At 71.3% G+C, this 53,223-nt stretch carries 45 protein-coding genes, 2 tRNA genes, 1 other RNA gene and 1 riboswitch; of the genes, 28 read left to right on the top strand and 20 right to left on the bottom strand.

The features are described 5' to 3' along the window. Positions 1–65 precede the first annotated feature (65 nt). Together AOM01_RS13935 and AOM01_RS13930 are read right to left on the bottom strand one after the other, a co-directional pair. The gene (locus tag AOM01_RS13935) at positions 66–1,250 is read right to left on the bottom strand and encodes an anti-sigma factor domain-containing protein (protein WP_062294654.1); all 1,185 of its coding nucleotides are present in this window, start codon (positions 1,248–1,250) and stop codon (positions 66–68) included. Between the two features lie 115 nt (positions 1,251–1,365). Then, a complete protein-coding gene (locus AOM01_RS13930; RefSeq protein ID WP_062294652.1) occupies positions 1,366–3,789 on the bottom strand; it encodes a glycoside hydrolase family 94 protein in 2,424 nt (807 codons plus the stop codon). Positions 3,790–4,062: 273 nt separating this feature from the next. Here AOM01_RS13930 and AOM01_RS13925 point away from each other — a divergent pair, with 273 nt between their 5' ends. Continuing rightward, positions 4,063–4,347, top strand: a complete 285-nt coding sequence (locus AOM01_RS13925; RefSeq protein ID WP_062294650.1) for a PLD nuclease N-terminal domain-containing protein — start codon at positions 4,063–4,065, stop codon at positions 4,345–4,347. Positions 4,348–4,366: 19 nt separating this feature from the next. On the opposite strand, the gene AOM01_RS13920 is transcribed toward AOM01_RS13925, so the two are convergent. Beyond that, the gene (locus AOM01_RS13920) at positions 4,367–4,972 is read right to left on the bottom strand and encodes a DUF6518 family protein (RefSeq protein WP_156156004.1); all 606 of its coding nucleotides are present in this window, start codon (positions 4,970–4,972) and stop codon (positions 4,367–4,369) included. A 112-nt stretch (positions 4,973–5,084) separates the two neighbouring features. Here AOM01_RS13920 and dcd point away from each other — a divergent pair, with 112 nt between their 5' ends. From dcd to AOM01_RS13890, 6 genes are all read left to right on the top strand, one after another. Next, the gene (gene dcd, locus AOM01_RS13915; protein ID WP_062294645.1) at positions 5,085–5,657 is read left to right on the top strand and encodes a dCTP deaminase; all 573 of its coding nucleotides are present in this window, start codon (positions 5,085–5,087) and stop codon (positions 5,655–5,657) included. Positions 5,658–5,762: 105 nt separating this feature from the next. Next, positions 5,763–6,614: a DUF2510 domain-containing protein gene (locus AOM01_RS13910; protein ID WP_062294643.1), complete on the top strand. Its 852-nt coding sequence runs from the start codon at positions 5,763–5,765 to the stop codon at positions 6,612–6,614. 57 nt (positions 6,615–6,671) lie between these two features. Further along, positions 6,672–6,798: riboswitch (TPP riboswitch) on the top strand. Between the two features lie 21 nt (positions 6,799–6,819). Continuing rightward, positions 6,820–7,902, top strand: a complete 1,083-nt coding sequence (locus tag AOM01_RS13905; protein ID WP_062294641.1) for a thiamine ABC transporter substrate-binding protein — start codon at positions 6,820–6,822, stop codon at positions 7,900–7,902. A 10-nt stretch (positions 7,903–7,912) separates the two neighbouring features. Then, a complete protein-coding gene (locus tag AOM01_RS13900; RefSeq protein ID WP_062294639.1) occupies positions 7,913–9,538 on the top strand; it encodes an ABC transporter permease in 1,626 nt (541 codons plus the stop codon). After that, positions 9,535–10,185, top strand: coding sequence for an ABC transporter ATP-binding protein (locus tag AOM01_RS13895; protein ID WP_062294638.1), 651 nt, complete (start codon positions 9,535–9,537; stop codon positions 10,183–10,185). The genes AOM01_RS13900 and AOM01_RS13895 overlap by 4 nt, the downstream gene beginning before the upstream one ends. 201 nt (positions 10,186–10,386) lie before the next feature. Further along, positions 10,387–11,064, top strand: coding sequence for a GNAT family N-acetyltransferase (locus tag AOM01_RS13890; RefSeq protein ID WP_062294636.1), 678 nt, complete (start codon positions 10,387–10,389; stop codon positions 11,062–11,064). A 12-nt stretch (positions 11,065–11,076) separates the two neighbouring features. On the opposite strand, the gene AOM01_RS13885 is transcribed toward AOM01_RS13890, so the two are convergent. After that, the gene (locus AOM01_RS13885) at positions 11,077–11,535 is read right to left on the bottom strand and encodes a rhodanese-like domain-containing protein (protein WP_062294634.1); all 459 of its coding nucleotides are present in this window, start codon (positions 11,533–11,535) and stop codon (positions 11,077–11,079) included. 163 nt (positions 11,536–11,698) lie between these two features. Here AOM01_RS13885 and dnaK point away from each other — a divergent pair, with 163 nt between their 5' ends. The 4 genes from dnaK (at position 11,699) to AOM01_RS13865 (ending at position 15,620) form a co-directional block, all read left to right on the top strand. Beyond that, a complete protein-coding gene (gene dnaK / locus AOM01_RS13880) occupies positions 11,699–13,552 on the top strand; it encodes a molecular chaperone DnaK (RefSeq protein WP_062294632.1) in 1,854 nt (617 codons plus the stop codon). A 76-nt stretch (positions 13,553–13,628) separates the two neighbouring features. After that, positions 13,629–14,180, top strand: a complete 552-nt coding sequence (gene grpE / locus AOM01_RS13875; RefSeq protein ID WP_062294630.1) for a nucleotide exchange factor GrpE — start codon at positions 13,629–13,631, stop codon at positions 14,178–14,180. A gap of 17 nt (positions 14,181–14,197) precedes the next feature. After that, entirely contained in the window at positions 14,198–15,151 is a 954-nt protein-coding gene (locus AOM01_RS13870; protein ID WP_062294627.1) for a DnaJ C-terminal domain-containing protein, read from the top strand. A gap of 55 nt (positions 15,152–15,206) precedes the next feature. Continuing rightward, positions 15,207–15,620, top strand: coding sequence for a heat shock protein transcriptional repressor HspR (locus AOM01_RS13865; RefSeq protein WP_062294625.1), 414 nt, complete (start codon positions 15,207–15,209; stop codon positions 15,618–15,620). 8 nt (positions 15,621–15,628) lie between these two features. On the opposite strand, the gene AOM01_RS13860 is transcribed toward AOM01_RS13865, so the two are convergent. Both AOM01_RS13860 and AOM01_RS13855 read right to left on the bottom strand, forming a co-directional pair. Further along, a complete protein-coding gene (locus AOM01_RS13860; protein ID WP_062294623.1) occupies positions 15,629–16,240 on the bottom strand; it encodes a TetR/AcrR family transcriptional regulator in 612 nt (203 codons plus the stop codon). Positions 16,241–16,418: 178 nt separating this feature from the next. Beyond that, positions 16,419–17,192 carry a hypothetical protein gene (locus AOM01_RS13855; protein ID WP_156156003.1) on the bottom strand — a complete coding sequence of 258 codons (774 nt, stop codon included), beginning with the start codon at positions 17,190–17,192 and terminating at the stop codon, positions 16,419–16,421. A 162-nt stretch (positions 17,193–17,354) separates the two neighbouring features. On the opposite strand from AOM01_RS13855, the gene AOM01_RS14275 reads away from it, so the two are divergent. Next, complete coding sequence (locus AOM01_RS14275; protein WP_082110279.1) at positions 17,355–20,396, top strand: sigma-70 family RNA polymerase sigma factor; 3,042 nt, start codon at positions 17,355–17,357, stop codon at positions 20,394–20,396. Between the two features lie 29 nt (positions 20,397–20,425). Here the strand turns inward: AOM01_RS14275 and AOM01_RS13845 are convergent, their stop codons facing one another. The 5 genes from AOM01_RS13845 to upp form a co-directional block, all read right to left on the bottom strand. Beyond that, positions 20,426–21,034: a DJ-1/PfpI family protein gene (locus tag AOM01_RS13845; protein ID WP_062294619.1), complete on the bottom strand. Its 609-nt coding sequence runs from the start codon at positions 21,032–21,034 to the stop codon at positions 20,426–20,428. A 51-nt stretch (positions 21,035–21,085) separates the two neighbouring features. Continuing rightward, complete coding sequence (locus tag AOM01_RS13840; protein WP_228374322.1) at positions 21,086–22,336, bottom strand: multidrug effflux MFS transporter; 1,251 nt, start codon at positions 22,334–22,336, stop codon at positions 21,086–21,088. A 170-nt stretch (positions 22,337–22,506) separates the two neighbouring features. Further along, complete coding sequence (locus AOM01_RS13835; protein WP_062294617.1) at positions 22,507–23,496, bottom strand: ribonucleotide-diphosphate reductase subunit beta; 990 nt, start codon at positions 23,494–23,496, stop codon at positions 22,507–22,509. A gap of 28 nt (positions 23,497–23,524) precedes the next feature. Next, a complete protein-coding gene (locus AOM01_RS13830) occupies positions 23,525–26,524 on the bottom strand; it encodes a ribonucleoside-diphosphate reductase subunit alpha (protein WP_228374321.1) in 3,000 nt (999 codons plus the stop codon). A 518-nt stretch (positions 26,525–27,042) separates the two neighbouring features. Beyond that, positions 27,043–27,684, bottom strand: coding sequence for a uracil phosphoribosyltransferase (gene upp / locus AOM01_RS13825; RefSeq protein ID WP_062294616.1), 642 nt, complete (start codon positions 27,682–27,684; stop codon positions 27,043–27,045). Positions 27,685–27,746: 62 nt separating this feature from the next. On the opposite strand from upp, the gene AOM01_RS13820 reads away from it, so the two are divergent. The 9 genes from AOM01_RS13820 to AOM01_RS13780 all read left to right on the top strand — a co-directional run bounded on the left by AOM01_RS13820 (position 27,747) and on the right by AOM01_RS13780 (position 35,996). Then, the gene (locus AOM01_RS13820) at positions 27,747–28,202 is read left to right on the top strand and encodes a nucleoside deaminase (RefSeq protein ID WP_369401593.1); all 456 of its coding nucleotides are present in this window, start codon (positions 27,747–27,749) and stop codon (positions 28,200–28,202) included. After that, the gene (locus tag AOM01_RS13815; RefSeq protein WP_062294611.1) at positions 28,203–29,300 is read left to right on the top strand and encodes an FUSC family protein; all 1,098 of its coding nucleotides are present in this window, start codon (positions 28,203–28,205) and stop codon (positions 29,298–29,300) included. It abuts the gene before it with no gap. A 34-nt stretch (positions 29,301–29,334) separates the two neighbouring features. After that, positions 29,335–29,422 (top strand) — tRNA-Ser (locus AOM01_RS13810). A gap of 93 nt (positions 29,423–29,515) precedes the next feature. Continuing rightward, positions 29,516–30,562 (top strand): DUF998 domain-containing protein, encoded by a 1,047-nt coding sequence (locus AOM01_RS13805; RefSeq protein WP_062294609.1) that lies wholly within the window; start codon positions 29,516–29,518, stop codon positions 30,560–30,562. A gap of 63 nt (positions 30,563–30,625) precedes the next feature. Beyond that, on the top strand, positions 30,626–30,961 hold the full coding sequence (locus AOM01_RS13800; RefSeq protein WP_062294667.1) for a DUF2200 domain-containing protein: 336 nt from the start codon (positions 30,626–30,628) through the stop codon (positions 30,959–30,961). Between the two features lie 12 nt (positions 30,962–30,973). Further along, positions 30,974–31,417 (top strand): VOC family protein, encoded by a 444-nt coding sequence (locus AOM01_RS13795; RefSeq protein WP_062294607.1) that lies wholly within the window; start codon positions 30,974–30,976, stop codon positions 31,415–31,417. A 72-nt stretch (positions 31,418–31,489) separates the two neighbouring features. Next, positions 31,490–34,219 carry an AAA family ATPase gene (locus AOM01_RS13790; protein ID WP_062294605.1) on the top strand — a complete coding sequence of 910 codons (2,730 nt, stop codon included), beginning with the start codon at positions 31,490–31,492 and terminating at the stop codon, positions 34,217–34,219. Positions 34,220–34,324: 105 nt separating this feature from the next. Continuing rightward, positions 34,325–35,149, top strand: a complete 825-nt coding sequence (locus AOM01_RS13785; RefSeq protein WP_062294603.1) for an alpha/beta fold hydrolase — start codon at positions 34,325–34,327, stop codon at positions 35,147–35,149. A 25-nt stretch (positions 35,150–35,174) separates the two neighbouring features. After that, positions 35,175–35,996 carry an alpha/beta hydrolase gene (locus tag AOM01_RS13780; protein ID WP_062294601.1) on the top strand — a complete coding sequence of 274 codons (822 nt, stop codon included), beginning with the start codon at positions 35,175–35,177 and terminating at the stop codon, positions 35,994–35,996. 21 nt (positions 35,997–36,017) lie between these two features. Here the strand turns inward: AOM01_RS13780 and AOM01_RS13775 are convergent, their stop codons facing one another. Further along, positions 36,018–37,790 (bottom strand): SulP family inorganic anion transporter, encoded by a 1,773-nt coding sequence (locus AOM01_RS13775; protein ID WP_062294665.1) that lies wholly within the window; start codon positions 37,788–37,790, stop codon positions 36,018–36,020. A gap of 107 nt (positions 37,791–37,897) precedes the next feature. Between AOM01_RS13775 and AOM01_RS13770 the strand changes: the two genes are divergently transcribed. After that, complete coding sequence (locus AOM01_RS13770; RefSeq protein WP_062294600.1) at positions 37,898–38,983, top strand: FUSC family protein; 1,086 nt, start codon at positions 37,898–37,900, stop codon at positions 38,981–38,983. 60 nt (positions 38,984–39,043) lie between these two features. On the opposite strand, the gene AOM01_RS13765 is transcribed toward AOM01_RS13770, so the two are convergent. Continuing rightward, entirely contained in the window at positions 39,044–39,613 is a 570-nt protein-coding gene (locus tag AOM01_RS13765; RefSeq protein WP_062294597.1) for an NADPH-dependent FMN reductase, read from the bottom strand. Positions 39,614–39,826: 213 nt separating this feature from the next. Here AOM01_RS13765 and AOM01_RS13760 point away from each other — a divergent pair, with 213 nt between their 5' ends. Beyond that, a complete protein-coding gene (locus tag AOM01_RS13760; protein WP_439645136.1) occupies positions 39,827–40,867 on the top strand; it encodes a LacI family DNA-binding transcriptional regulator in 1,041 nt (346 codons plus the stop codon). A gap of 139 nt (positions 40,868–41,006) precedes the next feature. On the opposite strand, the gene AOM01_RS13755 is transcribed toward AOM01_RS13760, so the two are convergent. The 5 genes from AOM01_RS13755 to AOM01_RS13735 form a co-directional block, all read right to left on the bottom strand. Beyond that, on the bottom strand, positions 41,007–41,720 hold the full coding sequence (locus AOM01_RS13755) for a DUF624 domain-containing protein (RefSeq protein ID WP_169746569.1): 714 nt from the start codon (positions 41,718–41,720) through the stop codon (positions 41,007–41,009). Then, positions 41,720–43,063 (bottom strand): arabinan endo-1,5-alpha-L-arabinosidase, encoded by a 1,344-nt coding sequence (locus tag AOM01_RS13750; RefSeq protein ID WP_062294593.1) that lies wholly within the window; start codon positions 43,061–43,063, stop codon positions 41,720–41,722. Before AOM01_RS13750 ends, AOM01_RS13755 begins: the two co-directional genes overlap by 1 nt. A 1-nt stretch (position 43,064) precedes the next feature. Then, entirely contained in the window at positions 43,065–44,018 is a 954-nt protein-coding gene (locus AOM01_RS13745) for a carbohydrate ABC transporter permease (protein WP_082110277.1), read from the bottom strand. A 16-nt stretch (positions 44,019–44,034) separates the two neighbouring features. Continuing rightward, positions 44,035–44,994 (bottom strand): carbohydrate ABC transporter permease, encoded by a 960-nt coding sequence (locus tag AOM01_RS13740; protein WP_082110276.1) that lies wholly within the window; start codon positions 44,992–44,994, stop codon positions 44,035–44,037. A 71-nt stretch (positions 44,995–45,065) separates the two neighbouring features. After that, entirely contained in the window at positions 45,066–46,478 is a 1,413-nt protein-coding gene (locus tag AOM01_RS13735; RefSeq protein WP_062294592.1) for an ABC transporter substrate-binding protein, read from the bottom strand. A 374-nt stretch (positions 46,479–46,852) separates the two neighbouring features. Between AOM01_RS13735 and AOM01_RS13730 the strand changes: the two genes are divergently transcribed. From AOM01_RS13730 to arfA, 3 genes are read left to right on the top strand one after another with little or no spacing between them, the layout of a single operon-like run. Then, positions 46,853–48,151, top strand: a complete 1,299-nt coding sequence (locus AOM01_RS13730) for a glycoside hydrolase family 27 protein (RefSeq protein ID WP_228374320.1) — start codon at positions 46,853–46,855, stop codon at positions 48,149–48,151. Beyond that, entirely contained in the window at positions 48,148–49,200 is a 1,053-nt protein-coding gene (locus tag AOM01_RS13725; protein WP_228374319.1) for an arabinan endo-1,5-alpha-L-arabinosidase, read from the top strand. Before AOM01_RS13730 ends, AOM01_RS13725 begins: the two co-directional genes overlap by 4 nt. 49 nt (positions 49,201–49,249) lie before the next feature. Next, on the top strand, positions 49,250–50,749 hold the full coding sequence (gene arfA / locus AOM01_RS13720; RefSeq protein ID WP_062294590.1) for an arabinosylfuranosidase ArfA: 1,500 nt from the start codon (positions 49,250–49,252) through the stop codon (positions 50,747–50,749). Between the two features lie 87 nt (positions 50,750–50,836). On the opposite strand, the gene AOM01_RS13715 is transcribed toward arfA, so the two are convergent. Beyond that, the gene (locus tag AOM01_RS13715; RefSeq protein ID WP_062294587.1) at positions 50,837–51,517 is read right to left on the bottom strand and encodes a LytR C-terminal domain-containing protein; all 681 of its coding nucleotides are present in this window, start codon (positions 51,515–51,517) and stop codon (positions 50,837–50,839) included. A gap of 30 nt (positions 51,518–51,547) precedes the next feature. Then, a tRNA-Ser gene (locus AOM01_RS13710) sits at positions 51,548–51,635 on the bottom strand. An 86-nt stretch (positions 51,636–51,721) separates the two neighbouring features. On the opposite strand from AOM01_RS13710, the gene ffs reads away from it, so the two are divergent. Both ffs and AOM01_RS13700 read left to right on the top strand, forming a co-directional pair. After that, an RNA gene (ffs, locus tag AOM01_RS13705) (signal recognition particle sRNA small type) lies at positions 51,722–51,818 on the top strand. Positions 51,819–51,883: 65 nt separating this feature from the next. After that, positions 51,884–53,223: DNA polymerase III subunit gamma and tau (locus AOM01_RS13700; RefSeq protein WP_156156001.1), on the top strand; the 1,340-nt coding region annotated here is incomplete at its 3' end.

Raw genomic sequence — 53,223 nt, 5'->3', positions numbered from 1 at the left:
ATGCGCCGGTGATCCCCGCGTGTCGGGCGTCAGACCGTGCGGAGCGCAGCGGGGTGGGGGCGGGGTCAGCCCCCGAAGGCGCCCCGGGCGATCACGTCGCCGCTCGGGTCCTGATCTCCGTCCCATGGCTCGCGGCTGATCTCCACCACGGTCCCGGAACCGACCTCGAGACCGGGCGGCAGCGCCACCTCGTAGTGGCCCGACGACACCTGGCCCAGCGAGACCGGCTCGCCGCCCGTCGGGGTCACCCACAGCTCGAGATTCGCGTCCGGATACTCGGCATAGGGCCCGTCGACCACGATCGCCTGGCTCCCGTCGGCGGCCTCGACGAGGCGTGCGGTGCCGGCATCGACCCCCGCGGACCTCGGATCCTCGAGGGACGCCCGCGCGATCGCTGCCGGCTCCGGCTCGGCGAGGACCTGGGAGAGCACCACCGCGAGGCCGGCGAACACGCTCGCGGCGACCACCGCCGCGGCCATGACGAGCATGCGTCGACGCTGCGCGCGGCGCGCGTCGTCGCGGGCCTCGTCGCGCCAGTCCGACTCGTCCTCGGGAGGTCCGGCGTCGACGGCGCGGCGCACCTCGTCCCAGAGGCCCGCACGCGGCGGTACCACCGGGCCCGCGGCCGGCAGCCGGGTGACCGCCCCGACGAGGTCGTTGAGAGAGCGCCACGCGGCACGGCACTCCGTGCACCCCGCGATGTGCTGCTGCCCGCCGTCCGCGACCCGGATTCCGAGCGCGCGGGAGGCCAGCCCCTGGACGGAGGTGTGACCCTCGCCGGGCGGGGTCCCATGCCACAGCGCGAGCAACGCGTCGCGCAGACGCACCTCCAGCTCCTCCTCCGAGAGTCCCGTCGCGAGCGCGAGCTCGTAGCGCGGGACACCGTGGATGAGCGCGCGCTCGAGCGCCTCACGGTCCTCGGCCGGCAGCCGGTCGAGCGACGCGCGCACGAGGATGCGATCCGCCTCGGCGACCACGGCGCGGTCGTCGGTGAGACCCTCGGACACGACACGCTCGTCGTCGAGGGTCGACAGCTTGGAGCGCACGCGACGCTCGAGGTCCCCGGTGATGCGGTCCGCCGCGTCGTGGAGCAGGTCTCGCGGCTCGAGCGAGCCGCCCGCGGCGGCGGAGGCGAACACGCGGCGGACCACGTCCTCCGCGTCCTCCACGGAGCCGAGCGCGCGCAGCGCGAGAGTGAGCACCAGCGCACCGGACTCCCGGTACGCCTCCTCGACGCTCGGCTCGGCCATCGCCCTCCCCTGTTCACGCGAAGTGTGCCACGGCCGCGCCGGGACCCGGCACCCCCCGGGGTATGCGCGAGGGCGCCGCACCCGCTGCGACGCCCTCGCGACCTGGAAGGAACGGCTAGACGGTGGCGACCACCTCGACCACGGCACCGGGAGCCGCGTACGGCACCAGGGTGCCGTCGATGGGCTGGCCGTCCACGGTGAGCGACGCGCCCTTGCCGCCGGAGTTGGTCACCTTGATGACGTAGGTCGCGCCGCGGACCACGCGGCGGACGGTGAACTCGGACACCTCGGCGCCGATGCACGGGTCGACCACCAGGCCGTCGTAGTCCGCCCGCACGCCCAGCAGGTACTGGGACACCGTGACGAAGTTCCACGACGCCGTGCCGGTGAGCCACGAGTTCTTCGCCTCGCCATGGCGGACCGCATCCTTGCCGGCGATCATCTGCGCGTACACGTACGGCTCGAGGCGGTGCACCTCGGAGATCTCCTCGCGGTACGCGGGGGTGATGCGCTTGTAGTGGTCCCACGCCTGCTCGGAACGACCCACCACGGTCTCCGCGATGATGACCCACGGGTTGTTGTGGCAGAAGATGCCCGCGTTCTCCTTGTAGCCCGGCGGGTAGGACGTCACCTCGCCCAGCTCCACGTGGTAGTCGGTGTAGGCCGGGTTGAGGAGCACGATGCCGTGGTCGGTTCCCAGGCGCTCCTCCACCGCGTCGAGCGCCTTGTCCGCGAGGCCCTCCTCGACGCCGATGCCGCCCATGATGCAGAAGCCCTGGGGCTCGATCCAGATCTGACCCTCGGGGTTCTCGGCGGAGCCCACCTTGTTGCCGAAGTAGTCGTAGGCGCGCAGGAACCACTCGCCGTCCCAGCCGTGCTCGATGACGGCGGCCTTCATCTCCTCGACGGCCTTCTCCGCCCGCTCGGCCTCGGCATCGTCCCCACGACGGCGCGCGAGCGCCGCGTAGTCGGGGCCGATCGCGGCGAACATGCCCGCGATGAAGATCGACTCGGCGACGCCGCCGGTGCGGTTGCCGGTGGTCTGGAAGGACTCGCCGGGCTCGGTGGAGAAGCAGTTGAGGTTGAGGCAGTCGTTCCAGTCGGCGCGGCCGATGAGCGGCAGGCCGTGCGGGCCGACGTTGTTGAGCGGGTGGTCGAACGAGCGCTTGAGGTGCTCCATGAGGGAGGCGGCCTTGGTCTCGTCGTTGTCGAACGGGACCATCTCGTCGAGGATCGCGAAGTCGCCCGTCTCCTTGATGTAGGCGGCGACGCCGAGGATCAGCCACAGCGGGTCGTCGTTGAAGCCCGAGCCCAGCGTGTGGTTGCCGCGCTTGGTGAGCGGCTGGTACTGGTGGTACGCGCTGCCGTCCTCGAACTGCGTCGACGCGATGTCGATGATGCGCTCGCGGGCGCGCTCGGGGACCAGGTGCACGAATCCGAGGAGGTCCTGCGACGAGTCGCGGAAGCCCATGCCTCGGCCCATGCCGGTCTCGAAGAACGACGCCGAGCGCGACATGTTGTAGGTCACCATGCACTGGTACTGGTTCCAGATGTTGACCATGCGGTCGAGCTTCTCGTGGCCCGACTCGACGGTGTACGAGCCCAGCAGGCCGTCCCAGTAGGCGTTGAGCTTGGCGAACTCGTCCATCGTCTGGGAGTCCGTGGCGAAGCGGGCGAGCAGCTCGCGGGCGCCGTCCTTGCGGATGACGCCGGGCGCCTCCCACTTGTCGTCGCGCGGGTTCTCCAGGTAACCGAGCACGAACGTGAAGGCCTTCGACTCGCCCGGGGCGAGCTCGACCGCGAGCTGGTGCGAGGCGATCGGGTACCAGCCGGACGCCACCGAGTTGCCCGCCTTCCCGGCGTGCGGCACGGCGGCCTCGTCGAAGCCGTTGCCGAACCCGAGGAACGTGTCGCGGTCCGTGTCGAAGCCCGCGATCTCGGCGTTCACGCCGTAGACGGCGTAGTGGTCGCGACGCTCGCGGTACTCGGTCTTGTGATAGATCGCGCCGTCGACCACCTCGACCTCGCCGATCGAGAGGTTGCGCTGGTAGTTGGTCTGGTCGTCCTCGGCGTTCCACAGGTTGAACTCGAGGAAGCTGAACAGCGAGAAGGACTTCGGGGCGTCGGACGTGTTGGTCAGCTCGACGCGGTGGATCTCCGCGTTGACATCCACCGGCACGAACAGCAGGACGCTCGCCTCGAGACCGTTCCGCGAGCCCGTGATGCGCGTGTAGCCCATACCGTGGCGCGTCTCGAAGGAGTCGAGCTCGGTCTTGTACGGACGGAAGCCGGGGCTCCACACGTCGCCGCCGTCGTTGATGGAGAAGTAGCGACCGCCGTCGTCCACCGGCACGTTGTTGTAGCGGTAGCGCGTGAGGCGACGCAGCTTGGCGTCGCGGTAGAAGGAGTACCCGCCGCCCGTGTGCGACACGAGACCGAAGAAGTCCTGGGCGCCCAGGTAGTTGATCCACGGGTAGGGGGTGTGCGGCGTCGTGATGACGTACTCGCGGGCCTCGTCGTCGAAGTGGCCGAACTGCATGGGCGGTGCCTTTCGTGTCGGGGCGCGCGCATCCGTGCGGCGCCTCCGGCTGAGTGTCGGGATCCACCTTATCGAAACGATTCGTTTTTTGCGAGAGAGCGCTCTCACGAGGGGGCCGGAAGGGTCCGTGAACCCCACCACCGGACCGCGGGACGATGCACGGGCCGGGCGACCGGAGCATCGTCCCCCTGCGCGGGGCCGGGCACCACGGCGCCCACGATTCCCCTGGGAGACCACTGGATTCCGGGACGTCAGGACCGCTACATTCCGATCATGCGCCTGCTGCCCCTGCTGCTGTACATCGCGATGACGGTCTACGCGCTCGCCGACGTGGTGCAGCAGCCCTCGGATCACCCGCAGCATCTGCCGAAGGCGGCGTGGATCCTCATCATCCTGCTGGTGCCGTGGGTCGGGGCCGGCGCGTGGATCCTCCTCAAGCTGCTCGGCGGGCCCACGCAGCACCCGATGCCGCCCGCGCCGATCGCCCCCGACGACGACCCCGCCTACCAGGTGTGGCTCAACGAGCAGCAGCGCCGCCGCCGGCCCGGCGGGGAGTAGCCGCCTCGAGCCGCGGCCGTCAGGCGCCGACCCCTCCGAGCAGGCGGTACGCGACCACGAACGCCCCCGCGACGGCGGCAGAGGTGCCGCACGCGAGCACGATGGCCCCGGGGCGAGCGAGCCTCGCGCACATCGCGCCGAGAAGGATCACCCCGGCGGCCGCGCAGATCCACCAGAACACCGGGCTGGTGGTGTCCGCGATCACGGTGAGGCCGTAGACCGCCTCCCCGACCAGCACGCCGGACAGCACGCCGGCGCCCACCGCCGCCTCCCGCGCGGGACGCCGCAGCGCGTGAGCCGCGAGCCCGATCACGGGACCCGCCACGATCCCGATGGTCGCCCAGAACGTCGGGTCGAACTGCTCCCCGCGCCAGTCGGACACCACGGAGTAGCCGAGCGTGAGCGCCACGAACGCGACCGCGCCGCCCAGGGCGGCCTCGACGCGGGAGCGGGCGAGCCACCAGACGAGCGCGGCCGTGGGCACGGTCCACCCGGCGACCGAGTTGGCGAGGGACGCCACCTCGTCGGGCAGCACCCCTTGCGCCACCGGGGTCAGCCCGCCCAGGAGGAGCGCGACCCACGCGGTGAGCACCACGCGGAGAAAGGACGACAGGACGGGTTGCACGGGGAGACCGTAGCCAAGGGCCGCGTCGCGCCGCATCGGGGATCGCCCTGATGGCCGCACCGATGGGCGTCGACCCTCGCATCGTCCGGGCGCGCGCACTAGGTTGGGCACCATGCTGCTCTCGGACCGCGACATCCGCGCTGAGATCACGGCGGGCAGGGTCGCCCTCGACCCGTGGGACCCCGACATGATCCAGCCCTCCTCCATCGACGTGCGCCTCGACCGCTACTTCCGCGTGTTCGACAACCACAAGTACGCGGCGATCGACCCGGCCGCCGAGCAGCCCGAGCTCACGCGCCTGGTCGACATCAGCGACGGGCCGTTCGTGCTGCACCCCGGCGAGTTCGTGCTCGGGTCCACGTACGAGTCGGTGACGCTGCCCGACGACATCGCGGCTCGCCTCGAGGGGAAGTCCTCGCTGGGGCGGCTGGGCCTCCTCACGCACTCGACCGCCGGCTTCATCGACCCCGGCTTCGAGGGCAACGTCACGCTCGAGCTCTCCAACACTGCGACGCTGCCCATCAACCTGTGGCCGGGCATGAAGATCGGCCAGCTGTGCTTCTTCCGCCTGTCCTCGCCCGCCGAGCACCCGTACGGCTCCGACCGCTACGGCTCGCGCTACCGCGGCCAGCGGGGCCCCACCGCGTCGAAGAGCTTCCAGAACTTCCACCGCATCGACATCTGAGCCCGGTCATTCGGCGCAAGAGACGCGTGGGGCGCGTCACACCGTGCCATTGGTCACGGGTCCTCCCCTAGACTCCCCGGCAACAGGGTGTCACCAGGGGGAACGATGACCGACCAGCAGCCGACCTCGGCCACCGACTTCGCCGCGCCCGCGGCCGTCGCCCCCGCACCTGAGCTTCCGCCGGCAGGCTGGTATCCGGACCCGGAGCAGGCCGGCCAGCAGCGCTACTGGGACGGTCGCGAGTGGGGCACGCACCGCGTGATCGACCCTGCGGTCCGCGACCAGCGATCGTCCACGGCTCCGCGTGCTCGCGTGGGCGCGATCGTGGGCTGGTCGATCGCGGGCGCTGTCGTCCTGCTCGGGCTGATCGGCGGGGCGATCGCGATGATCGTGCCGGAGCTCGCCGACGCGGCGTCGGAGGCGGGTGGGCGCGAGCTCACCGCAGCCCCGGGCGACGGATGGTCGACTCAGGACGTCCTCGAGGGTGGCGGCACCATCGCCGTCGACCCCGCATGGGAGGACGTCACGGACATCATCGGCGTCTCCGAGATGGAGGACCAGATGGCCGGCCCGCTCGACGTCGACGTGCACGTCGACGGCGCGTGGCTGACAGCCGGCGACGTCGAGACCGGCGGCGTGATGCTCATGGTGATCAGCGCGGTCGACACGGGCGGTCCGAGCGTCGCCCGCGTCGAGACCACCGCCTTCATCTCCTCCGCGACGGCCGGCTTCGAGGACGTCACCACGACCGCGCAGGGCGCGGTGCGCACCTCCTCCGGGTTGACCGCCTACCTCGCCGAGTACGAGCACCCGTACTACGACCTCATCTCGACCAACGCGGTCGGCGTGGTGGTCGACGGCGAGCGCCAGGTGCTCGTCTACTCGACCGGTTCCGACACCCTGGGCTCGGGCGTGGAGAACGTCGAGACGGTCCTCAACTCGCTCACCATCGACTGAGCGGCGCCACCGGAGATCTCGGGGCACCGAGCGCCGCGACACCCGCGCTATCCTGGCCGGACACGACAGGGGAGCGCCTCCGCCGGGACCACCGGAGGAACCAGGGCGCTGAGAGTGCGGAACGCCGCAGACCCTCGAACCTGATCCGGCTCGCACCGGCGTAGGGAGTCGAGTCTCGTCCCCTCCTATTCCGGGAGGAAAACCCATGCGCATCACGCGCACCGCGGCCGTCACGGCCGCAGCCACCAGCCTGACCCTCGCCCTGGCCGCCTGTTCGCAGGCGACCGAGCCCGGCGCATCGTCAACCGCCGAGGCGACGGAGACCGCACAGGCCGAGGCACCCCTGGGCGGCACCGTCCGCTTGGTCACCCACGACAGCTTCTACGTGCCGGACGATGCGCTGGCCGCCTTCGAGGCCGAGTCGGGCCTGGACGTCGAGCTGGTGCAGCCCGGCGACGCCGGCACGCTGGTGAACCAGCTGGTGCTGACCAAGGACGCGCCGCTGGGCGACGCGGTCTACGGCATCGACAACACGTTCGCGTCGCGCGCGATCGACGGCGGCGTCCTCGCCCCGTACGCGAGCACGGCACCCGCGGCCGGCGACTCCGCCGAGTACGCGATCCCCGGCGCCGAGGACCTGCTCACCGCGGTCGACTTCTCCGACGTCTGCCTCAACTACGACCTCGCGGCCTTCCCCGACGGCGCGCCCACGCTCGACGACCTCACCGACGCGCGGTACGCGGGTCAGGTGTCCGTCACCAACCCCGCGACCTCGTCCCCCGGCCTCGCGTTCATGCTCGCGACCCAGGCCGCGATGGGCGACTCGTGGCTCGACTGGTGGGAGGCGATGCGCGCCAACGACCTCCGCGTCACGGCCTCGTGGTCCGACACCTACTTCACGGACTTCTCCGCCCCCAACTACGGCGGCGACTACCCGGTGGTGCTGAGCTACGCCTCCTCGCCCCCGTCCGAGGTGATCGACGGCGAGCCCACCACCGCCGCGATGCTCGACACCTGCTTCCGCCAGGTCGAGTACGCGGGCGTGCTCGAGGGGGCCGATAACCCCGCGGGCGCGCAGGCCGTGGTCGACTGGTTGCTCTCCGACGAGGTCCAGGCCTCCATGCCGGAGAGCATGTACGTCTACCCGGTCTCCACCTCCGTGGAGCTGCCCGCCGAGTGGGTCGAGTTCGCGCCCCTCGCGGACGCGCCGTACACGCTCGACGCCGCGGAGATCGACGCGAACCGCGACGCATGGATCGACGAGTGGACCGCCACGGTCCTCGACTGAGCACACCCCGATGAACCCCTGGCCCGCGAGCGCCCGCCTCTGGTGGGCGCTCGCGGGCGTGCCCGTGGCGTTCCTCGGGCTGTTCTTCCTGTGGCCTGCCGGCACCGTGATCGCCCGCGGCCTCCTCGAGGGCGGCGATCTCGCCGGCGCGCTCGACGTGCTCGCCTCCGAGCGCACGCTGCGCGCGATCGCCACCACCGTGGTGCTCGCGCTGGCCGGCACGGCGGGCTCGCTCGCGCTCGGCATCCCCGCCGCGTGGGCGCTGTCACGATTCGAGTGGCGGGGACGCCGCGCGATGCGGGCGCTCGTCACGGTGCCGTTCGTGCTGCCGACCATCGTGGTCGCCGCCGCGTTCTCCGCGCTGTTCTCCGCCTCGGGCGTGCTGGGCTTCCTGGGCCTCGACCAGTCGATGGCGGCGATCATCCTCGCGCTCGTGTTCTTCAACGTCTCGGTGGTGGTGCGCATCGTGGGCGGCGCGTGGGAGTCGCTGTCGCCGCGCATGGCCGATGCGGCGCGCACCCTGGGTGCCTCGCCCGCCCGTGCCTTCGCCCGGGTGACGCTGCCCGCGCTCAAGCCCGCCATCGCATCGTCCGCCGCGGTGGTCATGCTGTTCTGCTCGACGTCCTTCGCGCTGGTCCTGATCCTGGGCGGGTCCCGCATCCGCACCGTGGAGACCGAGATCTACGTGCAGGTGAACCAGTTCCTCGACCTCCGCGCGGCGGCGGTGCTCGCGCTGGTGCAGGTGGTGTTCGTCGGGATCGCCCTGTGGGTGAGCGCGCGGGCACGGTCGCCGCGCCCGCCGGCCGCCGTGGAGACGATGCGCCGGCCCGGTTCGCGGGAACGGGCGGGGATCGCGGCGGCGCTCGCTCCCGCCGTGGTGCTGCTGGTGCTGCCGGCGCTCGCGCTGATCGAACGGTCGCTCCGCGTGACCGGCGGCTACGGCCTCGACCACTATGCGGCGCTGTTCGGGGAGCCGCCGATGCGGTCGACGCTGTCCGCACCCGTGTGGGAGGCGATGGTGACGTCGCTGGTGACGGCGGCGGTGGCAACGGTGTTCGCGGGCGTGGTCGGGATCGTGACCGCGCAGCTGGTCGCGCGCCCGTCGCGACGTGCCTCGTGGCTGGAGTCGCTCGTGATGCTCCCGCTCGGGGTGTCCGCGGTGGTGGTGGGCCTGGGCGTGCTGCTCACGCTCAACCGCTCGGTGCTGGGGGTCGACCTGCGCGGGTCGTGGTGGCTGGTGCCCATCGCGCAGGCGGTGGTCGCGCTGCCGCTCATGGTGCGCGCGCTGGTCCCCGCGGCGCGAGCGATCGACCCGCGGCTGCGCGCCGCCGCCGCGACGCTGGGCGCCTCCCCGTGGCGGGCGCTGTGGCGGGTCGACGCGCCGCTCCTGCGCTCCGCGGTCGGAGCCTCCCTCGCGTTCGCCTTCGCGATCGCGATGGGCGAGTTCGGCGCCACCGCATTCGTCGCTCGACCCGACTCGCCCACCCTGCCGACCGCCATCGCGCGCCTGCTGTCGCGGCCGGGCATCGACAATGTGGGCATGGCCTTCGCCGCATCCGTCCTGCTCGCCGCCGTGACGGCGGCCGTCATGCTCGCGTCCGAGCGGCTGCGGACCACCGTGGGGGCCGAGATATGAGCGGGCTACGGGTGGACGATGCACGCGTCACCTACCCCGGCACGCCTCCGGTCGAGGCGGTGCGGGGCGTGTCCCTCGCGGTCGCGGCTGGGGAGATCGTCGCGCTGCTCGGGCCGTCGGGCTGCGGCAAGTCGTCGCTGCTGTCCGCCGTGGTGGGGGTGACCCCGCTCGCGGGCGGGACGGTCGCGTGGGACGGTGAGGACCTCGCGCGCGTGCCCGTGCACAGGCGCGGGTTCGGGCTGGTCTTCCAGGACGGCCAGCTGTTCCCCCACCTCACGGTGGGCGCGAACGTCGCGTTCGGGCTCGAGATGGCGGGCGTGCCGCGAGGGTCCCGGGAGTCACGGGTCGCGGAGCTGCTCGCGATGGTCGGGCTCGAGGGCCTTGGCGGCCGGTCGGTGACGGAGCTGAGCGGCGGGCAGCGGCAACGCGTGGCGTTGGCGCGGTCGCTCGCCTCTCGACCTCGGCTGCTCGCGCTCGACGAGCCCCTCTCCTCCCTCGACGCGGACCTGCGCGGTCGCCTCGCGGTCGAGGTGCGGGACCTGCTGCGTGCGACCGGCACCACCGGGCTCCTGGTCACGCACGATCCGGCCGAGGCGTCCGTGATGGCGGACCGGGTGCTGCGCATGGAGGACGGGCTCCTGGTCTAGGCACTTGGCTGGGCCCCGGGCCAGGCCGCTGACCAGCTCCCCCGACCGGTCTCCGCACGCATTCTGCAACCGCACGTGTCCTGGTCGGGCGATGCGACGCGAGCTGCATGTCGATCCGGGCTGATCCGGGATTCCGTGTGGAACCTGGCAGCCGGGGTGCCCCGGCGACGCGTGAACTCCGCGGCGCGAGAGAATCTCCCCATGCCCCACGAGCTCGACAATCCCGCCTTCCACGCGCTGTCCGGGGCGCACCGTCCCCTCGGGATCCGACGCGGCGAGGCCGCGCGGTACCGCCGTACGGTCGCCCCCTTCGCCGCCTTGCCGCCTCAGCCGACGGCGCAGGACTGGGCCGACCTCGCCGCCGTCACCGGCCAGGACGAGGTCGTGCTGTTCGGCCTACCGGTCGAGGTCGCGGACGGCTGGGAGGAGCTCGGCCGCTTCGACGTGGTGCAGATGACCGCGCCCGACGGCTTCGGGCGCACCCACCCGGACGTGGTCCGCCTCACCGCCGAGGACGCGCCCGCGATGGTCGACCTGGTGGCGGAGGCGCAGCCCGGCCCCTTCTCCTCCGAGACCCACCTCACCGGCGCCTACTACGGGATCAAGGAGGACGGCCGCCTGATCGCGATGGCCGGCGAGCGGCTCACCACACCCGGCTGGACCGAGATCAGCGCGGTGGGCACGCGCGAGACGCATCGCGGTCGCGGCCTCGCAACCCGCCTGATGGAGGCGGTCGCGCACGGCATCCACGCTGCCGGTCGCCGACCGTTCCTCCACACCGGCGCGGGCAACACGACGGCGATCCGGCTGTACGAGCACCTGGGCTTCACGCGCCGCGATACCGCCAACGTGGTGCAGCGGGTGCGGGTCGCCGGTTGAGCGCGGCGCCCGTCAGCAGTCGCAGGCGATGCGCGCGCCCGCGGCGGGCAGCGGCGAGGTGAGCGGGTCCACCGGGTAGGTGGCGTCGACGCGCTCGCCGTCGGCCGCGATCGCGTCGACGGGCAGGCCCTCGCGCGCCCAGTACTCGAAACCGCCGATCATCTCCTTCACCTCGTACCCGAGGTCGGTGATGATGAGCCCCGCGCGCGTCGCCCCGTTGCAGCCCGGACCCCAGCAGTAGACGACGAACCTGGTGCCCGGCGGGTACTCCGCGGGGATGCGCGCGGGCATGTCCGGCTTGGGCAGGTGGACCGCACCGCGCGCGTGGCCCTGGTCCCACGCCTCCAGGCTGCGCGTGTCGATCAGCACGAACCCCGGGTCGCCGCCCTCGAGTGCCGCATGCACGTCCGAGACGTCCGTCTCGAACGCGAGCTTGGCGGCGAAGTGGGCGCGGGCGGCGGCGAGTTCCATGCGGCGAGCGTAGGGACGATGCGCGGGTCCAGTCGAGATCCCGGCGGCACCTCCTGAGAACTTGAGCAGAGTTCGCTCAACTTTGGCCGGCTCGGCTTGACACGCCTCGGGCCGCGACATAAGTTGAGTCTCAGTCGCTCAACTACTGGAGGAAGAAGCAGACATGGCACGTGCAGTTGGCATCGACCTCGGCACCACGAACTCGGTGGTGTCGGTCCTGGAGGGTGGCGAGCCCACCGTCATCGCGAACGCCGAGGGCGCCCGCACCACCCCGTCCGTCGTGGCCTTCTCGAAGACCGGCGAGGTCCTCGTCGGCGAGATCGCGAAGCGTCAGGCCGTCACCAACGTCGATCGCACCATCGCGTCGGTCAAGCGCCACATGGGCACCGACTGGTCGAAGGAGATCGACGACAAGAAGTACACGCCGCAGGAGATCTCGGCCCGCATCCTGGGCAAGCTCAAGCGCGACGCCGAGGAGTACCTGGGCGAGAAGGTGACCGACGCGGTCGTCACCGTCCCCGCGTACTTCAACGACCACGAGCGTCAGGCCACCAAGGAGGCCGGTGAGATCGCGGGCCTCAACGTCCTGCGCATCGTCAACGAGCCCACCGCGGCGGCCCTCGCGTACGGCCTCGACAAGGGCAAGGAGGACGAGCACATCCTCGTCTTCGACCTCGGCGGCGGCACGTTCGACGTGTCCCTCCTCGAGGTGGGCAAGGACGAGGACGACTTCTCGACCATCCAGGTCAAGGCCACCGCGGGCGACAACCGCCTCGGCGGCGACGACTGGGACCAGCGCATCGTCGACCACCTCGTCAAGGAGGTCAAGAACACCGAGGGCGTGGACCTGTCGAAGGACCGCTCCGCCCTCCAGCGCCTCCGCGAGGCCGCCGAGCAGGCGAAGAAGGAGCTGAGCTCCGCGCAGCAGACCACCATCTCGCTGCAGTACCTGAGCATCGGCGAGAACGGCCCCGTGCACCTCGACACCAAGCTCACCCGCGCGCAGTTCCAGCAGATGACGTCGGACCTGCTCGATCGCACCAAGGCGCCGTTCCACCAGGTCATCAAGGACGCCGGCATCAAGCTCTCGGACATCGACCACGTGCTGCTCGTCGGCGGCTCGACGCGCATGCCGGCAGTCGCCGACGTGGTGCGCGAGCTCACCGGCGGCAAGGAGCCCAACAAGGGCGTCAACCCGGACGAGGTCGTCGCCGTCGGCGCGGCGCTCCAGGCGGGCGTCATCAAGGGCGAGCGCAAGGACGTCCTGCTGATCGACGTCACGCCGCTGAGCCTGGGCATCGAGACCAAGGGCGGCGTCATGACCACCCTGATCGAGCGCAACACCGCGATCCCGACCAAGTCGTCGGAGGTCTTCTCGACCGCCGAGGACAACCAGCCGTCCGTGCTGATCCAGGTCTACCAGGGCGAGCGCCAGTTCGCTCGCGACAACAAGCTCCTCGGCACGTTCGAGCTGTCGGGCATCGCGCCGGCCCCGCGCGGCGTCCCGCAGATCGAGGTCACCTTCGACATCGACGCGAACGGCATCGTCCACGTCCACGCGAAGGACCGCGGCACCGGCAAGGAGCAGTCCATCACCGTGTCCGGTGGCTCGGCCCTCTCGAAGGAGGACATCGAGCGCATGGTCAAGGACGCCGAGGAGCACGCGGAGGAGGACAAGAAGCGTCGCGAGGAGGCCGAGACCCGCAACAACGCCGAGACCTTCGCGTACTCGACCGAGAAGATCCTCTCCGAGAACGAGGACAAGGTCCCCGCCGAGGTGACCGAGGACGTCAAGTCCGCGATCGCCGACGTGAAGACCGCTCTCGAGGGCGACGACGTCGAGGACATCAAGGCCAAGCACGAGACCCTGGTCGAGAAGGCTCAGAAGATCGGCGAGGCCGTCTACGCGTCGCAGCAGGCCGAGGCCGCTGCCGGTGAGGGCGCCTCGGAGCAGGCCGCGTCGGACGACGACGTGGTCGACGCCGAGATCGTCGACGACGAGGACGACAAGAAGTAACGGCACGACGGCGGGCGTGCGGAGCGGGGTCGCTGGACTTCGCACCGCCGCCCGCCGTCTCCGCTTGGAGGAGACCATGACCGAGAACCAGAACCCCACACCGGACCAGCCGCAGGACGACGCGATGGCCCAGGCCGAGCGCATCCTCAACGACGCGGCGGCGGACATCGAGGCGGACGAGGAGGGCGCGGACACCGCGCTCGACCAGGCCGAGCTGAAGGCCGCCGAGCACCTCGCGGACCTCCAGCGCCTGCAGGCGGAGTACGTCAACTACCGCAAGCGCGTCGACCGCGACCGCGAGCTGATCGGCACCAACGCGACTGCGAAGGCGATCGAGGCGCTCATCCCCGCGCTCGACGACATCGCGGCGGCGCGCGAGCACGGCGACCTCACGGACGGCCCCTTCGCGGCCATCGCGGCGAAGCTCGAGGCCGCGCTCGGCGGCCTCGGCTGGTCGGCGTACGGCGCCGCGGGCGACGTGTTCGACCCGCAGCTCCACGAGGCGCTGATGTCGCAGCCCAGCACCGAGGTGACGGAGCCCACCGTCCAGCACGTCGCCCAGCCGGGCCACAAGGTCGGCGAGCGTGTGCTCCGCCCGGCGCGCGTGATCGTCGCGCAGCCCGAGTAGGGACGGAGGGAGACGCCATGGCCAGCCAGGACTGGTTCAACAAGGACTTCTACAAGGCGCTGGGCGTCTCCAAGGACGCCACCCAGGACGAGGTCAAGAAGGCGTACCGCCGCCTCGCCCGCGACCTGCACCCGGACCGCAACCCGGGCGACGCGACCGCCGAGCAGCGGTTCAAGGACGTGGGCGAGGCATACGCGGTCCTCTCGAACGAGGACGACCGCCGCCAGTACGACCAGATCCGCGCCATGGGCGGCGGCGCCCGCTTCCAGGCCGGCGGCCCCGGCGGAACGGGCAACTTCGAGGACATGTTCGGCGGCATGTTCGGCGGAGGCGGCGGCAACGTGCGCTTCCAGACCGGCGGCGGCGGCTTCGAGGACATCCTCGGCGGCATGTTCGGCGGCGGCGGATTCAACCGGGGACCTCAGAAGGGCGGCGACATCGCCGCGGCGACCGAGGTGTCGTTCCGCGACGCCGCCTCCGGCGCGACCGTGACGCTCGGCATGGACGGAGGACGCATCACGACGCGCCTTCCGGTCGGCGTCAGGGACGGCCAGCGGATCCGCGTGCCCGGCAAGGGGCGGCCCGGCAGCAACGGGGGCCCCGCAGGAGACCTCATGCTCACCGTGCACGTGCAGCCGCACCCGGTGTTCACCACCGACGGGCTCAACCTGCGGATGAAGCTGCCGGTGCGGTTCGACGAGGCGGCGCTGGGCGCCCAGGTCGAGGTGCCGACCCTGGCCGGCGAGCACGTGAAGGTCAAGGTGCCGCAGGGCACCCAGTCCGGCACCACGCTGCGCGTCAAGGGTCGCGGCCTCACCTCGAAGAAGGGCACGGGCGACCTGCTCGTGACGGTCGAGGTGGCGGTGCCGCACAAGCTGTCGCGCCACGCCAAGAAGGCGGTGGAGGCCCTCGCGGAGGAGCTCGGCGACCAGGACCCCCGTGAGCATCTCTACAAGGACGCCGCGCGGTAGGTCTCGCACCAGGGAGATTGCTCGCCCGCTAGCGTGGGCGCAAGGGAGGTGGATCATGGAGCAGCCAGACGTCGACGAGCCGGTGTTCCTCATCTCCGCTGCCGCGGAGCTCGCCGGCATGCACGCGCAGACGCTCCGGCAGTACGACCGGCTGGGCCTGGTGGTCCCCCGACGCCGCCCCGGAGGCGGACGTCGCTACTCGCTGCGCGACGTCGCGACGCTGCGCGAGATCCAGCGCATGAGCCAGGACGAGGGGATCAACCTCGCCGGCATCAAGCGGATCCTGCACCTGTCGCACGAGGTGCAGCGTCTCGAGCGCGAGGTCGAGCGCCTGCGCCCGCGCGCCGACACCGGCTCGCGCATCTTCACGACGGGCCCCACGGGCAATGTCGTGATCGTCGAGCGCGGGCGCCGCGTCCGCCGCGACGAGGGTCGCGCCGTGGTCGTGTGGACCGGGATCGGCGAGTAGCGGAGCCGCTAGCTCGCGACGTCCAGGCTGGCGCGCGCCAGCTCGTGGTCGATCACCACCGAGACCTCCGAGGCGTCGAACGCCGCGATGTCCGCCGTCGCGTAGGCCTGGCGCAGGAGCTCGACCGCGACGTGGCCGTGGGTGAAGGCCCACAGCCGGGTCGCGGAGTCGTGCCAGGCGGTCGGATCCGCGTCGGCGCTGTCGAGGGCGGACGCCACGCGCGCGCGGTGCGCGTAGAAGGTCTCCCACGTGCGCTCGCGCGTGCTCTCCGAGGGCTCGTAGCCGGCGATCGCGGGCGAGAACATGGTCTGGAACTGCGCGGGCGAGGCGAAGGCCCAACCCTGGTACGCCTCCGCGGTCGCCACGAGACCGTCGCGGCCGCCACCGGTGGCGTCCCACGCCGCCGCGAGCGCCTGGTCCAGCGCGTCGAAGCCCGACTCGACCACCGCGTCGATCAGCCCCGACTTGCCGCTGAAGTGGGTGTAGACGCCCATGGTCGAGCATCCCGCGGCCTTCGCCACGGCACGCACCGTGAGGGCGCTCGCGCCCTGCTCCGCGATGATCGTGAGAGCGCTCCCAAGCAGGCGGGCGCGAAGGTCGGAGGCAGGGGCTTCAAGCATGGGTTAAATGATAAGTGAACGGCGTACATTCGCTGACCCTCAAACCGAACCGGGCGCCTCGGCGACCGCCGTGCTGCCGGTCCCCGCGCATCGTCCCTCAGTGGATGCGCGGGGACCGGACAGACGCGACGAGGGGCCGGCACCGCCCTCAGCTCGGTACCGGCCCCTCGTCTCCCCCTCAGCGGTGGAGCGAATCCACCAGCTCGACCGCGTACTCGTGGAGGTCCGGAAGGGACTCGATCCACACGCGCGGTGGCTGCCGCATGAGGTTGCCGACGCGCATCTGCACGGCACGTCGGGAGATGTGATCGCGAAGCTCGGCGACGCCGCGACCCATGTCGGGTCCGCGCTCGACGAGCACCGCGTACAGGCCATCGGCGAGACGGGCCATCGGGTGCCCCTTGCCGTAGGCATCGCGCAACGACTGACCGATCGCCGCGTTCCTGGCCATCCGCTGCCACGGGTCGGTGTCCGCCGCAGCGACGTCGACCAGGACCAGCGCGTACGCGCCGCTCACGGTCATGCCGTCACGCTCGGCGGTGCCGTAGACCTCGCCCAGGCGGGCCACCAGGTAGTCGTTGCTGCCCAGCCCCGACTCCGGGTCGTTCATCACGGGCTCGACCCGTGCTGCGGCGTCGCCCTCGGTCCAGCCCTCGCACAGCGCCCGGATGGAGCGGATCGGAGCCGCCTCGTAGCCGGCCGCACGGAACAGGACCGCCATGTCGTCGATCGCCTCGGTGATCCCGACGCCGGCGAGGGCGCGGGCGTGACCCAGGCGGTAGGCCGCCGGCGAGGTGTCGAGTCGGCCCTCGAGAGCCTCCGCGAGCGCCTCGGCGGCAGGGGTGAACCAGTCGCCGGGACGGCGCCACACCGTCCCGATGCTCGCGGCCTCCCAGCGGCGCAGCAGCGGCATGGCGGGAGCTGCACCCGGGACGTTCACCTCGCTTGTCATGCCCCATGAGAGGGGGCCATGACGGTGTGATGACGCGAGTTCTGAAAGTTTTTTTCTTGAGTCCCGATCCGCGAAGTGTGACAAACCCCTCACGGTGCTTGAACGCCCCCTATGCACCAGGAAGAATGCCCCTACTGATCCGGCTACAGGAGTGAGCACGGAATGTCGCAGGAGGCGCTGTCGCTCTGGACGGAGACGTCCAGCGACCCAGAGCTGATCGCCGGCGTACGCGCGGGCGACCCGGCGGCCTTCGGCGTGCTCTACGAGCGCCATGCGGACGCGGCGCGCAAGGTCGCGTTCCAGTACACGAACACGGCGGCGGACGCCGAGGACGTGGTCTCCGAGGCGTTCTCGAGGATCCTCCGCGCACTTCAGCAGGGCGACGGCCCGGACCTCGCCTTCCGCGCATACCTGTTCACCATCGTGCGGCGCACGGGCCTCGACATCATCGAGAAGGCGAACCGCGCGCGCCCGCGCGACGACATGTCGCCGTTCGAATCCGCGATCGGCTACGAGGCGGGCTCGGACGAGCCCGCTCTCGAGTCCTTCGAGCAGTCGATGGTCGCGGACGCGTTCCGCTCGCTCCCCGAGCGCTGGCGCGCCGTCCTCTGGTACACCGAGATCGAGAAGAAGAGCCCCAAGGAGATCGCTCCGCTCCTGGGCCTCTCCGCCAACGGCGTGGCCGCGCTCGCGTACCGCGCCCGCGAGGCTCTGCGCCAGGCGTACCTCCAGCAGCACCTCAACGTCGCGGACACCGTGAACTGCCTCGAGGCGAACGCGCAGCTCGGCTCCTACGTACGGGGCGGCCTCAGCAAGCGCGAGCACTCGCGCGTCGATGAGCACGTCCGCAACTGCGACAAGTGTGCTGCGCTGGTGGCCGAGCTTGAGGACGTCAACCGCGGACTCCGGGCCGTCGTCGCTCCCCTGTTCCTCGGCCTGCTCGGCGTCAAGGCCCTCGAGGGCGGGCTTCCTGTCGGCGGCGCGCTCGGCGAGGGCGCCGCCGCGGCCTCGTCCTCCGCGAGCGCCGTCAGTGCAGCGAGCGGCGCCTCGGCCGCGAGCAGCGTGAGCGGCGGTGCGGCCGCGGGCGGCTTCGCCGCGTTCGCGAACGCCATCGCCGCGATCGCACTGCCCGCCGCCGCCACCATCGGCGTGGTGTCGCTCATCGCGACCGGTGCGAGCGTGTTCGGGATCATCGGTGAGACCTCACCCGGCGACGCGGGCGCACAGCCCGCCGCCATCGACGCCACGGGCGATGAGGACGATGCCGCGGTCGGCGGAGCGACCACGTCACCGAGCCCGTCGGACCCGTCCGACGACGTACCCGGCGACGAGACGACCGAGATTCCCGCCGACGATGCCTCCGACGGACCGACCGATGAGGTCAGCGGCGTGCCCGGGTTCGTGCCCGTGGTGACGGATGCGCCCGGCACCGACGACGGAAGCACCCCTGGCGTCGACGACCCGAACACCAGCGGCGGTGGCGACAACGGCGGCGGTGACAACGGCGGTGGCGACAACGGCGGCGGTGACAACGGCGGTGGCGACAACGGCGGTGGCGACAACGGCGGTGGCGACAACGGCGGCGGTGACAACGGCGGCGGTGACAACGGCGGTGGCGACAACGGCGGTGGCGACAACGGCGGCGGTGACAACGGCGGCGGTGACAACGGCGGCGGTGACAACGGCGGCGGCGACAACGGCGGCGGTGACAACGGCGGCGGCGACAACGGCGGCGGCGACAACGGCGGCGGCGACAACGGCGGCGGCGACAACGGCGGCGGCGACCCCACCCCACGCACGGCCCTCTCGATTGCGGCGCCCCCGCTCAACTTCCTCTCGATCTCGCGCACCGCGCCCGCGGTGTCGCTCGACCTCAGCAACGGCGGCGAGGACGCGGCCGCGGACGTGACCGCGAGCATCGTCCTGCCTGAGGGCCTCACCTTCTCCGCGCCGGCCGGTGGCGGCGGCGGCTCCACCCCGGTGAGCACGGACGCTCTCGAGTCGTACCTGGAGTTCGCGTTCGCATCCGCCGTGACCGTGGGCGACTGGACCTGCGAGGTCTCGGATGACCGCCGCGAGGTGGAGTGCACGCTCGACTCGCTTGGCGCGGGCGCGGCGACCGCGATCAACATCGACCTCAGCGCGATCACCGCGGCTCAGGAGCTCGCAGACGACGCGGTGACGGTGTTCAGCGCGTCCTCCGGGGACGACGCCGTGACGTTCAGCGTGCGCACCGCCCTCGAGCCGGTGGACGACCCGGACCTCGACCCCGATTGGGAGGGCACCGGCCGGGTGGCCGCGACCGTGGTCGGCTCGCCGCTGCTCGGGTGCGACCTGGCGGTGCGGGAGTGCCAGCAGGTGATGTCCTTCACCGGCTCCGACGCCAACGACCGCTACGACAACGACACCCAGGTGATGCGCCCGCTCAACCTCGCGGGCGGTGTGACCAGCTCCTCGGAGACCGTCCTGGGCACCGACCTCATGCCCGAGGGATCGAAGGTGCTGAGCGCCACCCTCACATGGTCGGCGAACCGCTCCTTCCTCAACGGCTGGACCGGCGACCTCGCCGACGCCCGCCTCCGGGCGCCTGGCGGCGAGTACGTCGACGTCACCGCGGACGACGTCGAGACCAGCACCGACCTGGGCTACCTCTACTACCAGGCGACGGCCGACATCACCGACGTGGTCGCGGCGGGTGGGAACGGCGGCTACGCCCTCGCCGACATCGCCCTCCCGCGCAACTACTGGTCGCTCGGGGGCAACTACTACGCCGGCTTCGCGATCACGATCGTGTACGAGAACGAGGACCTGCCGCAGTCCTCGATCGTGGTGCTTGACGGCAGCCACTGGCTCTACGACTCTCAGGCCGACATCCCGTTCCACACGGACGGTGGCGCGCGCGTCACTCTCGGCATGGTCGCCTTCGAGGGCGACCGTGGCAAGCACGACAACCGCATCTCCATCGACGGCGACACGCTCAACCCGAACGGCTGGAACGGCAAGAACGTGGTGGGCGCCAACTCCGGCAACGCCGCGGACTCCACGGCGTTCGGGTCCGCGTTCGGCAACAGCCTCGGCACCGACGCGAAGCTCTTCAAGCCCAAGAAGGTGGGGGCGGGCGACCACACGGTGCAGCTCTCCAGCGGCACCGAGGACGCGTTCCTGCTGAGCTCGCTCGTGCTCACGATCACGCCCGACAAGTAGTCGCGGCAAGCACGCTCCGGCACGCGGGGTCAACGCGTGGGGTCGGGGCTCCAGTCCATGTCGAGCTGGTGCGCCGTGCGCGCGGCCAGTTCGGGAGAGGCGATCCGGGCCACCAGGTGCAGCGCAAGGTGGATGCCCGAGGTGAGCCCGCCGCTGGTGAGGACCCGGCCGTTGTCGACCCACCGCACACCCGCGATCACGGAGCCCACCTCGCCGCAGGCCGCCAGGTCCCCGAGGTCCTCGAAGTGGGTGGTGGCGGGCGCATCGTCCAGCAGGCCCGCACGTGCGAGCAGGAAGGCGCCGGTGCAGACGGAGGAGACCATCCCGGTGCGCCTCGACAGCCGCTCGATCGTCTCGATGAGCACGCCGTCTCCGACCGCGCACGCGACGTCGATGGTGCCGGGGACCAGCAGGATGTCGCACGCGTCGATCGTGTCGGAGTCCGCCAGGCGGGTGAGCGTCATGCCGCCGTACGCGGCGATGTCGCCGCCGCCCGGCGTCGCCAGCGTCACCTCGAACTCAGGGGCCCGCCCCTCGCGCTGGAGCAGGCGCGAGGCGGTGAGGAACACCTCGTAGGGTCCGCCGGCGTCGATGAGATCGAAGCCGTCGTAGAGGAGTATCAGCGCACGCGTGGCCATACCCTCACCGTAGCGAGGACGATGCGGCGGTCGCCCGCGGCGGGGCCGTGATCAGACGATGACGGTCGCCTGGACGCGCGGCCGCACCACGAGCCAGAAGATCACGTTGGCGGCCACGAGGCAGGCCACCATGACGATCGCCATCGACATGACGGACACTCCCATCGCCCCCACGATCGGCGACACGACGCCGGCGATGCCGAAGTTGAGCGCGCCGATGAGGGAAGCCGCGGTGCCCGCCTCCGCGCCGTGGTTGGCGAGCGCGGTGATCTGCACGGTCGGCATGATGATGCCGACGGAGGCGACCACGAAGAACAGCGGCACGAGCACGCCGACGAGGCCCAGGTCGAGAAGGTCGCCGCCGATGAGGAGCACCGCGCCGGTGAGCATGATCGCCAGGCCCGCGGTCGCGACCGCGCGCGGCGCGAGCACGCGCATCAGGCGCGCCGAGGCCTGGTTGGCGATGACGAGGCCGATCGAGTTCATGCCGAAGACCAGGCCGTACTCCTGGGCGCTGAGACCGAAGATGTCCTGCAGCACGAACGACGAGGCGGACAGGTAGGCGAACAGCGCCGAGAAGGTGAGCGCGCCCACGAGCGCGATGCCGACGAACGACGCGTCGCCGAGCAGGTGTGCGTAGCGGGCGCGGGTGGCGCTGAGCGACGTGGCGCCACGGCGCTCGGCCGGCATCGTCTCCTTGATGACGCCGCCGACGACGAGCACCACCGCGGTGCCGTACAGCGCGAGCGCGACGAACAGGCCGCGCCAGTCGACGAAGTTGAGGAGCTGCGAGCCGATCACCGGCGCGATCACGGGCGCGAGCCCGGTCACGAGCGCCATGCGCGCGAGCATGCGGATGAGCGCCTGGCCTGCGAAGAGGTCGCGCACCATGGCCATCGCGACCACGGCGCCACCGGCGGCGCCGATGCCCTGGAGCACGCGTCCGGCCATGACCCACTCGACGGTGGGCGCGAACACGACGGCGACCGACGCGAGGATGTGCAGCACCGTGGCGGCGATCAGCGGGCGCTTGCGGCCGAGCGAGTCGCTCAGCGGGCCCACCACGAGCTGGCCGAGCGCGAAGCCGATGGTGGTCGCGGTGAGCGTGAGCTGGATCGCTGCGTCGGAGGCCTGGAGGTCGGCGGCGACGGTGGGGAACGCCGGCAGGTACATGTCGACCGTGAAGGGCCCGAGTGCCACCAGCGCGCCGAGCACCACCACGTAGAGCAGCTTCTGGCGGCGCGCCATCGCGAGCCCGGGGCTCGGGGCGATGACCGGCTTGGTGTCGACGGGGGCGCTCACGTGGTGACCTGCATTCTGTGAAGGCGCGCGCGAGGGCGCGCAAGGGGGGTGGGGGGTGCTCACGACGAGACGCCCGGCGCTGAGCGATCGCTCAGCGCCGGGCGTCTCGTGTGTCTACAGCAATGGTAACCGCTGCTGGACAGGTGTCTATAGCGGCGTTCTGTGAGTTCCTACTGCTTCTTGGTCGCTTGGGCGTTGACCTCGTACGAGGTGTTGGTGGCCTCGAAGAAGTTCACCAGCTGGAGGGTGTCGTTGGCGGTCGCCATCCACTTCGCCGGGTTCGACACGTTGTAGTGCGGGTCGAAGCCGAGCTCCTCGAGCCGCCGGTCGGCGAGGTACTTGACGTACTGGTTCACGTAGTCGGCGTTGAGCCCCAGGATGCCCTTGGGAAGCAGGTCGCGGTTGTACTGCTCCTCCATCGCGACCGCGTTGAGGATCATCTGACGGATCTCCTCCGCGAAGTCGGGGTCCTGCAGGTCCTCGTTCTCCTCGAGCACGGTGAGGATGAGGTTGATGCCGAACTGCAGGTGGAGCGACTCGTCGCGGATGATCCAGTCCATGAGGGAGCCGAAGTTGCGAAGCAGGTTCCGCTGGCGGAAGCTCAGCGCCACCATGAAGCCGGAGTAGAACCAGATGCCCTCGAGGATGATGTTGTACGCCACGAGGTTGCGGATGAAGTCCTTCTTGCCCTCGGTGGTGGCGATGTCGAGGGTCTCCTCCGTCATGCGACGGATGAACCTCACCTCGAACTCCTCCTTGGCGGCCATGGACGGCACCGTGACGTGGGACTCGTAGGCGGCCTCCCTGTCGATCGGGAACGTCTCGAGGACGTACTCGAACGACATGCAGTGGTTGGCCTCCTCCCACATCTGCTTCGCGAGGTACAGGTGGCCCTCGGGAGCGTTGATGTAGGGGTAGACGCCGAACGCGAGCGCCTTGTTCACCAGCAGCTCGTTGGGGTTGAAGTACGACATCAGGTACGTGATGGCGTGCTTCTCCTCGTCGGTCATCTTCCTGAAGTCCGCGAGGTCCTCGCCGAGTTGGATCTCGTTGGGGAACCAGGTGTTGGCGACGGCCTGGTTGTACAGGTCGTAGGCCCAGGGGTAGGTGATCGGCTTGAGCAGGAGGCCGTCCTGCACGCCGCTTCCGAGAATGCCCATCGTTGAGAGATCTCCTCTTGCTACGCGCTTACTGGCAGGACTCGCACTGGAGCCGCTCCATCGGGTCGACCGGGCAGGCGACGCCGCCCACCATCTCGGTGTCGCCGTCGATGCTCTCCAGGACGTTGAGAAGCGGCGCTCCGGCCGGTGCGGCCGCGGCCGCCTCGAACACCGCCGACGCCGGGGCATCCGCGGTCTCGGGCAGGGACGCCGGCGGCACCTCGGGCTGCTGCTGGGGCGCGGCCGCGAACGCGGTGGCCGCGACCTGCGACAGCACCGAACCGGGCGCGGCGACCGCACCGATGGTCGGGTGACCGGCCGGCGCGGGTGACGCCTGAACCTCGGGGACCGTCGCGATCGGTGTGGTGTCCGCCGCCGGCTCGGGCTTCTTGACGGAGCCGAAGCCGCGCGTGACGGGCTTGGGCTCCGCAGGGGGCGCCGACTGGGCGACCGGGGCGGCCGGGGCGACCGGGGCGACCGGGGCGACCGGGGCATCGTCCCCCGGCACCGCCGTGACCGCGGCCTTGGCAGCACCGAACCCGCGGCGTGCCGGGCCGAATCCCTTGCGGGCCGGTCCCGTGGACCCGCCGCCGGCCGGGCGGCCGGCCGCGTTGCCCGTGGTGTTGATCTTCTCCGTCTTGTTGACGCGCACGGTCGACTGCTCTGCGGTGTGGCGTGGCTTCATGTGGAGGTAGTACGTGGTCTTGACGCCTCGCTTCCATGCCGCGGCGTAGAGCTCCATCATGCCGTCGACGTCGCGGTCCTCGAGGTAGATGTTCCGGCTGATCGCCTGGTCGATCCACTTCTGGGCGCGCGCCGCGACCTCGATGAAGGCGTACGGCGACAGCTGGAACGAGGTCTTGTAGACGTCCTTGAGGTGCTGAGGCACCTCGTCGATCTGGGACAGATCGCCTTGGACCTCGAGCAGGCGGTCGCGGACGGCCTCCCACAGGCCCAGGTCCTGCAGGTCCTTCACCAGGTTGCGGTTGACCTCGAGGAACTTGCCCGAGCTGGTCGCGCGGGAGAAGATCTGCGAGAACTGCGGGTCGAAGCCGGGGGTGACGCCCGCGACGAGGCCGATCGACGCGGTGGGGGCCACGGCCATGAGGGTGGCGTTGCGGATGCCGCCGCGCACCTTCTCGCGCAGCGTGTCCCAGTCCTGACGGGTGGTGCGGTCGACCTCGATCGGAACTCCTCGGTCCGCCTCGGTCTCCGCGATGGTGTCGAACGGCACCTTGCCCTCAGACCAGCCGGAGCCGGCGAAGTTGCTGTACGAGCCGCGCTCGCGGGCGAGGTCCGCGGACGCGTCGATCGCGTGGAAGGACACGAACTCGACGATCTCGTCGATGAGCTCGTACGCCTCCTCCGACTCGTACGCGAGGCCCAGGCGCTCGGTGATGTCGGTGAAGCCCATCACACCGAGGCCGATCGCGCGGTTCTCACGGTTGGCGAACTCCGACTCGGGCACCGAGGACAGCGTGATGTCGACCAGGTTGTCGAGCTGGCGCACCGCGAGGCGCACCGAGTCCTTCATGCGGTCCCAGTCGATCCTGCCGTCGACGAGGTGCTGCGGAAGGTTGACCGACGCCAGGTTGCACACTGCGATGTTGTCGCGGTCCTGCGGGAGGCAGATCTCGGTGCAGAGGTTCGACAGGTGGATGGTGCCCGTGTTGGTGTTGAGCGCGCGGTTGTTGATGGTGTCCTTCCACGTGAGCCACGGGTGCGACGTGGTCTGCAGCATGATGAGGATCGACTTGTACTGCTCGCGCGCCTTCATCTTCTTGAAGCTGCGCATGCGGCCCGCCTCGGCCAGCGCGACGTACTCGGCGTAGCGCGCGGAGAACGCGGAGCCCGTGAGCTCGACCAGATCGGGGGTCTCGGCCGGGTCGAACAGGTACCAGTCGGCGTCCGCCTCGACGCGCTTCATGAACTCGTCGGAGATCCACACGGCCGTGTTGGCGGTGCGGGTGCGGCGGTACGGGTCGCCCGAGTTCTGGCGCAGGTCGAGGAACTGGTGGAAGTCGAGGTGCCAGTTCTCCATGTAGAAGCACAGGGCGCCGAACTTCTTGCCGCCACGGCTGACCGCACGCAGCGTCGAGTCGATGGTGTGCATGAACGGGATCGGGCCCGTCGACGTGGTGTTGTTGGAGCGGATGGGCGAGCCCTCGGAGCGCAGCTTGGTGACCGACAGGCCGATGCCGCCGGTGCCCTTGGTGAGCCACATGACGTCGCGCACCGACTTGGCGATGTGCTCGATGTCGTCCTCCATCTGCATGACGAAGCAGTTGGAGAGCTGCGGGTAGGACGTGCCGGCGTTCACCAGCGTCGAGCCGGCGGGGAGGTAGTCGAGGTGCGAGATCTTCTCGTAGAACTCGAGCGCCTTCTCCGTGGGGTTCGCCTCGTTCAGCGCGAGGCCCATGGAGACGCGCATCCAGAAGTACTGGGGCACCTCGAGCGCCTTGCCGTGGCGGTCGGTGATCATGTAGCGGTTCCGCATGGTGACGGTGCCGATGTACTTCATGAGGTCGTCGCGCGTGTGGTCGAGCGCGGCCGCGAGGGCGTCGAGGTCGAACAGCTCCGTCAGGCGCGTGTCGAGCAGGCCATCCTCGACGGCGTCGCGGATGTAGCCGGGGAAGCGCGCCTGGTGGAGCAACGCGAGCTCGAGCTCGGTGTCGTAGCCGCCGAGCACGCGCTTGTAGATCACCTTGCGCAGCAGCCGCGAGGCGACGATGTCGAACTGAGGGTCGTCCTTGACGTTCTGCACGGCGACGCCGATCGCGGCCTCGTCGAGCTGCTCGGTGGTGATGCCGTCGAACAGCGTGATCGCGAGCTCCGTCGCGATCTGGGTGGTCATCGAGATCTGGTCGGGCAGGCCCTCGGCGGCGCGCTCGATGGCCTTGTTGATGCGGTCCGCGTTGTACGGCTCGCGCGTGCCGTCGCGCTTGGTGACCTGGATTCCGGTAGCGACGACGGGGACGGCGCCGGTGCCGCCCGTCAGGGCTCCCGTGGTGTTCTCGGTGATCGTCACGATGCTCCCCTCGATGGACTCCGGACGGGCCTCGTGGGGGACCCCGCCGGACGGTCATACGTGGCGCTCGGGTGGCGGCGGATTCCGGGAAGATCCACCCGCGTCGTCGCTCGAGGCGCCCCTCGAACATAACGCCGAATTACACCCGTGTGCAACAAGATATTGGGGCGTTTTATTGCGTTGTCCCCTACATCTTGTGGTTCTGTGGAGAACCTTGTGTAAAGCCTGTGGACTCCCCGGCGTGTCGTGTGGACGACGGGCCGCAGCCTGTTGAACACTGTGGGACCGCCGGCTCGGACCACTCTTCGAGGGTCTCACCGGGGTCTGACAGCCACTCCGCGCTGCGTGCGGGCGGGCGCGCCGAGGCGACCGGGATCCACACGCGCACGGCGCCATGCACCGACTGCGCCGCAACTCGCGTCGCATCGCCCGCCAAGCGGGGGCGTAGTTGCAGAAACTGTGTGGGGACCGGCTCGCGCCGCGCCCGTACGGACCGGCGCGATGGCGCCGCCCGAGGCCTACAGGTCGACGATCCCGTACAAGCGGTCGCCCGCGTCGCCCAGGCCCGGGACGATGTAGCCGTTCTCGTTGAGCCTCTCGTCGACCTGCGCGACCACCACGGACACGTCGGCGCGGTCGCCCACCTTCTCCTGGACGTGCGCGATGCCCTCGGGCGCGGCGAGCAGGCAGACGCAGGTGACGTCGGTCGCGCCGCGCTCGAGCACGTACTCGATGGCCGCCACCAGCGACCCGCCGGTCGCAAGCATCGGGTCGATGAGGAACACCTGGCGCCCCGTGAGGTCCTCGGGCAGCCGGTTCGCGTAGGTGATCGCCTCGAGCGTCTCCTCGTCGCGCTTGAGGCCCAGGAAGCCCACCTCGGCGCTCGGCAGCAGGCGGGTCATGCCGTCCAGCATGCCCAGGCCCGCACGCAGGATCGGCACGATGATGGGCGCCGGATCCGCGATCTTGGTGCCCGTCGCCTTGACCAACGGCGTCTCGACCTCGCACTCGACCACGCGCACCTCGCGCGTCGCCTCGTAGGCGAGCAGCGTCACGAGCTCGTCCACCAGCAGGCGGAACGTGGGCGACGGGGTGCGCTTGTCGCGCAGCACGGTGACCTTGTGACGGATGAGCGGGTGGTCCGCGACGTGCAGATGCATGGGTCGAGCCTAACGCGCGACGGGCACGGATACCCGGGACGATGCGCCGGTAGCCTGGCCTCGTGACAGGCCGCTGGGACGATGCGATGGGACGGGCGCTCGCGCAGGCCCGCCTGGCGGGCGGGGCCGGGGACGTGCCGGTCGGCGCGGTGGTCCTGTCCCCCGACGGCGACGTCCTCGGCGAGGGCCGGAACCTGCGCGAGGTCGACGGCGACCCCAGCGCCCACGCCGAGATCGTCGCGATCCGGGCCGCCGCATCGTCCCTCGGGACCTGGCGTCTCGACGGCTGCACCCTGGTGGTCACGCTCGAGCCGTGCCTCATGTGCGCGGGCGCCATGCTGCAGGCGCGGATCCCTCGTCTCGTGCTGGGCGCATGGGACGCGAAGGCGGGCGCGACCGGCTCGCAGTGGGACGTGGTGCGCGACGCGCGGATCGGCTCGAAGGTGGAGGTGGTGTCCGGCGTGCGCGGCCATGAGTGCGCGGCGGTGCTCACCGAGTTCTTCGAGGCGCGGCGCTAGATGACGGAGGAGGCGCGGCGGCGCGACGTGTGGCGCGACGGCATGCGGCGCGCGGTGGTGAGCCTGGGCACCATCGTCCCCGCGAAGGAGCCGCGCTGGCCCATCGCGCTCCAGGCCGCGATCGTCATGACCGTGCCGATCGTGACCGGCATCGCGGCAGGCCGGATGGACCTGGGCCTGATCGCGGCGACCGGAGCGTTCACCGTCCCCTACTTCGCGGCGCTCCCGCGCCTCGAGCGGCTGCGCCTGCGCCCGCTCGCAGGCCTGGTGCTGGTCCTGACCAGCGTGCTCGGCGCCTTCCTCGCGTCGTACCCGTGGCTGTCCGCGATCGGGCTCATCGGCGTCACGGTCGCGATCGGCATCGCGGTGCACGGCTACCGGCTGGGCCCGCCGGGCCCGCTGTTCCCCATCCTCGTCTACGGCATGTCGGGCCACGCCGTGAACGGCGGGGTGCCGCCCGCCACCCTCGTGCTGACGGTCGCCGCGGGCTGCGCATGGGCGGTGGTCGCGAGCATCGCGCCGCTGGTGAGGCGCGTGCATTGGCAGGTGAAGCCCCGCCCGCTGTCCGTGCTGCTGGCCCGGCCCGATTGGGATCGCGGCGCCAAGGAGCTGGTGTGGCGCACCGCGATCGTCGCGGTGCTCGGCACCGCCCTGAGCCTCCTCTACGTCGATCCCGACCGCGCATACTGGACGGTCGCCGCCGGCGTCGTGGTGATCGGCGTGGTGCCCGGGCGCGGTCCAGCGCTCACGCGGGGCCTCCACCGCGCCGTGGGCACGGTCGCGGGCGTGGGCGTGTACCTCGCGATCGCCTACTCCGGCATGCCGCCGCTCGCGCTCGCCCTCACGCTCGGGGCGCTGCAGTTCGTCACCGAGCTCGCGATCTCCCGCCACTACGCGATCGCCGTCACCGCGGTCACGCCCATGGCCCTCGTCATCGTGACCGCGAGCGCCGGGGAGCTGGGCGACCTGGGCGTGACCGGCGAGAGGATCCTCGACACGCTCCTGGGCGCCGGGCTCGCGGTGGCGACCGCCCTGCTGCACGCGCCGGCGCCGCCCGATCCCGCCGGCCGGCACGCCCCGCCCCATCGGGCCGATTAGGTTTTTCGGTTCACCTACCGGTAATCTCTTCCGCGGTGACGTGTCCGAGCGGCCGAAGGTGCAGCACTCGAAATGCTGTGTACGGTAACCCCGTACCGTGGGTTCAAATCCCACCGTCACCGCCGTTGAGGAAGCCCTCCCCGAGAGTCTCGGGGAGGGCTTCCTCGTGTCCCCGGGTACGCTCCGAAGTATCGGCGATGCGGAGGGAAGCAGGCATGACGGACGGCAGCTCGACGGTCCCGCTGCGCTCACGGCTCAACACCTCGCTCGAGCTCACCGCCACCGGCCTGGGCGCCGTCGCCTTCACGCTGGTGGCCGCGGTGGCCCTCGCGGTGTTCGGCTTCGACGACGCACCGATCTCGGGGCCGGACTCGGTGGGCCAGTACGCCGCCATCGCCTCGGCCGTCGCGGCCGCGCTCGCGTTCGCGGGCGGCAGGTACGTTCTCCATCTGCGGGGGCGCCCACGGATCTCCGGCACCCTGGATGTCCTCGACGTCGTGGCGCTCGCGCTCGCGCACGGCGTCATCGCCCTGCTCAGCTGGACCCTCGTCTCGGTCATCCTCTCGGACGCCTTCATCGACGCGACGGTGTACTGGCTCCCGATCCTCGCCCTCAGCGGAGCGACCGCGGCCGTGTCCGCCTACGTCGCCTTCCTGTCCGCGGCGCACATGAACCCGGAGATCCTCGCGATCGTGCTCGCCGTGTTCCTGGTCGAGGGCATCCTCGCGAGCGCGATCACGGCGAGCGACCCCGAGTGGTGGCGCGAGAACCTCAGCTCGCTCGGCATCACGAGCGACATCTCGTCGCTGGCGTTCAACCTCACGCTGATCATCGCCGGGTTCCTGGTGACGGTGCTCGCGCGTGCCGCCACCCGCGACGTCCCGACCGCCACCGAGCACGGTCGCAGCCGGGTGCGGCTCACGCTCGTGATCGTCGGCGTCTTTCTCGGCTGCGTGGGGATCTTCCACGTCGACACCCGCTTCTGGATCCACACCGGCGTCGCGAGCGGCATGGCGGTGGCGTTCGGCGTGCTGACCGTGCGGTTGCGCGCGTGGGTGCCGGGGATCTCGCGCGCGTTCCTCCCGGTGGGCTGGGCGTTCATCGCGGTGATCGTGGTGCTGGCCGTGTTCTTCGCGGTGGGCTTCTACACGCTCACCGCCGTCGAGCTGGTCGCCGGCGTCCTGGTGTTCACGTGGATCATCCTGTTCCAGCGCAACGTCGGCGCGCTGCTCGCCGACACCGCCGGCGCCGAGGCCTCGTAGGCTGGGAACCCCACCCCCGCATCGTCCCCAGGAGGCAACGTGGCTGGCCACCGGATCTTCGGCATGACCTTCGCCAGCATCTACCCGCTGTACGTGACCAAGGTGGAGCGGAAGGGCCACACCACCGAGGAGCTCGACACGGTCCTCACGTGGCTGACCGGCTACGACGAGGCCGGCATCCACGAGGCGATCGCGGACGAGCGCACGCTTGAGGAGTTCTTCGCGCAGGCGCCGGCCATGAACGCGCACACGGACCTCATCACCGGCGTGATCTGCGGCGTGCGCGTCGAGGAGATCGAGGACCCGCTCATGCAGCAGATCCGCTGGATGGACAAGCTGGTCGACGAGGTGGCGCGCGGCAAGAGGATGACGTCCATCCTTCGCGCACCGGTCGGGTAGGCACGGCACACCGTGGCGATCATCCGCCTGGACCACGTCAACATCAACGTCGAGGACCTCGACGCCGCGATCGTGTTCTTCGAGCGGCTCGGCATGACGCTCGAGGGCCGCCAGACCGTCGAGGGCGAGTGGGTCGACCGCGTGGTCGGCCTCGACGGCACCGTCAGCGAGATCGCGGTGCTGGTCACCCCCGACGGCCACGGCCGCGTCGAGCTGGCGCGCTTCCACACCCCGGAGCCGCTCCGACCGCACCCCCACCCGGCACCTCCGCATACCCTCGGCTACACGAACATGATGTTCGCGGTGGACGACGTCGACGCCGCGGTCGCGGACCTCGCGGAGCTGGGCGCGACGGTGGTGCGCGAGGTGGTCACCTACGGCGACTCCTACCGGCTGTGCTACCTCCACGGCCCCGAGGGGATCATCGTCGCCCTGGCGCAGCCGCTGCAGGAGTAGAAGCCTTCACACCAGGCACTATTCCTTTATGTCCGGTTCCGCTAGCCTGTCGCCATCGACGCATCGGGGAGGGTGCTGGGGCGCGAGGCGGAGCTCGAGGCTCTCCACGCGCTGCTGACCCGCGCCCGCAACGCGGACGGCGCCGCGCTGGTGGTGCACGGCGAGCCGGGCATGGGGAAGACCACCCTCCTCGAGGCGGCGCTCGCTGACCCGCGCGGCCTGCGGGTGGTGCGCGCGGCCGGATACGCCGCGGAGAGCACCCTGCCCTACGGCGGGCTCCAGCGGCTCGCCGCACCGCTCGGCCACCTGGTGGACCACCTTCCGCCGGCGCAGCGGGACGCGCTGCGCGTCGCGGCGGGCGTGGAGGCGGGCCCGCCACCCGAGCGGGCGCTGGTGGGCCTGGGCATGCTGTCGCTGCTCGCGGCGGCCGGCGACGAGGCGCCCACGGTCGCGGTGGTCGACGACGCGCACCGGCTGGATCGCGAGTCGCTCGCGGTGCTCGGGTTCGTCGCCCGGCGTCTCGCGGCGGAGTCGGTCGCGCTGATCCTCGCGACGCGACCGGGCCAGGAGACGATGCGCGCGCTGGCAGGCGTGCCCGACCTCGCCCTCGCCGGGCTCGCCGAGGCGCATGCCGCGGCACTGCTGGCACGCGGCATCGGCGGCGAGATCGACCCGTCGGTGGCCGCCGGGATCATCGCCACGACGGGAGGCAACCCGCTTGCGCTCACCGACCTGGGAACCCGGTGGAGCGCCGAGGAGCTCACCGCCGCGACGCTCGGCCATGCCCCCCTGCCGGTGGGCGAGAGGCTCGAGGCGCACTACTCCCGCGCCGCCGGCGCGCTGCCGGCGGAGGCGCGCGCGTGGCTGGTGATCGCGGCCGCCGAGACCACCGGCGACGTCGCCGCGATCGGCGGGGCGGCGGCGGCGCTCGGCCTCCCCACCGGCGCGTCGTCCCCCGCGGAGCTCGCGGGCCTGGTCGAGGTGCGCGACGCGGTGCGCTTCCGCCATCCGCTGGTCCGCTCCGCGGTGTACGCGGGCGCCACGGACGCCGAGCGCCGCACGGCGCACCACGCGCTGCGCGCCGAGGCGGCGTCGCAGGGCCGCCCGGAGATCGCCGCCTGGCACGGGTCCGCGGCGTGCGTCGGGACGGACGGTGCGCTGGCCGACGAGCTCGAGCACGTCGCCGACCTCGCGGGCGCGCGCGGCGGCCTCACGTCGCGCGCCCACCTGCTCACCCGCTCCGCCGAGCTGTCGCCGGATCCTCGCGACCACGCACGCCGCCTGGTGATCGCGGCGCAGGCGGCGATCGGCGCGGGAGCGGGACTGCTGACCAGGCAGCTGCTCGCGCGCGTGGACGTCGACGCGCTCGATCCGCACACGCGCGGCCTCATGCGCATGACCGACGCCGCATGCACCGCCTTCCTCACCGACGTGCCCCGCATGCCGTCCGTGGTCGCCACCTACGTGGGCGCGGCGGATGACTTCGCGGAACGCTCCGCCGCGCTCGAGCAGGGCTCGCTGCTGCTCGCGCTCAACTCCGCGCTCAGCACCGAGGACGGCGCCGCGGGCTGGCCGCTGCCGGCGCTCGCCTCCCGCATGCGCGCCGCCGCCGCGACCCCCGGCACCGTCGCGTCCGCGTTGGAGGCGGCCGCGTCGCTCGCGCTCGACGACTACGAGACGGCGGCGCCCCGGCTTCGCGCGGTTCTGACCCAGATCGAGACGATGCCCGACGCGGACGTGGCAGGCTTCGCGTTCTACGTGGTGGTCCCCGCGGTGGGTCTGTGCGACTTCGACGCCGCGGCCGCGCTCATGAGACGCATCGCACGCGCGTGCCGGGCTCGGGGCGACCTGCGCAGCGTGGACGGGATGCTGTGGGTCCTCAGCGCGCTCGAGCTGTCGCGGAACAACCCCCGGCTCGCAGCCGAGTACATGGCGCAGTCTCAGGAGCTGCGGCAGTCCCTGGGATACGCCGACGAGCAGACGGTGAACGCCGCGCTGCTCATCTGGCAAGGCGCGCCTCCCGAGGCCGCGGAGCAGCTGGAGCAGGGGATGCGTGCGGCGAGCCTGGGCGGTGTCGCACGGATGGCCGCCGGGGCGCGGGCCATCCGCGAGATCGCCGCGGGCGACTACGCGGTCGCGTACGGGCGCCTGGCCGACCTGGTCTCGCACCCCTACCTCCAGGCCAGCCACCACCACGTCCCCGAGATGGTCGAGGCCGCGGTGCGATGCGGCGAGCTCACCGCGGCACGCGGCGCCGCCGGGTGGCTCGCCCGGATCGCCGACGCCGCGGGCGGCGACTGGATCCGCGCGATGGCGCTGCGCGCGGAGGCGCTGCTCGCCGACGACGCGCACGCCGAGGCCCGTCACCGGGCCTCGCTCGCGCTGCTGACCTCGGAAGGGCACCGCGGCGACCGCGCGCGCGGCGAGCTGCTCTACGGCGAGTGGCTGCGACGCATGCGCCGTCGCGCCGACGCCCGCGACCAGCTCCGGCTCGCCCTCGACGGCTTCGAGTCGGTCGACTCCCACGCGTTCGCCGCGCGGGCGCGCCGCGAGCTCGCCGCGCTCGGCGAGACGGTGGACGCCGGCGAGCGCCGGGACCGCGGCCCGCTGAGCGCGCAGGAGGCCGCCATCGCGCGCATGGCGGCGGGCGGCGCCACCAACGCGGACATCGGCGCGGCGCTGTTCATCAGCGCCAACACGGTCGACTATCACCTGCGCAAGGTGTTCAGGAAGCTGGGCGTCACGTCGCGCCGGCAGCTCGCCGAGCACCTGCCCGCCGCGCCCCGGGACTCCCGCGCGTAGTCCGCCCGCGCATCGTCCCCCCGAGGACCACGCGCGGCGCGTGGTGCGCCCGCCCGCCCGCGAGAGCGACGCTGGCCACGTCCCACCACCACCAGGGAGGCCGCGATGCCGTACGTCACCACCGAGGACGGTGCCCAGATCTTCTACAAGGACTGGGGCGTCGGCGGCTCGCCGGTGCTCCTCAGCCACGGATGGCCGCTCAACGCCGACGCGTGGGAGGCGACCGCGCTGTTCCTCGCCACCCATGGCCATCGCGCGATCGCGCACGACCGGCGCGGACACGGCCGGTCCACGCAGACGTGGGACGGCAACGAGATGGACACCTACGCGGACGACCTCGCCTGCCTGGTCGAGCACCTCGACCTCACGGATCTGACGCTCGTGGGCCACTCGACCGGCGGGGGCGAGGTGGCCCGCTACGTGGGCCGGCACGGCTCCGCACGCGTCGCGAAGGTGGTGCTCGTGTCCGCGGTGCCGCCGCTCATGCTCCGCACCGCGGACAACCCCGGCGGCCTGCCCCTCGAGGTGTTCGACGGGATCCGCGCGGGCGAGGCCGCCCACCGCTCGCAGCTGTACCGCGACCTCGCGGACGGCCCTTTCTTCGGGCACAACCGCGCCGGCGACGTGCCCCAGGGCATCCGCGATGCGTTCTGGCTCCAGGGCCTCGCCTCCGGCACCCGCAACGCTTACGAGTGCATCGCCGCGTTCTCGGCCACGGACTTCCGCCCCGACCTCGCCGCCATCGACGTGCCCGCGCTGGTGATCCACGGCGACGACGACCAGATCGTCCCCATCGACATCAGCGGGCGGCTGTCCGCGGAGCTGATCGCGGACGCCACGCTCCTGGTCTACGAGGGCCGCAGCCACGGCCTGCCCGACATGGACCGCGAGCGGCTCCATGCCGACCTGCTCGCGTTCATCGACTCCTGAATCCCCCACAGACAAGGACACCACCATGACCGCCACCCCCGACACCGTGGTCCTCATCCACGGGCTCTGGATGACCCCCCGCAGCTGGGAGCACTGGCGCGAGCGCTTCGAGAGGCGCGGCCTCACGGTCGTCACCCCCGCCTACCCCGGCTTCGAGGTCGAGGTGGAGGCGCTGCGCGCCGACGACACCCCCATCGCGACCGCCTCCGTGCCCGCGACCCTCGACCACCTCGCGGGTGTGATCGAGGCGCTGCCGCGGCCACCGATCCTCATGGGCCACTCGTTCGGCGGGGCGCTCACGCAGCTGCTCCTCGCCCGCGGGCTCGGGGCCGCCGGCGTCGCGATCGACTCCGCGCCCCCCGAGGGCGTGCGGGTGACGCCGTTGTCGCAGGCGCGCTCGCTGTTCCCGGCCCTCAAGAACCCGGCGAACCTCCGCCGGGCGGTGGGCTTCACCCGCGAGGAGTTCCACTACGCGTTCACCAACACCCTCACGCGCGAGGAGTCGGACAAGGCATGGGAGCGCTACGCGATCGCCGCGCCCGGCAACTGGGTGTGGGCGTACGGCCTGCTCGCCAACTGGCGGCCCGGCCACCAGGAGACCTGGGTCGACTACTCGACGGACCGCGCCCCTCTCCTGTTCATCGCCGGCGAGAAGGACCACATCATGCCGCCCGCCGTGAACCGGTCGAACGCGAAGCACTGGCGCAGGTCACCGGCCGTGACGGACTTCCGCGAGCTCCCCGGCCGCGACCACTGGACCTGCGCGGCACCCGGCTGGGAGCGGGTCGCGGACCTCGCGCTCGACTGGGCGTTGGAGCACGCCGGAGGCGTGCGCACCGCGGCCTGAGGGCGGGGGACGATGCGGCGGTCACCCGGCCGTCGCATCGTCCCCGGGGGCGCCGGTCCCGTCCTCCGCGCCCGGCCCGTCCCACCGCGTCCCCTCGAGGTCGCGTCGCAGCGTCCCCGTGAGGTCGTCCACGGCCGCACCGACCGTGGGCCAGAACCGGTCGGGTCCGAACCGCTCCGCCAGGCCGTAACGGCGGAGCTGATCCACCACGGGGTCCTTCATCTCCGCGAAGACGAGGCGCACGCCGTGGGTCCGGAGGTAGTCGTCGAGCTCGACGAGCTCGTCCACCGCGGTGGTGTCGATCCCGGTCACGGGCTCCGCGGCCAGGATCACGTGATGCACGTGCGGTCCGGCGTGCGCGACGCGCTCGCGGATCCAGTCGTTGAACGCCTCGCCGTTCGCGAAGAACAGCGGCGCATCGAAGCGGACCAGCACGATCCCGGGCAGGCGCTTCCCCGTCGCCGGGTAGCGGGACAGGTCGTGATAGCCGCGCAGTCCGGGGACCTGCCCCAGCTCGGCGCGGTAGGGCCGCCACGAGCGGTCGACGAACGCGAGCAGCGACAGCACGATCGCGACCACGATCCCGCCGAGCACCCCCACGATGAGCACGCCCGCGGTCGCGGCGAGCGACAACGCGGCGTCCAGTCGGTTCATGCGCCACAGCGCGGCGAGGGCGGGCACGTCGATGAGCGACAGGACGGCCGCGATCACCACCGCGGCGAGCACGGTGTCGGGCAGGAGGTCCGTGAGCCCGGGCACCACCAGGATGAACGCCACGATCAGCGCCGCGCCCACGATCCCCGTGAGCTGCGTGCGGGAGCCCGCCTGCTCCGCGACAGGGGTGCGTGACGACGACGCGGAGACGGGGAAGCCGCCCAGCAGCCCGCCCGCGAGGTTCGCGACGCCGATCCCGGTGAGCTCCGCGCTGCCGCTCACCGTCTCGCCGCGGCGCGCCGCGAGCGACCGGGACAGCACGGCGCTGTCGGTGAACGCGACCAGCGCGATGCCTGCGGCAGGGGCGAGGAGGGACGCGACGTCGGCCCAGCGCAGCCCGTCGAGCGCCGGCGCGGGCAGCCCCTGCGGCAGCGCGCCGACCACGGGCAGGGTGTCGTCGAGCCCGGCGGCGGCCGTCACCACCGTGCCGAGCACCACCGCGACCAGGACGCCGGGCACCGGCGAGCGGAGACGCTTGAGCACCAGGATGATCGCAAGCGAGGCCAGGCCCATGGCAGCGGCGGCAGGCACCGCCTCGCCCTGCGCCACGCCTCGCGCGAACGCGAGCAGCTCCGCCCAGATGCCGTCCGCGTCGGTCGAGAACCCGAGCAGCTTCGGCAGTTGCGACACGATCACGATGAGCGCGATCGCGTTGAGGTACCCGACGCGCACGGGCTTGGACAGCAGGTCCGTCACGAAGCCCAGGCGCAGGATCCCGCCCAGCATCATGAGCACGCCCACCAGGATCCCGAGCAGGCCGGCGAGCGCGACCGCGCGCTCCTCGCTGCCGGCCGCGAGCGGGAGGATCGCGACCGCGATGATCGGGGCGAGCGCGGAGTCCGGACCGAGCACCAGGATCCGGGAGGGCCCCGCCAGCGCGTAGACGACCAGCGGCACGATCGTGGCGTACAGGCCCGTCTCGGCGGGCAGCCCCGCCACCTGCGCGTACGCCATGCCCGCCGGGATGAGCAGCGCGGTCACCACGATGCCGGCACGCACGTCGGGCCACAGCCATGCGCGGCGGTAGCCGCGCGCGACCGCGAGGCCGGGCAGCCATCTGTCCACCGCCGTCGTCGCCATGGTCACCCCCTCCTCCCATCCTGTCCGTCCCCGGCGTCGGGTGCGCTGTCGAGCCCTCCCTCGGCCGTGCCGTCGTGGCAGGCTGGCAGGGACGACACGGAGGCACCATGGCGGACGATGCACGGTCGGCTCGGGCCGTCGGACGTGCCTGGGCGGGCGGGGCCGGCCGCGCGGTGGCGAGCCTGGGCACCATCCGCCGCTTCGACGGCCCTCGCTGGCCGGTCGCGCTGCAGGCGGCGGTGTCGATGGCCGTGCCGGTGATCGTCGGCGTCGCCGCGGGTCACGCAAGCCTGGGCACCCTTGCCTCCAGCGGCGCGTTCACGTGCCTCTACGCGGCGGCGCGACGTCCCGTGGACCGCGTCAAGATCCTGCCGATCGTCGCGCTCGTCCTCACGCTGTGCGCCGCGGCGGGCGCGGCGACAGGGCCGTGGCCCCTCGCGACCGGGGCCGGGCTGGTGACGGTGACGGCGGCCGCGACGGCGCTCACGTACGCATTCACCATCGGGCCACCGGGGCCGCTGTTCCCCATGATCTCGTTCGGGCTCGCCGCTCACGTGAGCGTCCTCGAGGACGGCGTGCGCCACCTGCCGTTCGGCACCGTGGTCGCGACGTTCGCGGCCGGCACCGCGTTCTCGTGCCTGGTCGCCGCCACATCGCTGCTGCGCCCGGCGATCCGCCGCGCGGCGTCGACACCGCTGCGGGTGCTCATCACCGGACCCCGGTGGGACCGGGTGTCCACCGAGCTGTTCGTCCGCGCGATGATCGTCGCGGTGGTCGGCACCACGGTGAGCCTCGCCGCCGTCGATCCCGAGCGCGCCTACTGGACCGTGGGGGCGGGGCTCGCGGTGATCGGCGCGCGTCCCGGGCGCGCGCATGCCGTGGAACGGGGCCTGCACCGGATAGTCGGTACGGCGGCGGGGGCGGCCGTGTTCGTGGTGGTGGCGGGCGCGATCTCGCCGCCGCCGCTGGTGCTCGCGCTCATCCTCGGCACGCTCCAGTTCGGGGCGCAGATGCTGGTGGTGCGGCACTACGCGCTCGCGCTCGTCTGCATCACCCCGATGGTGCTGATGCTCGCCGGCGCGGCGCGCGGCACCGAGCCGACCTCGGTGGTGGTGATCGAGCGGGTGCTCGACACCGTGGTGGGCGCGCTCCTGGGCGCGGCCACGGGGCTGGTCCACCGGCCGCGGCGGTGAGGCGGGGCCCGCGACCGGCGCATCGTCCCGCGGGGCGTCGCGCGACGCGTCCGCGTGCCGTCAGCGCGCGGACCGCACGCCGCGCATGGCCGCCGCCCACAGCTCGAGGTCGGTGAGCATCCCGGCAAGGCCGTGCTCGTGGTGGACGTTCGGGGCGGCGGTGTAGCCGTCGAAGTCGTCGCGGTTCATGAGCGTCACCTGGGGGCGCACGTGGGCGATGCCGACGGCGCTCAGCACCGTCCGGAGCTGCTCCCCGGAGCGCAGCCCACCGCTGTTGCCGTAGGTGACCAGCGCGCCGGCCTTGTCGAGCCATTCGGCCCAGAGGTAGTCGATCGCGTTCTTGAGCCCGGCGGGCATCGAGTGGTTGTACTCGGGCGTGACGAAGACGAAGCCGTCGTACGGCTCGATGACCGCGGACCAGGCGCGGGTGTGCTCGTGCGCGTAGGTGCCGGCGCTGGCGGCGGCGGGCTCGTCGAGGATCGGGAGCGGGTGGTCCGCGAGGTCGACGATCTCGTAGCGCGCGTCGCGCGTGCGGGTCTGGTCCATCACCCAGGCGGCGACGGAGGCTCCGCGGCGGCGCGGGCGGGTGCTGGCGAGGATGACGGCGAGGCGCAGGTCGGCGGAGTCCATGCCCGCATCGTCGCCCGGGATGGGTGACAGGTCAACGGTGGTCCCTGAGCGGGGCGTCGCGGTAGGATTTACATCGATGCAGAGACGCGAACGCCGCGCCTGCCGCGGAGGGGAGGCGCCGATGTCCCGCCAGCGTGCCTCCGCGGCCCGGTCCTCGCGCGCGCGTCGCGCGTCTGGCATGCTTCCTCGGAGGGTCGCACGAGAGCGCCGTCGATGAGGAGGGCCGGAGTGAACGGAACGGGCGTGCGCGGCACGGTCACCATGCACGACGTGGCGGCGCGCGCCGGGGTGTCGATCAAGACCGTGTCGAACGTGGTCAACGACTACCCGCACATCCGCCCCGCGACGCGCGAGAAGGTGCAGCGCGCGATCGACGAGCTCGGCTACCGCATGAACCTGTCCGCGCGCAGCCTGCGCCAGGGCAAGACCGGGATCATCGGTCTGGCGCTGCCCGAGTTGTCGCTGCCGTACTTCGCGGAGCTCGCGGACTCCGTGATCCGCGCCGCCGAGGCCCGCGGGGTGGTGGTGCTGATCGAGCAGACGAGCGCCGACCGCCAGCACGAGCTCGAGGTCCTCACCTCGGACCGGCGCCAGCTCACCGACGGGCTGATCTTCTCCCCGCTCGAGCTGGGACCCGACGACGCGGACGCGCTCAAGGTCGACTACCCGCTCGTGGTGCTGGGCGAGCGCATCTTCGGCGGCGAGTGGGACCACGTCACCATGAACAACGTCGACGCCGCCCGCGCGGCCACCCAGCACCTCATCGACCAGGGCCGCCGCCGCATCGCCGTGATCGGCGCGCACGCGGGCGAGACCATGGGCTCCGCGGCCCTGCGCGTGCTCGGCTATCAGGCGGCGCTGGCCGCGAACGGCATCCCGTTCGACCCCGAGCTCGTGATCGAGGGCGGCCTCTGGCACCGCGCCACCGGCGCGGACTGCACCAACCGGGTGATCGACTCGGGCGTCAAGGTGGACGCGATCTTCGGGCTCAACGACGCGCTCGCGCTGGGCGCGCTGCACGCGCTTCACGCGCGCGACGTCAGCGTGCCGGGCGAGATCGCGGTCATCGGCTTCGACGACATCGAGGACGCCGCGTACGCCTCGCCCACGCTGTCCTCGATCTCTCCCGGACGCGAGCAGATCGCCGCCATGGCGGTGGACCTGCTGCTGGCACGGATCGCGGGCGAGGACCAGCCGTTCCGCCGGGTGATCACCGACTTCGAGGTGGTGCCGCGGGAGTCGACCGCAATCTAGGAGACAGCGGCTCCGCGACCACGTTCCACACGGATTGTGCAACTGCACCCCGCCTGGTCGGCCGATGCGACGACGGTTGCCGGGCGGGAGCGCTCTCAGCGGGGCTGATGTGTGGAGACTGGTTCAGCGGGCCCGGAATCTAGGAGGCGGCCGCCCGCCTGTCGACCTTGTCGAGCCATGCGTCGACCAGCAGCCCCACCAGCAGCAGCGGGATCGACAATCCCGCGAGCACCAGCACGAACGGCCACTTGAGCCCGACGATCGTGAGCGTCACGGTGGTCACCACCGCGCCGATCGCGGTGAGCGGCGACAGCAGCGGCGCGAGGGCGACGAACCGCAGCGTCGCGAACGGGCCGTCGGTGTAACGCCGTAGCACGTGCGGCGCATAGGCGAGCGCGGCTAGCGCGTACGCACCCATCGCACCCACGGCGCCGATCATCACCGCGGCGAGAGGCCCGGACGCGTTGGCCAGAAGCACGAGCACCTCGTACACGGCCAAGGCGACCACGAGGACCAGCGGCGCGACCACCAGGGCAGCGCGCCGGAAGTGCGCCGCGTAGCCGCGCCAGAAGTCTCGCCATACCGAGTCGGACGGGTCGCCGTCGACGATCCGTCGCAGGAGCACGGAGCCGGAGGTGGCGGCGGGTCCGAGCCCCACCACGAACAGCCCCACGACGGTGCCGAGGATCATGAGCAGCTGCACCACGACCAGCTGCGCGACCACGCGCAGCCACACCATGATGCGGCCCGACCAGCCGGGCATCTCCCCGGCGTCGGTCGGCGAGCCCTCGAGCCGCATGCGCGCCTTGTCGCGCTCGGCCCTGCGCTCGTCCCTGGCGTCCACGACAGTCATCATCCCACCCGGGTTCCGACGACCACCCGTCCGGAGGTCCTGGCGGCGAAGCTCAGCGTCGCGCGCCCGCGCACCGCGTCCCACGCGGGGAACACCACCGCGTCGACCGGCGCATCGTCGGCCCGCGTGAAGCGGCCGGACCCGTGCGCGACCAACCCGGCCAGGGCATCGTCCCCCACGGCGACCCGCCGCGACGGCGTGACCGTGTCCGTGGGAGCCGCGTAGTCGACGATCTCCCACTCGCCGGCAAGCTCGGCCACCGTCGAAGGCCACGCGGACTCGTCGGAGTCCTCGCGCACCCCCGCCCACGGCTGGACCGCGACGAGCGGCCAACCTTGGTGCGTCCACACCAGCCGACGGACCTGGACCTCGTGCTGGCGCGGCGTCTCCTCGAAGCGCGTGTGATGCACCAGCACCTGGTGGCCGTCCTCGGTGAGCACGGAGGCGTGGCCGGGCGCGAGGATGCCGCGGGCACCCTCGAGCCGGTGGCTCGCGAGCACCGTGAGCCCCACGGCCAGCGGGTCCTCATCGAGGTCGGTCATGACGCGACCGTCGGGGTCCACGTAGGGCCCGTAGAGGTCGTCGGCGACCGCGACCCGCACGTGATACGTGCTGACCAGCGAGTCGTACGACACGATCAGCGCCCACCCGCCGCCCGGCCGAGGCAGGATGAACGGCCCCTCGATCGCGGTGTCGACGGACCGCGGACGCCTCGCGATGAGGGTGCCGGGGGACGATGCGGGGGCACCGGGCGTCGGCACGTCCAGGGCGAAGCCCGTGGCCGGGTCCACCTCGAACAGGTGGAGGCCGCCGAAGAACGAGCCGTAGACCAGGTGGTGACGGTCGCCGTCGACGATCAGCTGGGCGTCGATCGCGTTGTGGCCGTCGCGGTCGTGGTCCGTGGCGACCACGATGCCACGATCCTTCCAGGGGCCGCGCGGGTGCGGCGCGACCGCGAGGCCGATCGCGGAGGTGCGCGACCCGAACGTCGACGCCGAGTAGTACATGCGCCACTCCGGGCCGGCCGCGGTGTCGACGCGGACCACGTCGGGGGCCCACAGACCGTCCGCGCCGGCGTGCGCGCGAGCGGGGCCGGGGACGCCCTCGAGCGCGCAGCCCATGTACTCCCAGCTCACCAGGTCCGTCGAGCGACGGATCTGAGCACCGGAGTCGCGCAGCGGGCCGTCCGCGTCGGCGTCCGTGGAGAACAGCCAGTAGACGCCGTCGTCGTCACGGACCGCGGTCGGGTCGTGCGAGTTCCGAGCGCCCCACGTCGACGGATCGGGCCGTGAAGGGACCGCGGCCCCGGCGAGTGCCGGGGCCGCGTGCGAGGAGGAGGTCATGTCAGGTCTTCGATCCGGTCAGGGCGATCGACTCGATGATCTGGCGCTGGAACACCAGGAAGACCACGAGGATCGGGATCACGGAGATGACGGACGCGGCCATGATGAGCGGGTAGTCGCGCTGCGTGGCGTACTGCACGTTCATGTTCGCGATCACCACCTGCAGCGTCTGACGCTCGGGGGTGTTGAGGTACAGGATCGGCGCGAGGTAGTCGTTCCACACCGCCATGAACCACAGGATGAACTGCGCCGCGATCGCCGGCCGGATGAGCGGCAGGATCATGGTCCAGAAGATCTTCCAGTACGAGGCGCCGTCGATCTGCGCGGCCTCGACCAGCGAGTCGGGCACGTTCTGCAGGTACTGGCGCAGGAAGAAGATCATGATGACGTTGCCCAGGATCACCGGCACGATCAGCGGGAGCAGCGTGTCCACCCAGCCGATCTTCGAGAACATCACGAACTGCGGGATCATCAGCGTCGGGAAGGGCACCATCATGCCGGACAGCAGCATGATGAAGATGGCGTTCTTGCCCGGCAGGCGGAGCTTCGCGAGGGCGAACGCGGCGAGCGACGAGAACATCGTGCCGACGATGGTCACGCTGAGCGAGACGATCAGCGAGTTCTTGATGCCGGACAGCACGTAGGTGTCGTTGAAGACGCGGGCGTAGGTGTCCCACACGAACGGGTCGGGGATCCACTCCGGCGGGAGGGCGTAGACGCCGTCCTTGGTCTTGAGCGAGGTCGAGACCATCCACACGAGCGGCGCGGCCATGACGATGGCGCCGATCGACAGGACGACCGTGAGGAGCGCGTTGACGGCCGGGCTCTCCTGGGTGGCGCCCTTGCGTCGCTGGAAGATGTTGCCGCGCTGCTGAGGGAGCTTGCGGCCGGTGTCCGACGCGGTGTCCCGGATCGCGCCGGAGGCGGCGCGGGCGGTCTGTGCGTTGAGGCTCATAGCGTTCTCCTTCGCCTCAGTCGATCGAGAAGTCGTTGGCGCGGTTGATGCGGAACTGGATGATCGTCACGATCAGGACCAGGATTCCGAGCACCAGGGCCATCGCGGTCGCGTAGCCCATCTGGAGGTTGCGGAACGCCTGGTTCCACACGTACCAGACCAGGGACGCGGTGCTCCACGAGGGGCCGCCCGTGGGGGTCATGATGTTGATCTCGGTGAAGATCATCGAGCCGCCGATGATGTTGGTCACCACCAGGAAGAAGGTGACCGGCTGCACCATGGGCCACGTGATCTTGGTGAACCGCTTCCAGCCGCTGGCGCCGTCGAGCGCGGCGGCCTCGTAGAGCGAGCGCGGCACCGCCTGGACGGCCGCGAGGTACAGCAGCGTGGAGTAGCCGAGGCCCTTCCAGACGGCCATGATGATGAGCGCGGGCTTGGACCACGTCGGGTCCATGAGCCAGTTCGGACCGTCGATGCCCACCAGGTCGAGCGCCTGGTTCACCAGTCCGAAGTCACCGTTGTACGCCCACTGCCACAGGATCGCGACCGCGGCCAGCGACGAGATGACGGGGATGTAGTACACGGTGCGGAAGAACGTGCGACCGCGGATCTTGCGGCTCAGCGCGAGCGCGAGCGCGAGCGAGATCGCCAGGCCGATCGGGATGCCGATCATGTAGAAGACGGTGTTCCACAGCGCCTTCCAGAAGTACGGGTCCTGGACCAGGCGGACGTAGTTGTCGAAGCCGACGAACGTCATGTTGCCCAGACCGTTCCAGTTGGTCATCGACGCGTAGATCGAGAACCCCATGGGGAACAGCAGGAAGGCCACCCAGCCGATGACCGGGGCCGCCATGAAGGCAGCTGCCCAGGCGTTCTCGTTGCGGTGACGCTTGCGGTTCGCCTTGCGCGCCGCCTTCGCGTCCTCCTTGGACCAGCGGGTCGCGGTCGCGTCGGCGGGGGGTGCCGTGGTCGCCATGATCGGTTCCTCTCTCTACCGGGACAGGGGGCCGGCGCTCGCGCGCCGGCCCCCGCCCGGCTTCGTGCTGGTTAGCCCTGAGCCTTCGCCTGGTCGGCGCTGACCCACGACTGGTCGAGAAGCATCTGCATCTCGGGCTGCTTGGCCGCGAGGAAGTCCGCCGCGGTCTGCGAGCCGTTGTCGACGACGTTCTCGATGCCGATCCAGAAGTTGTCGTACCACTCCGGCGTGTAGGTCCAGATGCCGGGCAGCGGGCGACCCTTCGACTCCGCGATCTCGAGGAAGATCTTGGTGTTGGCGGGCCAGCCGGCGGCCGGCGCGTCCGTCTCGATCCACTCGCCGGTGGCGTAGTCGATCAGGTTCGGGATCTGCACCTTGTTCTCGGCGAGGATCTTCTGCGCCTCGAGGTCGGTCGACAGGTAGGTCGCGAGCTGGGCCGCGAGCTCCTTGTTGGCCGAGTTCTCCGAGACGGCGATGCCGAGCGAGCCGAGCCACGTCGACCAGTCGTCACCCTCGTTCGCGACGGGGTAGGGGATGACGTCGTAGCCGAAGTTCTCCGGGTCGGCGGCGGCCTTCTCGTTGTAGGTCGCGATGTCCCACGGTGCGACCGGGAAGAAGCCGATCTCGCCGGCCATCCAGCGCTGGTACGTGTCGAGCGTCTGCGCCTGCTCGGCGGACGGGGTCACGCCCTCGACGAGGCCGAGGTCCGCGAACCACTGCAGCGCGTCGGCGAACTCCGGGGTGTCGACCGTGACGGTCTTCTGGTCCTCGGAGATCCAGTCCGCGCCGGCGCCCCAGATGAACGCCTGCGAGTTCCAGGTGACGTTGAGGCCGGTGCCCCAGTGGTCGAGCTCGCCGTCGCCGTCCATGTCGACGGTGAGGTCCTTGGCGAGCGCCACGAACTCGTCGAACGTGAGCGGCTCGTCTGCGGACGGGTGCTCGAGGCCGAGCTTGTCGAACAGGACCGTGTTGTAGCCGAAGCCGAACGGGCCGACGTCCTTGGGCAGGCCGTACAGCGGGTCGCCGTCCTGGCCGCGCGCGCCGGTCTCCGTGTTGAAGCGGTAGGCCTGCGTGCCGAAGTCCCAGATGTTGTCGATGGTGGCCTGGTCGACGTAGTCGGTCAGGTCGGCGAGCACGCCCGCGTACACGTAGCCCATCATCTTGCCGGGCTCGATGTAGAACACGTCGGGGACCTTGTTGCCGGCGATGGCCGCCTGCAGCTTGGTCGCGTACTGGTCCGCGTCGGTGATGATCATCTTCACCTTGGCGCCGGTCTCCGCCTCGAAGGCGTCGATCGCGGTCTCGTAGGCGAGCTTGTCGTAGTCGCCGCCGCGGAACATGAACGTGAGCTCGTTGGCCGCGGTGCCGCCGGAGGTGTCCGGCTCCTCGCTCGCATTGTCGCTCGAACCGCCCGAGCTGCACGCGGCGAGCGTCAGCGCGCCCACCACGGTTGCCGCGAATGCCGCGGTCTTCATCTTTCGCATCTGCCTGCCTCCCTGTTCGTCGTTGAAGAGTGAGGTCGCTCCCGATGAGACACGTCTCCCCTTGTCGGGGTCTCAGTGTCGCATCCTGGTCGTCCTTGACCCCAGGCTCTGAAGCCGACCCCGTGCCGGCTTCTTTACAACGATGGAACCATGACACGCGGCGGGCCCCCGGGTCAAGTCGGCGAGGTCACAATTCCGAAACACCTCGCCATATCGGCTGATTAGCAGGGATGACGATGCTCGGATCGGCTCGCATGGGCGTTTTGGGTGCTTTTCCGGGACCTCGGGGAAGGGCGCCCGGGACCCGATCATGGGAGGGTCGAGTTGACGCGCGAGGGCCCACCTGGGCACGATTGCGTTACAACGATGTAGACATGAGAGGCCTCGGAATGCTCGCCACCACACCCCCCATGGGCTGGAACAGCTGGGACAGCTACGGCACCACGGTGACGGAGGACGAGGTCCTCGCCAACGCGCGCGTCATGGCAGAGCGCCTGCTACCGGCCGGATGGGACACCGTGGTGGTGGACATCGCCTGGTACGACCCGACCGCCCGGTCGCATGGCTACAACGAGGGCGCGCCGCTCGAGCTCGACGCCTTCGGTCGCCAGATGCCCGCCCCGAACCGCTTCCCGTCCGCCGCGGACGGCGCCGGATTCGGGCCGCTCGCGGCGCAGGTGCACGCGCTGGGCCTCAAGTTCGGTCTCCACATCATGCGCGGCATCCCGCGCCGCGCGGTCGCGCTCGACCTGCCGGTGCTCGGTACCGACTACACCGCTGCGCAGGTCGCCGACCTCGACCACGTGTGCGCATGGAACCCCGACAACTACGGGCTGAACCACGATCACCCCGGGGCGCAGGCGTATTACGACGCCCAGGTCGCCCAGTTCGCCGCGTGGGGCGTCGACTTCATCAAGGCCGACGACATGCAGGCGCCGTACTACGACCGCGAGATCGCCGCCTACGCGCTCGCGATCGAGCGCTCGGGGCGCGACATCGCGCTGTCGCTGTCCCCCGGCACCCAGCTGTCCACCGCGCACGTCGACCACCTGCGCGACCACGCGCAGATGTGGCGCATCTCCGACGACCTCTGGGACCGCTGGGACGACGTGCACGCGCAGTTCGCTCGCCTCGCCCGGTGGGCGCCGTTCCAGCAGCCCGGCGGCTGGGCCGACGCGGACATGCTCCCGCTCGGTCGCATCGGCATCCGCGCCGAGCGAGGCGAGCCCCGCGACTGCCGCCTCACCGACGACGAGCAGCGCACCATGCTGAGCCTGTGGTGCATGGGACGCTCGCCGCTCATGGTCGGCGGAGACCTCCCCACCAGCACCACCGAGACCCTCGACCTGCTGGCGGCGCCCGCCATCGCCGAGGTCCTCCAGGGCTCCACCGACGGACGCGAGCTGCTGCGCGAGCCCCTCGAGGGCGGCGAGCTGATCGTGTGGTCGGCGCGCGCGACCGCCTCCGAGCGGACGTACGCCGCGATCTTCTGGACCGGCGAGCAGGGGCACGATGCTCGGGTCGCCCTCGCCTCGCTCCTCGGGATCGGCCACGCCCGGGTCGAGGTGACGGATCTCTGGGCGGGCCAGTCGACGGGCGTCGACGGCGACGAGCTCACCGCGACCGTGCCCGCGCACGGCGTCGCGTGGGTGGCTCTGGACGCGGTCGCATGAGCGCACGCAAGCCGCTGATCATGGGCGCCGTCACGGGCGCCGCCGTGCTGGCCGCGGCGGCGGGCGTGGTGGTCTGGAGCCCGTGGAGCGAGGACGTGGTCGCGGCCACGGCCCTCGAGCTCGGCGGCGACATCCACACGCACGACCCCGCGCTGGTCGTGGGCGACGACGGCGAGGACTGGTACGTGTACTCGACCGGCGACATCCAGAAGGGGTTCGGTTCTCCGCAGATCCGTCGCTCGAGCGACGAGGGCGCCACGTGGGAGTACGTCGGCACCGCGTGGGACAAGCCCGAGGACGTGGCCTGGGTCTACGACGAGGTGACCGGGGTGCAGAACTTCTGGGCGCCCGAGCTCGTGGAGCACGACGGCACCTGGTACCTCTACTACGCGGCCTCGACATTCGGCACGAACGGCTCCGTGATCGGGCTCATGACCTCCCCCACGCTCGACGTCGACAGCCCCGACTACGGGTGGACGGACCAGGGGATGGTGTGGCGCTCGGCTCCCGGCGAGACGAACTACAACGCGATCGACGCCGGCGTGCTCACGGACGAGGACGGCACGCCGTGGATGAGCTTCGGATCGTTCTGGGGCGGCATCCAGCTGATCGAGCTCGAGTGGCCCAGCGGCCTGCCCGCCCCGGACGCGGAACCCACCACCATCGCGACGCGCAACAACGCGACCAACGCGATCGAGGCGCCGTACCTCGCGTACCGCGACGGCTACTACTACCTGTTCGTCTCGCGGGACAGCTGCTGCCAGGGCACGGACTCCACGTACTCGATCGCGGTCGGCCGCGCCACCGAGATCACCGGCCCCTACCTCGACAGCTTCGGCAACGACATGCGCTACGACGGTGGAGACGAGCTGCTGTCCACGCGCGGCACCATGATCGGCCCCGGCGGCCAGTCATACTCGGACGGTTACCTGGCCTTCCACTACTACGACGAGGACCTGGGCGGCGACTTCCAGCTCGCCATCCGCGAGCTCGGCTGGACCGAGGACGGCTGGCCCGTCGCCTGGACCGCCGAGGAGCTGGCCGGCTGAGGCCCCCCGACACCCCGCATCGTCCCTACTCAACGAGGAGCACACCCGCATGACCACCATCACCCTGCATCCCGACTTCCGCGTCGGCCCCGTGGACCGGCGCGTCTTCGGCTCGTTCGTGGAGCACCTGGGCCGCTGCGTCTACACCGGCATCTACGAGCCCGGCCACACGACGGCCGACGAGCACGGCTTCCGCCGCGACGTCGCCGACCTGACCAAGGAGCTCGGGGTCACGATGCTGCGCTACCCCGGCGGCAACTTCGTGTCGAACTACACGTGGGAGGACGGCGTGGGCCCGGTCGAGGCCCGCAAGCCGTTCCTCGACCTCGCGTGGCGCACCGTCGAACCCAACACCGTCGGCACCGACGAGTTCCTGCAGTACTGCGAGCGTGAGGGCATCGAGCCGATGATGGCCGTCAACCTCGGCACCCGCGGCATCGACGCGGCCGTCGCGCTGCTCGAGTACTGCAACGGCGAGGCGGGCACCAGGTGGGCCGACATGCGCATCGCGAACGGCCGCGAGAAGCCCTACGGCGTGAAGCTGTGGTGCCTGGGCAACGAGATGGACGGTCCGTGGCAGATCGGCCACAAGGACGCCCACGAGTACGGCAAGCTCGCCGCCGCCACCGGCCGCGCGATGCGTCAGGTGGACCCATCGATCGAGCTGGTCGCGTGCGGCTCGAGCTCGATGATGATGGAGACGTTCGGCGAGTGGGAGCGCACCGTGCTGTCCTACTGCTACGACGTGGTCGACCACATCTCCATGCACGCGTACTACGAGGAGCTCGACGGGGACCGCGCGTCCTTCCTGGGCTCCGGCACCGCGATGTCGACGTTCATCGAGCGGGTCGCGGCCTCCGCGGACGCGATCGGCGCACAGCGCCGCTCGGACAAGGAGATCACCATCTCGTTCGACGAGTGGAACGTCTGGTACCTGGTCTCCCGCTTCCCCGGCGAGGCCAACCTTCCCGTCCAGCGCGACGCCCCGCGCATCATCGAGGACCGCTACTCGGGCCTGGACGCGGTGGTGGTGGGCGACCTCATCATCTCGCTCCTCGCACACGCCGACCGGGTCGCGGTGGGCTGCCTCGCACAGCTGGTCAACGTGATCGCGCCCATCATGACCGAGCCCGGCGGCGCGGCATGGCGGCAGACCACGTTCCACCCGTTCGCCACCGCCGCGCGGCTCGCGCAGGGCGAGGCGCTGCAGGTCCAGGTCGACGCTCCCTCCTTCGCCACCGCCAAGCACGGCGACGTGCCCGCCGTCACCGCGGCTGCGACGGTGGACACCGCCACCGGCGCCCTCGCGCTGTTCGTCACCAACCGCACCGCCGAGGAGCGGACGGTGACCCTGCGCCACCCGGGCGCGACCGCTCGTCTCGACGGCGGCACCGCCGTTCTCGCCGACCACGAGGGCCCGCGCGAGGAGCAGGCGGCGGCCGAGGCGTACGGCATGGTCGACGCCCTCCCCGTCGAGCACGGCGACGGCGTCATCACCCTGCGCCTCGCACCCGAGTCGTGGACCGCGTTCCACGGCACGCTCGCGTAACCGCCTCGACGAACCCGGCCCCTGCATCGTCCCTCGAGGGACGGTGCAGGGGCCGGCTCGTTCTCGGCGTGCGCGCGGCCGCGACGCCTACGCGTTCTTCTTGTTCTTCTTCTTGTCGACAGGGTTGTCCGGCAGCGTGCGCGGTGCCGGCTCGGGCGTCACGAGCGAGACCGGCAGGCACTCGGCGTTCGCGGAGAGCACGGCGTCCGTGTCGAGCTCGGGGTCGAGCGTCGACCGCAGCGTCCCGTCCTCGGCGAAGCCGGCGCCGAGGATGACGTCGACGAGGGTGCCCTCGCGATTGTCGAGGACCATGTCGACCTCGCCGTCGAAGTTCAGCGCGACGGTGTAGGCCTGGCGCACGCCGTCGGGGCCGAAGTAGAGGCGCACGTAGTCGCCGTAGGTGCGACCCCAGTTCTCGGTGCTCACCACCACGAAGTAGCGGGACTCGAGGTCGTCGGCGACCGCACCCGCGAGCCCGTTGGTGTCCGTGCCGTTGAGCACGCGGACGCCCACGTTGGAGTGCTTGACCTGCGTGCTGCTCGCCGGCGGGCACACCAGCGTGACGTCGCTCTCGAAGGCGCCGGCGGGCGTCACGAACGCCTGCGAGAACGGTCCCTCGACGTCGCCCCGGTAGACGCCCGCGGCGAACACGCCGGCGAAGGCCACGAGGACCAGCAGCACGCCGAACACGATGATCTGGCGTTCGCGGCGGTGGCGGCGCACCTTGGCGCGGCGGGCGTCCGGACGGGCGTTCGGTCGCTCGGTCACAGGCACCATCCCGTCACGGATCAGGACAACTGGCGGAGGATGGGGGATTCGAACCCCCGAGGGCTTGCACCCAACACGCTTTCCAAGCGTGCGCCATAGGCCACTAGGCGAATCCTCCAGGCCCGGCAATGGTACACGTGTCGAGGGGGTGCGTCGAAACGCCTCCGCGGAACGGGACGATGCGCGGGCCGGGCTACACTGGTCGGCGACCCTCCACGTGGCGATACCTCGCCCAACTCCCCCAGGTCAGGAATGAAGCAAGGGTAAGCGGGCTCTGTCGGGTGCGTGGGGGGTCCTTTCATGCCCGGGCCCGCCCTGTGGACGACGCAGTCCCCCGTGTCGGAGGCCCCCACTAGAGTCGTACCCGTGACCACCGCTCTGTACCGCCGCTACCGTCCCGACGCCTTCGCGGACGTGGTGGGTCAGGAGCATGTCACCACCCCGCTGATGCAGGCGCTGCGCGCGGACCGCGTCAACCATGCCTACCTGTTCTCGGGACCGCGCGGCTGCGGCAAGACCACCTCCGCCCGCATCCTCGCCCGCTGCCTCAACTGCGTCGAGGGACCCACGGACACGCCCTGCGGGACGTGCCCGTCGTGCGTCGAGCTCGCGCGGGGCGGCGCAGGCTCGGTGGACGTGGTGGAGATCGACGCCGCGTCGCACAACGGCGTCGACGATGCCCGCGAGCTGCGCGAGCGCGCGGCGTTCGCACCCGCGCGCGATCGCTACAAGATCTTCATCCTGGACGAGGCCCACATGGTCACCACCCAGGGATTCAACGCGCTGCTCAAGCTGGTGGAGGAGCCGCCGCCGCACGTGCGCTTCATCTTCGCGACCACGGAGCCGGAGAAGGTGATCGGCACCATCCGGTCCCGCACGCACCACTACCCCTTCCGCCTGGTGCCGCCGCCGGTGCTCAGCGCGTACCTGCAGACGCTGTGCGAGGCGGAGGGCGTGACGGTCGCGGGCGGCGTGCTCGACCTGGTGGTGCGCGCCGGCGGCGGTTCGGTGCGCGACACCCTGTCCGTGCTCGACCAGCTCATGGCGGGCTCCGACGACTCCGGCGTGACCTACGACCGCGCGATCGCGCTGCTGGGCTTCACCGACGCGACGTTGCTCGATGATGCGGTCGACGCGATCGCCGCCGCGGACGGCGCGTCGCTGTTCGACGTGGTGGAGCGCGTGATGTCGACCGGTCACGAGCCGCGGCGGTTCGTCGAGGACCTGCTCGAGCGCCTCCGCGACCTGCTCATCCTCTGCGCGGCCGGCGACGCGGGCGCGCGGGCGCTCGGCGCGATGCCGGAGGACCAGGCCACGCGCATGCGCGATCAGTCGCGTCGCCTCGGGCTCGCGCGCGCGTCCGGTGCCGCGGACCTGGTGAACGACGCCCTCACGCACATGATCGGCGCCACGTCGCCGCGCCTCCACCTCGAGCTGCTGTGCGCACGGCTGCTCGCCTCGGACCCGGGGGCGGCACCCGCGATGCCCGCGTCGCCGGCGGTGCGCGCGGAGGCTCCCGTGGCGGCGCCTGCGCCTTCGCCTGCACCGGCTGCGAGCGTGCCCACCCCGGCCGCGAGCGTGCCCGCCGCTGCTCCAGCTGCCGCCCCGGCCGCATCCGCGCCGGCCCCCACCCCGACTCGCGCCCCTGCCCCGACTCGCGCCTCCACCCCGACGGCGCCCGAAGCCGCGCCCGCGCCGGCCGCACA

The organism is Demequina phytophila, from assembly GCF_000971135.1.
Lineage (GTDB): Bacteria > Actinomycetota > Actinomycetes > Actinomycetales > Demequinaceae > Demequina > Demequina phytophila.
The sequence above is the reverse complement of the archived record's forward strand: the minus strand, read 5'-3'. Positions and strand labels throughout refer to the sequence as shown.

Excerpts from the sequence above, each read along its gene's own strand:
- AOM01_RS13935 (WP_062294654.1), bottom strand. The coding sequence starts at position 1,250 with ATGGCCGAGCCGAGCGTCGAGGAGGCGTACCGGGAGTCCGGTGCGCTG.
- AOM01_RS13930 (WP_062294652.1), bottom strand. The coding sequence starts at position 3,789 with ATGCAGTTCGGCCACTTCGACGACGAGGCCCGCGAGTACGTCATCACG.
- AOM01_RS13925 (WP_062294650.1), top strand. The coding sequence starts at position 4,063 with ATGCGCCTGCTGCCCCTGCTGCTGTACATCGCGATGACGGTCTACGCG.
- dcd (WP_062294645.1), top strand. The coding sequence starts at position 5,085 with ATGCTGCTCTCGGACCGCGACATCCGCGCTGAGATCACGGCGGGCAGG.
- AOM01_RS13910 (WP_062294643.1), top strand. The coding sequence starts at position 5,763 with ATGACCGACCAGCAGCCGACCTCGGCCACCGACTTCGCCGCGCCCGCG.
- AOM01_RS13905 (WP_062294641.1), top strand. The coding sequence starts at position 6,820 with ATGCGCATCACGCGCACCGCGGCCGTCACGGCCGCAGCCACCAGCCTG.
- AOM01_RS13900 (WP_062294639.1), top strand. The coding sequence starts at position 7,913 with ATGAACCCCTGGCCCGCGAGCGCCCGCCTCTGGTGGGCGCTCGCGGGC.
- AOM01_RS13895 (WP_062294638.1), top strand. The coding sequence starts at position 9,535 with ATGAGCGGGCTACGGGTGGACGATGCACGCGTCACCTACCCCGGCACG.
- AOM01_RS13890 (WP_062294636.1), top strand. The coding sequence starts at position 10,387 with ATGCCCCACGAGCTCGACAATCCCGCCTTCCACGCGCTGTCCGGGGCG.
- AOM01_RS13885 (WP_062294634.1), bottom strand. The coding sequence starts at position 11,535 with ATGGAACTCGCCGCCGCCCGCGCCCACTTCGCCGCCAAGCTCGCGTTC.
- dnaK (WP_062294632.1), top strand. The coding sequence starts at position 11,699 with ATGGCACGTGCAGTTGGCATCGACCTCGGCACCACGAACTCGGTGGTG.
- grpE (WP_062294630.1), top strand. The coding sequence starts at position 13,629 with ATGACCGAGAACCAGAACCCCACACCGGACCAGCCGCAGGACGACGCG.
- AOM01_RS13870 (WP_062294627.1), top strand. The coding sequence starts at position 14,198 with ATGGCCAGCCAGGACTGGTTCAACAAGGACTTCTACAAGGCGCTGGGC.
- AOM01_RS13865 (WP_062294625.1), top strand. The coding sequence starts at position 15,207 with ATGGAGCAGCCAGACGTCGACGAGCCGGTGTTCCTCATCTCCGCTGCC.
- AOM01_RS13860 (WP_062294623.1), bottom strand. The coding sequence starts at position 16,240 with ATGCTTGAAGCCCCTGCCTCCGACCTTCGCGCCCGCCTGCTTGGGAGC.
- AOM01_RS13855 (WP_156156003.1), bottom strand. The coding sequence starts at position 17,192 with ATGACAAGCGAGGTGAACGTCCCGGGTGCAGCTCCCGCCATGCCGCTG.
- AOM01_RS14275 (WP_082110279.1), top strand. The coding sequence starts at position 17,355 with ATGTCGCAGGAGGCGCTGTCGCTCTGGACGGAGACGTCCAGCGACCCA.
- AOM01_RS13845 (WP_062294619.1), bottom strand. The coding sequence starts at position 21,034 with ATGGCCACGCGTGCGCTGATACTCCTCTACGACGGCTTCGATCTCATC.
- AOM01_RS13835 (WP_062294617.1), bottom strand. The coding sequence starts at position 23,496 with ATGGGCATTCTCGGAAGCGGCGTGCAGGACGGCCTCCTGCTCAAGCCG.
- upp (WP_062294616.1), bottom strand. The coding sequence starts at position 27,684 with ATGCATCTGCACGTCGCGGACCACCCGCTCATCCGTCACAAGGTCACC.
- AOM01_RS13815 (WP_062294611.1), top strand. The coding sequence starts at position 28,203 with ATGACGGAGGAGGCGCGGCGGCGCGACGTGTGGCGCGACGGCATGCGG.
- AOM01_RS13805 (WP_062294609.1), top strand. The coding sequence starts at position 29,516 with ATGACGGACGGCAGCTCGACGGTCCCGCTGCGCTCACGGCTCAACACC.
- AOM01_RS13800 (WP_062294667.1), top strand. The coding sequence starts at position 30,626 with ATGACCTTCGCCAGCATCTACCCGCTGTACGTGACCAAGGTGGAGCGG.
- AOM01_RS13785 (WP_062294603.1), top strand. The coding sequence starts at position 34,325 with ATGCCGTACGTCACCACCGAGGACGGTGCCCAGATCTTCTACAAGGAC.
- AOM01_RS13780 (WP_062294601.1), top strand. The coding sequence starts at position 35,175 with ATGACCGCCACCCCCGACACCGTGGTCCTCATCCACGGGCTCTGGATG.
- AOM01_RS13775 (WP_062294665.1), bottom strand. The coding sequence starts at position 37,790 with ATGGCGACGACGGCGGTGGACAGATGGCTGCCCGGCCTCGCGGTCGCG.
- AOM01_RS13770 (WP_062294600.1), top strand. The coding sequence starts at position 37,898 with ATGGCGGACGATGCACGGTCGGCTCGGGCCGTCGGACGTGCCTGGGCG.
- AOM01_RS13765 (WP_062294597.1), bottom strand. The coding sequence starts at position 39,613 with ATGGACTCCGCCGACCTGCGCCTCGCCGTCATCCTCGCCAGCACCCGC.
- AOM01_RS13760 (WP_439645136.1), top strand. The coding sequence starts at position 39,827 with ATGAGGAGGGCCGGAGTGAACGGAACGGGCGTGCGCGGCACGGTCACC.
- AOM01_RS13755 (WP_169746569.1), bottom strand. The coding sequence starts at position 41,720 with ATGACTGTCGTGGACGCCAGGGACGAGCGCAGGGCCGAGCGCGACAAG.
- AOM01_RS13750 (WP_062294593.1), bottom strand. The coding sequence starts at position 43,063 with ATGACCTCCTCCTCGCACGCGGCCCCGGCACTCGCCGGGGCCGCGGTC.
- AOM01_RS13745 (WP_082110277.1), bottom strand. The coding sequence starts at position 44,018 with ATGAGCCTCAACGCACAGACCGCCCGCGCCGCCTCCGGCGCGATCCGG.
- AOM01_RS13740 (WP_082110276.1), bottom strand. The coding sequence starts at position 44,994 with ATGGCGACCACGGCACCCCCCGCCGACGCGACCGCGACCCGCTGGTCC.
- AOM01_RS13735 (WP_062294592.1), bottom strand. The coding sequence starts at position 46,478 with ATGCGAAAGATGAAGACCGCGGCATTCGCGGCAACCGTGGTGGGCGCG.
- AOM01_RS13730 (WP_228374320.1), top strand. The coding sequence starts at position 46,853 with ATGAGAGGCCTCGGAATGCTCGCCACCACACCCCCCATGGGCTGGAAC.
- AOM01_RS13725 (WP_228374319.1), top strand. The coding sequence starts at position 48,148 with ATGAGCGCACGCAAGCCGCTGATCATGGGCGCCGTCACGGGCGCCGCC.
- arfA (WP_062294590.1), top strand. The coding sequence starts at position 49,250 with ATGACCACCATCACCCTGCATCCCGACTTCCGCGTCGGCCCCGTGGAC.